The sequence below is a fragment of the Streptomyces specialis genome, from assembly GCF_001493375.1.
Taxonomy (GTDB): Bacteria; Actinomycetota; Actinomycetes; order Streptomycetales; family Streptomycetaceae; genus Streptomyces; species Streptomyces specialis.
Genome location: NZ_LN929838.1, coordinates 286874 through 332072, shown reverse-complemented (window position 1 = coordinate 332072; position 45199 = coordinate 286874). Strand labels below are relative to the sequence as shown.

At 73.7% G+C, this 45199-nt stretch carries 45 protein-coding genes; 21 read left to right on the top strand and 24 right to left on the bottom strand.

The features are described 5' to 3' along the window. Positions 1–63 precede the first annotated feature (63 nt). Positions 64–303, bottom strand: coding sequence for a hypothetical protein (locus tag BN2279_RS29270; protein WP_159037168.1), 240 nt, complete (start codon positions 301–303; stop codon positions 64–66). 164 nt (positions 304–467) lie between these two features. Here BN2279_RS29270 and BN2279_RS09375 point away from each other — a divergent pair, with 164 nt between their 5' ends. From BN2279_RS09375 to BN2279_RS09365, 3 genes are read left to right on the top strand one after another with little or no spacing between them, the layout of a single operon-like run. Further along, the gene (locus BN2279_RS09375; RefSeq protein WP_059008245.1) at positions 468–1130 is read left to right on the top strand and encodes a TetR/AcrR family transcriptional regulator; all 663 of its coding nucleotides are present in this window, start codon (positions 468–470) and stop codon (positions 1128–1130) included. Next, the gene (locus BN2279_RS09370) at positions 1127–2788 is read left to right on the top strand and encodes an FAD-binding dehydrogenase (RefSeq protein ID WP_059008244.1); all 1662 of its coding nucleotides are present in this window, start codon (positions 1127–1129) and stop codon (positions 2786–2788) included. Before BN2279_RS09375 ends, BN2279_RS09370 begins: the two co-directional genes overlap by 4 nt. Next, positions 2785–3624: an SDR family oxidoreductase gene (locus BN2279_RS09365; RefSeq protein ID WP_199827680.1), complete on the top strand. Its 840-nt coding sequence runs from the start codon at positions 2785–2787 to the stop codon at positions 3622–3624. The genes BN2279_RS09370 and BN2279_RS09365 overlap by 4 nt, the downstream gene beginning before the upstream one ends. A 30-nt stretch (positions 3625–3654) precedes the next feature. On the opposite strand, the gene BN2279_RS09360 is transcribed toward BN2279_RS09365, so the two are convergent. Beyond that, positions 3655–4359: a TetR/AcrR family transcriptional regulator gene (locus BN2279_RS09360; protein WP_059008243.1), complete on the bottom strand. Its 705-nt coding sequence runs from the start codon at positions 4357–4359 to the stop codon at positions 3655–3657. A gap of 167 nt (positions 4360–4526) precedes the next feature. Here BN2279_RS09360 and BN2279_RS09355 point away from each other — a divergent pair, with 167 nt between their 5' ends. The 3 genes from BN2279_RS09355 to BN2279_RS09345 all read left to right on the top strand — a co-directional run bounded on the left by BN2279_RS09355 (position 4527) and on the right by BN2279_RS09345 (position 8770). Beyond that, on the top strand, positions 4527–5783 hold the full coding sequence (locus tag BN2279_RS09355; protein WP_059008242.1) for a DUF6801 domain-containing protein: 1257 nt from the start codon (positions 4527–4529) through the stop codon (positions 5781–5783). Between the two features lie 177 nt (positions 5784–5960). Further along, positions 5961–8000 (top strand): glycosyltransferase family 4 protein, encoded by a 2040-nt coding sequence (locus BN2279_RS09350; RefSeq protein ID WP_059008241.1) that lies wholly within the window; start codon positions 5961–5963, stop codon positions 7998–8000. Positions 8001–8173: 173 nt separating this feature from the next. Beyond that, positions 8174–8770 (top strand): dihydrofolate reductase family protein, encoded by a 597-nt coding sequence (locus tag BN2279_RS09345; protein WP_059008240.1) that lies wholly within the window; start codon positions 8174–8176, stop codon positions 8768–8770. A 14-nt stretch (positions 8771–8784) separates the two neighbouring features. On the opposite strand, the gene thrS is transcribed toward BN2279_RS09345, so the two are convergent. Further along, on the bottom strand, positions 8785–9999 hold the full coding sequence (thrS, locus tag BN2279_RS09340; RefSeq protein WP_059008239.1) for a threonine--tRNA ligase: 1215 nt from the start codon (positions 9997–9999) through the stop codon (positions 8785–8787). Positions 10000–10330: 331 nt separating this feature from the next. On the opposite strand from thrS, the gene BN2279_RS09335 reads away from it, so the two are divergent. Both BN2279_RS09335 and BN2279_RS29855 read left to right on the top strand, forming a co-directional pair. Continuing rightward, the gene (locus BN2279_RS09335; protein WP_059008238.1) at positions 10331–11563 is read left to right on the top strand and encodes a PP2C family protein-serine/threonine phosphatase; all 1233 of its coding nucleotides are present in this window, start codon (positions 10331–10333) and stop codon (positions 11561–11563) included. Between the two features lie 672 nt (positions 11564–12235). Then, positions 12236–12556, top strand: a complete 321-nt coding sequence (locus tag BN2279_RS29855) for a hypothetical protein (RefSeq protein WP_059008237.1) — start codon at positions 12236–12238, stop codon at positions 12554–12556. Between the two features lie 28 nt (positions 12557–12584). On the opposite strand, the gene BN2279_RS09325 is transcribed toward BN2279_RS29855, so the two are convergent. Together BN2279_RS09325 and BN2279_RS09320 are read right to left on the bottom strand one after the other, a co-directional pair. Beyond that, on the bottom strand, positions 12585–14048 hold the full coding sequence (locus tag BN2279_RS09325; protein ID WP_234347643.1) for a carboxylesterase/lipase family protein: 1464 nt from the start codon (positions 14046–14048) through the stop codon (positions 12585–12587). A 37-nt stretch (positions 14049–14085) separates the two neighbouring features. Beyond that, the gene (locus BN2279_RS09320; RefSeq protein ID WP_059008236.1) at positions 14086–15393 is read right to left on the bottom strand and encodes a PucR family transcriptional regulator; all 1308 of its coding nucleotides are present in this window, start codon (positions 15391–15393) and stop codon (positions 14086–14088) included. Between the two features lie 237 nt (positions 15394–15630). Here BN2279_RS09320 and BN2279_RS09315 point away from each other — a divergent pair, with 237 nt between their 5' ends. After that, the gene (locus tag BN2279_RS09315; protein ID WP_104530974.1) at positions 15631–16512 is read left to right on the top strand and encodes an SGNH/GDSL hydrolase family protein; all 882 of its coding nucleotides are present in this window, start codon (positions 15631–15633) and stop codon (positions 16510–16512) included. 69 nt (positions 16513–16581) lie between these two features. After that, positions 16582–17448, top strand: coding sequence for a poly(ethylene terephthalate) hydrolase family protein (locus BN2279_RS09310; RefSeq protein ID WP_059008235.1), 867 nt, complete (start codon positions 16582–16584; stop codon positions 17446–17448). A gap of 31 nt (positions 17449–17479) precedes the next feature. Here BN2279_RS09310 and BN2279_RS29265 read toward each other — a convergent pair whose 3' ends face one another. After that, complete coding sequence (locus BN2279_RS29265) at positions 17480–17638, bottom strand: hypothetical protein (protein ID WP_159037167.1); 159 nt, start codon at positions 17636–17638, stop codon at positions 17480–17482. Between the two features lie 173 nt (positions 17639–17811). Between BN2279_RS29265 and BN2279_RS30990 the strand changes: the two genes are divergently transcribed. Next, a complete protein-coding gene (locus tag BN2279_RS30990) occupies positions 17812–18228 on the top strand; it encodes a hypothetical protein (RefSeq protein WP_159037166.1) in 417 nt (138 codons plus the stop codon). A 34-nt stretch (positions 18229–18262) separates the two neighbouring features. On the opposite strand, the gene BN2279_RS09300 is transcribed toward BN2279_RS30990, so the two are convergent. Further along, complete coding sequence (locus BN2279_RS09300; RefSeq protein ID WP_059008233.1) at positions 18263–19063, bottom strand: SAM-dependent methyltransferase; 801 nt, start codon at positions 19061–19063, stop codon at positions 18263–18265. 232 nt (positions 19064–19295) lie between these two features. Between BN2279_RS09300 and BN2279_RS09295 the strand changes: the two genes are divergently transcribed. The 3 genes from BN2279_RS09295 (at position 19296) to BN2279_RS09285 (ending at position 22182) form a co-directional block, all read left to right on the top strand. Then, the gene (locus tag BN2279_RS09295; protein WP_059008232.1) at positions 19296–20333 is read left to right on the top strand and encodes an ABC transporter substrate-binding protein; all 1038 of its coding nucleotides are present in this window, start codon (positions 19296–19298) and stop codon (positions 20331–20333) included. 80 nt (positions 20334–20413) lie between these two features. Next, the gene (locus tag BN2279_RS09290) at positions 20414–21415 is read left to right on the top strand and encodes a FecCD family ABC transporter permease (RefSeq protein WP_234347666.1); all 1002 of its coding nucleotides are present in this window, start codon (positions 20414–20416) and stop codon (positions 21413–21415) included. Then, a complete protein-coding gene (locus BN2279_RS09285; protein ID WP_059008230.1) occupies positions 21412–22182 on the top strand; it encodes an ABC transporter ATP-binding protein in 771 nt (256 codons plus the stop codon). Before BN2279_RS09290 ends, BN2279_RS09285 begins: the two co-directional genes overlap by 4 nt. Here BN2279_RS09285 and BN2279_RS09280 read toward each other — a convergent pair. The 6 genes from BN2279_RS09280 to BN2279_RS09255 form a co-directional block, all read right to left on the bottom strand. Then, entirely contained in the window at positions 22167–23153 is a 987-nt protein-coding gene (locus BN2279_RS09280; protein WP_059008229.1) for an L-tyrosine/L-tryptophan isonitrile synthase family protein, read from the bottom strand. The genes BN2279_RS09285 and BN2279_RS09280 overlap by 16 nt on opposite strands. 171 nt (positions 23154–23324) lie before the next feature. Then, the gene (locus tag BN2279_RS09275) at positions 23325–24599 is read right to left on the bottom strand and encodes a cytochrome P450 family protein (RefSeq protein WP_059008228.1); all 1275 of its coding nucleotides are present in this window, start codon (positions 24597–24599) and stop codon (positions 23325–23327) included. Positions 24600–24631: 32 nt separating this feature from the next. Next, positions 24632–26473, bottom strand: a complete 1842-nt coding sequence (asnB, locus tag BN2279_RS09270) for an asparagine synthase (glutamine-hydrolyzing) (protein WP_059008227.1) — start codon at positions 26471–26473, stop codon at positions 24632–24634. Positions 26474–26624: 151 nt separating this feature from the next. Next, complete coding sequence (locus tag BN2279_RS09265) at positions 26625–27884, bottom strand: MFS transporter (protein ID WP_059008226.1); 1260 nt, start codon at positions 27882–27884, stop codon at positions 26625–26627. Between the two features lie 140 nt (positions 27885–28024). Continuing rightward, positions 28025–28597 carry a sigma-70 family RNA polymerase sigma factor gene (locus BN2279_RS09260; RefSeq protein WP_059008225.1) on the bottom strand — a complete coding sequence of 191 codons (573 nt, stop codon included), beginning with the start codon at positions 28595–28597 and terminating at the stop codon, positions 28025–28027. Between the two features lie 194 nt (positions 28598–28791). After that, positions 28792–29448 carry a hypothetical protein gene (locus BN2279_RS09255; protein ID WP_104530983.1) on the bottom strand — a complete coding sequence of 219 codons (657 nt, stop codon included), beginning with the start codon at positions 29446–29448 and terminating at the stop codon, positions 28792–28794. A 310-nt stretch (positions 29449–29758) separates the two neighbouring features. Between BN2279_RS09255 and BN2279_RS09250 the strand changes: the two genes are divergently transcribed. Continuing rightward, the gene (locus BN2279_RS09250; RefSeq protein ID WP_059008223.1) at positions 29759–30997 is read left to right on the top strand and encodes a PucR family transcriptional regulator; all 1239 of its coding nucleotides are present in this window, start codon (positions 29759–29761) and stop codon (positions 30995–30997) included. Between the two features lie 22 nt (positions 30998–31019). On the opposite strand, the gene BN2279_RS09245 is transcribed toward BN2279_RS09250, so the two are convergent. Together BN2279_RS09245 and BN2279_RS09240 are read right to left on the bottom strand one after the other, a co-directional pair. Further along, the gene (locus BN2279_RS09245) at positions 31020–31922 is read right to left on the bottom strand and encodes a fumarylacetoacetate hydrolase family protein (protein WP_059008275.1); all 903 of its coding nucleotides are present in this window, start codon (positions 31920–31922) and stop codon (positions 31020–31022) included. A gap of 417 nt (positions 31923–32339) precedes the next feature. Further along, the gene (locus BN2279_RS09240; RefSeq protein ID WP_059008222.1) at positions 32340–32660 is read right to left on the bottom strand and encodes a MerR family transcriptional regulator; all 321 of its coding nucleotides are present in this window, start codon (positions 32658–32660) and stop codon (positions 32340–32342) included. Positions 32661–33460: 800 nt separating this feature from the next. Between BN2279_RS09240 and BN2279_RS09235 the strand changes: the two genes are divergently transcribed. After that, complete coding sequence (locus tag BN2279_RS09235; RefSeq protein WP_059008221.1) at positions 33461–34516, top strand: acyltransferase family protein; 1056 nt, start codon at positions 33461–33463, stop codon at positions 34514–34516. A 20-nt stretch (positions 34517–34536) separates the two neighbouring features. Here the strand turns inward: BN2279_RS09235 and BN2279_RS09230 are convergent, their stop codons facing one another. Continuing rightward, on the bottom strand, positions 34537–35415 hold the full coding sequence (locus tag BN2279_RS09230) for a helix-turn-helix transcriptional regulator (protein ID WP_079032006.1): 879 nt from the start codon (positions 35413–35415) through the stop codon (positions 34537–34539). Between the two features lie 204 nt (positions 35416–35619). Between BN2279_RS09230 and BN2279_RS09225 the strand changes: the two genes are divergently transcribed. After that, positions 35620–36084 carry a hypothetical protein gene (locus BN2279_RS09225; protein WP_059008220.1) on the top strand — a complete coding sequence of 155 codons (465 nt, stop codon included), beginning with the start codon at positions 35620–35622 and terminating at the stop codon, positions 36082–36084. Positions 36085–36165: 81 nt separating this feature from the next. Here the strand turns inward: BN2279_RS09225 and BN2279_RS09220 are convergent, their stop codons facing one another. Further along, entirely contained in the window at positions 36166–37059 is an 894-nt protein-coding gene (locus BN2279_RS09220; protein WP_059008274.1) for an SDR family NAD(P)-dependent oxidoreductase, read from the bottom strand. A 2-nt stretch (positions 37060–37061) separates the two neighbouring features. Continuing rightward, a complete protein-coding gene (locus BN2279_RS09215) occupies positions 37062–37592 on the bottom strand; it encodes a nuclear transport factor 2 family protein (protein ID WP_199827678.1) in 531 nt (176 codons plus the stop codon). A gap of 166 nt (positions 37593–37758) precedes the next feature. Here BN2279_RS09215 and BN2279_RS09210 point away from each other — a divergent pair, with 166 nt between their 5' ends. Beyond that, positions 37759–38676 carry a LysR family transcriptional regulator gene (locus tag BN2279_RS09210; RefSeq protein WP_059008218.1) on the top strand — a complete coding sequence of 306 codons (918 nt, stop codon included), beginning with the start codon at positions 37759–37761 and terminating at the stop codon, positions 38674–38676. Here BN2279_RS09210 and BN2279_RS09205 read toward each other — a convergent pair. After that, the gene (locus BN2279_RS09205; protein ID WP_059008217.1) at positions 38663–39265 is read right to left on the bottom strand and encodes a TetR/AcrR family transcriptional regulator; all 603 of its coding nucleotides are present in this window, start codon (positions 39263–39265) and stop codon (positions 38663–38665) included. The two genes, BN2279_RS09210 and BN2279_RS09205, sit on opposite strands and share 14 nt — an antisense overlap. A 243-nt stretch (positions 39266–39508) precedes the next feature. Between BN2279_RS09205 and BN2279_RS09195 the strand changes: the two genes are divergently transcribed. Continuing rightward, the gene (locus BN2279_RS09195; protein ID WP_059008215.1) at positions 39509–40528 is read left to right on the top strand and encodes an AraC-like ligand-binding domain-containing protein; all 1020 of its coding nucleotides are present in this window, start codon (positions 39509–39511) and stop codon (positions 40526–40528) included. A gap of 74 nt (positions 40529–40602) precedes the next feature. Here the strand turns inward: BN2279_RS09195 and BN2279_RS09190 are convergent, their stop codons facing one another. The 5 genes from BN2279_RS09190 to BN2279_RS09170 form a co-directional block, all read right to left on the bottom strand. After that, positions 40603–40893, bottom strand: a complete 291-nt coding sequence (locus BN2279_RS09190) for a hypothetical protein (RefSeq protein ID WP_059008214.1) — start codon at positions 40891–40893, stop codon at positions 40603–40605. Positions 40894–41031: 138 nt separating this feature from the next. After that, complete coding sequence (gene galT, locus BN2279_RS09185) at positions 41032–42084, bottom strand: galactose-1-phosphate uridylyltransferase (RefSeq protein ID WP_059008213.1); 1053 nt, start codon at positions 42082–42084, stop codon at positions 41032–41034. A gap of 27 nt (positions 42085–42111) precedes the next feature. Then, a complete protein-coding gene (locus BN2279_RS09180) occupies positions 42112–42486 on the bottom strand; it encodes a cupin domain-containing protein (RefSeq protein WP_059008212.1) in 375 nt (124 codons plus the stop codon). Positions 42487–42698: 212 nt separating this feature from the next. Continuing rightward, positions 42699–42908: a DUF397 domain-containing protein gene (locus BN2279_RS09175; protein ID WP_059008211.1), complete on the bottom strand. Its 210-nt coding sequence runs from the start codon at positions 42906–42908 to the stop codon at positions 42699–42701. Further along, positions 42895–43782: a helix-turn-helix domain-containing protein gene (locus tag BN2279_RS09170; RefSeq protein WP_059008210.1), complete on the bottom strand. Its 888-nt coding sequence runs from the start codon at positions 43780–43782 to the stop codon at positions 42895–42897. The genes BN2279_RS09175 and BN2279_RS09170 overlap by 14 nt, the downstream gene beginning before the upstream one ends. Before the next feature lie 333 nt (positions 43783–44115). On the opposite strand from BN2279_RS09170, the gene BN2279_RS09165 reads away from it, so the two are divergent. Together BN2279_RS09165 and BN2279_RS09155 are read left to right on the top strand one after the other, a co-directional pair. After that, positions 44116–44352 (top strand): hypothetical protein, encoded by a 237-nt coding sequence (locus tag BN2279_RS09165; protein ID WP_059008209.1) that lies wholly within the window; start codon positions 44116–44118, stop codon positions 44350–44352. Positions 44353–44745: 393 nt separating this feature from the next. Then, complete coding sequence (locus BN2279_RS09155) at positions 44746–45189, top strand: DUF7848 domain-containing protein (RefSeq protein ID WP_059008207.1); 444 nt, start codon at positions 44746–44748, stop codon at positions 45187–45189. Positions 45190–45199: the final 10 nt, after the last annotated feature.

Below are 45199 nucleotides of genomic sequence, written 5' to 3'. Positions count from 1 at the left end.
CGCGGCTATGTTGCCTATCTGTCGACCCTATTGTTGTGTAGCAGTGTGACGGCCAACGCTATGTCATCTAACCTGTTCGCCGGCAGCGTCAGCTGTGTATAAGAGACGGTCACCGCTCTCGTCGTCGTCCGGGAGGACGGTGGCGAGGACGGCGGCGAGGGCGATCACCGAGGCGGCGAGGAACCCCAGGGCGACCGCGAGCGGTCCGCGCCCGCGCGGTGGCCGCGCCCGCGGGGCGGGCGGAGGATACGCGGGCGGATACGGCGTCGGCTGTCCGTCGGGTCCGGGCGTCCAGTCCGTCATCGTAGGGTTCCCTCCTCGGCACCGCTGGGCGGAGCAGCGTACCGGAGGCGCCGAATCCCGTGGGACGGAAGGCCGTTGACGGGAGTCCCGCCAACCCTTGCCGGTACGTGGCCGCATCGGATACGTTCATGTATCGAACTTGCTCCCGAGGACGGCGAGGGACCATGCCCCCGGATCACGCCCCGGCCAGACGGGTGACGACGCGGCGGGTGCGGACGCGGCAGCGGCTGCTCGACGCGGCGCTGGAGGTCTTCGCCGAGGAGGGCTTCGGCCGTTCCACGGTGGAGCAGGTCTGCGAGCGCGCGGGCTTCACCCGGGGCGCCTTCTACTCGAACTTCACGTCGCTGGACGAGCTGTTCCTCGCCATGTGGGAGCGGCGCTCGGCGCGGATGCTCGACGATCTGCGGGCGGCGCTGGACGGCATGCCGGAGGCGGCGCCGGAGGAGGCGCTGCGGGCCGCGCTGACCGCCATCCCGGTGGACGAGGCGTGGTACAGGGTGACGGCCGAGTTCACCGCGCACGCGTTGCGCAACCCGTCCCTGCGCCGTGTGATGGTGGCGCGGGAGCAGGCCATCCAGGACACGGTGCTGCCGATCGTGATCCGGGCGCTGGGCCGGGCCGGGCGGCGGGTCCCGGACGAGGCGGCGCTCGGGCAGGCGCTGGTCGCCGTGCACGACGGCACGTCCACGCAAGTCCTGATGGAGCCGGGGAACGCCACGGCGCTCCACCGGCGCGAGGCCCTGTTCCGGCATGTCCTCGACAGCTACAGCGCACCCGTCGGCGGGACCGGGGACGAGCCCGGGGAAGTGGAGGAGGAGGCGCGGTGAGCGAGCAGGCCGATGTCATCGTCGTGGGAGCCGGACTGGCCGGTCTGGTCGCGACCTACGAGCTGACCCGCGCGGGCCGCCGGGTGATCGTGGTGGACCAGGAGAACGAGGCCAACCTCGGCGGCCAGGCGTTCTGGTCGCTCGGCGGCCTGTTCCTGGTGAACAGCCCGGAGCAGCGGCGCATGGGCATCAAGGACTCCCACGACCTCGCGCTCGCGGACTGGCTCGCCTCGGCCGGTTTCGACCGCGACCGCGAGGACCACTGGCCCCGGCGCTGGGCCGAGGCGTACGTGGACTTCGCGGCGGGGGAGAAGCGGCGCTATCTGTACGGCCTGGGCCTGCGGGTGACGCCGATGGTCGGCTGGGCCGAGCGGGGCGCGGGCACCGCGACCGGGCACGGGAACTCGGTGCCGCGCTTCCACCTCACCTGGGGCACCGGCCCCGAGGTGGTGCGGGTCTTCCGCGAGCCGGTGCTGGCCGCCGCCGCGCGCGGGCTGGTCACCTTCCGGTTCCGGCACCGGGTGGACGCGCTGATCACCGAGGGCGGGGCCGCCGTCGGGGTGCGCGGCACGGTGCTGGAGCCCTCGGGCCGGCCGCGCGGGGTGGCGTCGTCGCGCGCGGCGGCGGGCGGGTTCGAGCTGCGCGCGCAGGCCGTCGTCGTCACCTCCGGCGGTATCGGCGGCGACCAGGAGCTGGTGCGGCGGAACTGGCCGGCCGAGCGCCTCGGGCCGCCGCCCGCGTCGATGATCACCGGCGTGCCCGCGTACGTCGACGGGCGGATGCTGGGCATCGCCGAGGACGCCGGAGCCTCGATCGTCAACCGCGACCGGATGTGGCACTACACCGAGGGCGTCCGGAACTGGGACCCGGTCTGGCCCGACCACGCGATCCGCATCATCCCCGGCCCGTCGTCACTGTGGCTGGACGCCACCGGGCGGCGGCTGCCCGCGCCGCTGTTCCCGGGGCACGACACCCTCGGCACGCTGCGGCACATCCTGTCCACCGGCCACGATTACACGTGGTTCGTCCTGACCCGGTCGATCGTGGAGAAGGAGTTCGCCCTCTCCGGCTCCGAGCAGAACCCGGACATCACCGGAAAGGACCTCAAGCTGGTGCTGTCGCGCGTGCGGAAGGGCGCCCCCGGGCCCGTGCAGGCGTTCCTCGACCACGGCGCGGACTTCGTCGTGCGCCCCACCCTCCGCGCGCTGGTGGACGGCATGAACACCATCGCGCCCGGCCCCGCCCTGGACTTCGCCACCGTGGAACGGCAGGTCGTGGCACGCGACCGCGAAGTCGGCAACGTCTACTCCAAGGACCTCCAGCTCATGACCGTCAACAACGCCCGCGCCTACTGGCCGGACCGGCTGACCCGCGTCGCCAGGCCGCACCGCCTCCTCGACCCGGCGCACGGCCCGCTCATCGCGGTCCGCCTGCACGTCCTGACCCGCAAGACGCTCGGCGGCCTGGAGACCACCCTCGACTCCCAGGTGGTCCGCCCCGGCGGCGAGGTCTTCGACGGGCTGTACGCGGCCGGGGAGGCCGCCGGGTTCGGCGGCGGCGGCGTCCACGGCTACAACGCGCTGGAGGGCACCTTCCTCGGCGGCTGCGTCTTCTCCGGCCGCGCCGCCGGCCGCGCGCTGGCCCGGAGCCTGGCATGAGCCCGCGCCTGTCGCTCGTCACGGGCATCCCCTCCGCCACGACCCCGCGCGTCGCGCTCGTCACGGGCGCCTCCTCCGGCATAGGCCGGGCCGTCGCCACGGCCCTCGCCGAGCGCGGCTACCGGGTGCTGGGCACCAGCCGCGACCCGTCGCGTCTGACGGACACCCCGCGCGGCGTGGAGTTCCTGCCGCTGGACCTGGCCGACGAGGCGAGCGTCGAGGCGTGCGCGGCGGCGGCCGGCGCGGTGGACGTGCTGGTCAACAACGCGGGCGAGAGCCAGAGCGGGCCGTTCGAGGAGCTGCCGATGGACGCGGTCGAGCGGCTGTTCCGGATCAACGTCTTCGGCGCGGTCCGCCTCACCCAGCTCCTGCTGCCCGGCATGCGGGAACGCAACTACGGCCGGGTCGTGATGGTCGGCTCGATGCTGGCCAGCTTCCCCCTCGCCTACCGCTCCTCGTACGTCGCCTCCAAGGCCGCCCTCAAGGGCTTCGCCCACGCGGCCCGCCGCGAGGTCGACCCCTGGGGCGTCGCGATCACCACCGTCGAGCCCGGCTCCATCAACACCGGCATCAGCGAACGCCGCACCCGGTACGTGGCCGAGGACTCCCCCCACCGGGTCCGCTTCCGCCGGATGCTGGCCGCCCTCGACCGCAACGAGGCGAAGGGCATCTCCGCGGAACGGGTCGCCGCCACCGTGGTGAAGGCCATCGAGGTCCCGCGCCCCAAGCCGCTGTACGCGGTGGGCAGCAACGCGCCGGTCGTCTTCGCGCTCCGCCGCATCGCCTCCCGTTCCACCGTCGAGAAGAGGGTCGCCCGCAAGCACGGACTGCGCTGAGCCGGCCGCCCGTTCCCCCGGGGGCCGGCGTCACCGGGGGGCGGCGAGGAGCCTCAGCAGCACGTCGAGGACCGTGTCCTCCAGGGCCGGCAGCCCGGCGGTGTCGTCCGCGACGACGCGGACGCGGACCAGCGCGGCGACGGCGCCGATCGCGGCGAAGCAGATGTCGTCGGTGACCGGCGCCCACCCGGGGTGGTCGACGACGGCTCGCTCGTGCCAGACGCGCAGCAGTCCGGCGAACTGCCGGAGGTTCTCGCCGTCCAGCCGCAGCGCCTCCGGCCCGGCCGCGGGCAGTTCGATCACCAGACAGCGGGTGAACTCCGGCTCCCGCGCGCACAGTTCGAGATAGGTGCGGACACCGGACCGCAGCGCCTCGACGTGGTCCCGGGGCCGGCCGTCCGCCTCCCGGGCTACCCGGTGCCTCCTGGCCGCCTCGTACAGGCTGGTGGCGACCGGCTGGATCGCGCCGGCGGTGGCGGCCAGGAAGCACGCGGGCAGGTCGGCGAAGTGCTCGTAGAACACCTTCCGCGAGACCCGGGCCCGTCCGACGACGTCCGCGACGGTGGTCCGGGCGTAGCCCTTCTCGGCGACCGCCGCGATCACCCCGCGCGTCAGCCGCTCCCGCTGCTCCTTGCGCACGACGTCGCCCGGCAGGCTGCTCCGGCCGCGGGGCAGCCCCGGCAAGCCCGGCGCGTAGGCCCCCGCCAGACGGGAGGGCCCTTCGGTGTTCGTCACCCGGCAAGTCTAGGAAGGCCGCCGCCGGCCCGGCTTGCGCGGTCGGTGTCAACAAACGCGCGCCGGATCCTCACCCGGCTGCGTAGGCGCGAACCGGCCCGTTGCGCGGCCCCGGACTCCCGCCCTTCTATGGGGTACTCCGTAGTTTCTCAGAAGGGGCATCCCCCATGCGATGGTTCAAACCACCCCGCGATCGCGCCCGGAGCCGTGCCGCGTCCCCCCGGCGGCTGTCCGCGTTCGCCGCGGCCACGATCGCGCTCCTCGCGGCGGCGCTGCTGCCCGCCCAGCCCGCGCAGGCCCTCGATCCCGACGACGTACCGGCCATCGGCGTCGACACCGGCCGGTTCAAGCTGCCGATCGCCTGCCAGATCAGCCTCGGCGAGCTGCCGATCTTCACCCTGAACACCGATGTGGACGTCCAGGGCGTCGCCCCGGTCCAGCTCGGCCCCGGCCAGGAGTTCTGGCTGACCCAGGGCTCGGGCAGCATCACCTTCCCGTCCTGGCTCACCGGACTCGCGCCGATCATCGGCATCGGCACGGCCGACGCGACCGTCACGGATCTGAGCATCGGCGCCAGCAACTCCACGCCCGAGGCGATCAACATCGCCGAGGACGACCCGTTCGAGATCAACGACATCAAGATCACGCCCGGTCAGGAGCTGACGGTCGGTCTGCCCCTCGAAGGCACCTTCGACGTCGGGCCGTTCACCGCGCCGGACGACGGCACCGTGACGTTCCAGTTCGTCCGCGCGGCGGTCACCGTCCAGCTCAACTCGTTCATCGGACCGATCACCGTCACCGCCGACTGCGAGGCGTCCCAGGGCAACGCGCTGCTGACGGTCGCCGTGGGAGGCCCGGAAGGGCAGCCGCCCGCCCGTTTCCACGGCGCGCCGCTGAACTTCCCCGAGCCCGGCTCCAACGAGGTGATCGGCATCATCAACGCGCCGTACACCTGCGACCTCGACGGCGTGGAGGCGGAGGTCGGCATCGCGGTCGGCGGCAACTTCCCGCTGTCGATGAACCGCGGGGAGACGTTCTCGTTCACCGACGCGTCGGGAGCGCTCACCATTCCCGCCGAAACGGTCAACCAGTTGCTCGACATCGGATTCGAGTCCGCCTCCGGCACCGTCACCCGGCTCGACCTCCAGGTCACCGGCGGCACCCCGGCCGTCGACAACGTCGCCGAGGGCGGCATCGACATCCCGGAGACCCGGCTGGTCCGTGACCAGGCCCTGGTGGTCTCCCTGCCCGTCGACGGCCCCCTGCCGGCCGGTCCGTCCCCGCCCCCCGCGAACGCGGACCGCCTCATCGTCGCCACGGGCGCGGCCGGGGCCGAGTTCGTCTTCAACGGGGACACCCGGGCCACCGCCACCTGCGACGCCCCCGAGACGCCGGTGTACCTGGTGGACACCCCGGTCCTGTAAGGGCGCGACCCCCGGGAGACAGGCCCGGAAGGGAAACGGTGGGGCGTCCGGCACGGCCGGGCGCCCCACCCGCCCCCCGACCCGCCGATCACCCGGGGGCAACCTTCCGGTCACCTCGGAGGTCTCCTTGGGTCAGGCGCTGTTCACCAGGCGCCGTTCCACGACCCGGGGGGGTCCATGAAGATCGTTTTCCTGCTCAACAACGCCTACGGCATAGGCGGCACCATCCGCTCCGTGGCCACACTCTCCGCCGCGCTGGCGGCCCGTCACACCGTGCGGGTCACCAGCCTGTACCGGCACCGAGACACCACCAGCTTCACGTTCGACCCGCGGGTCCCCATCGAGACGCTCATCGACGAGCGCGAGGGCGCGGCCGACACCAAGCGGCCCGAGGCGAGCCTGCCGAGCGAGTTCCTGCCCACCTGGCGGACCGGCGTCTCCCTGCTGAGCGACCGGCGCATGGCCGAACACCTGCGCTCCGTGGACGCCGACGTGGTGATCTCCACCCGGCCCACCCTCAACGCCTACCTCGCCCACTACGGCGACACCCGCTATCTGCGCGTCGGGCAGGAGCACTCCACCCTGTCGGCCCGTCACCCCGACGCCCGCGCCCTCCAGTTACGCGCGGTGCCCGGCCTCGACGCGTTCGTCCCGGTCGCCGAGGCCGACGCCGCCGCCTACCGCGCGGCCCTGCCCGACGCGGCGACCCGCGTCCTCCGCATCCCCAACGGCTCCCCGCCGCCGCGCGTCGCCCCCTCGACCGGCGACAGCAGGACCATCGTCGCGGCCGGCCGGCTCGTGGACCCCAAGCGCTACGACCGGCTGATCGACGCCTTCGCCAAGCTCACCTGCGACTTCCCCGACTGGCGGCTGCGCGTCTACGGCCGCGGCCCGTCGCGCGGCGCCCTGCGCGAGCAGATCGACCGGCTCGGCCTGGCCGACCGGGTCCGGCTGATGGGCGCCGTCTCCCCGATCGAGACCGAGTGGGCCAAGGGCGCGATAGCGGCGGTGACGTCCCTGTACGAGTCGTTCGGACTCACCATCGTCGAGGCCATGGCCTGCGGCGTCCCGGTCGTCGCCACCGACTGCCCGCACGGCCCGGCCGAGATCATCAGCCACGGGGAGGACGGGCTGCTGGTGCCGCTCGACGGCGGTGTGGACGCCATCGCGGACGGCCTGCGGACCCTGATGAGCGACGACGAACTGCGCCGCCGCATGGCCACGCGGGCCCTGGTGACGGCCGCCCGGTACGAGCCCGACGCCGTCGCCCGGCGCTACGAGGACCTGTTCGCCGACCTCCGTCCCACCGCCGCGTCCGCCACCGCGCGGCCCGGCCGGACCCCGGCGCGGCCCGCCGGGCTGGGTGCCCGGCTGCGCGGCCTGCTCGGCCGGCGCGGCGCGCCCCGCACCGGGACGGCGCCCGCCGCGCCCGCCGCCCGCCCGGCCGCGCGGTGCGTCACCGGCCACGACGGCGGCCTCACCGTCACCCTCACCCCGGCCGTCCCGGGGCGGCTGGTGCTGCGGCTGCGGAAGGACCCGCGGGGGCGCGCGCTGGACTTCCCCGTGGACGACCGGGGCCGGACGGCCCTGCCCCGCACCGGCCGGTCCCTGGCGTCCGGCCGCTGGGACGCGTTCTTCGTCGCCGCCGGCACCCGCCGCGCGCGGCGCGTCGCCGCCGAACTGGTCGAGCAGTCCGCCCTGGTCACCGCCCCGCCCAGGGTGGACGGCGACGGCGTGACCGCGTGGATCCCGTACACCACCACGGAGGGCAACCTCACCGTCCGCGCCTGGTCCCGCCCCGCGCACGCCGAGGCGGAACAGGTGGTGACCGGCACCGGCACGGCCGTCGTCACCGTCGCGCTCCTCGCGCCCGCGCCGCTGGAGATCACCGCCGCCCGCGCGGTCGCCCGCCACTCCGACGGCCTTGAGGTGGCCGTGCCGTTCACCGAACCGGCCGCCGGGCACCTGGAGTTGACCGTGCCCTACGCCGCGCTGGCGGCGGCGCACGCGGAGTCGGCGCGGGAGAAGACGGACTGGGAGCTGCGGCTGCGGACCGCGACGGGGGCCGAGGTGCCGGTCGGGCGGATCGGGGGCGACACGGCCGACCGGAAGAAGACGGACGTCCACCCCGCCGTCACGCACGGCGGGACCGAGGTGCGCCCGGTCTTCACGGCGGACAACGACCTCGCCGTGACCACCCGCACGCGGGACGCCTGACGGCACACGGCGCGGCCACCCCGCCCGGAGTGGCCGCGCCGCCCCCGTCTCTGTGACCCAGCTCACTTCCGCCGGGGCGTCCCGGGCGATGATTCCCGGACGGCGTGGCAGTCTCCCTTCCCGTAACCCCTGAGCGGGAAGAACGAGAAGAACGAGAAAGAGGAGTGAGTCCCATGGGCATCGCGGTGATCGCGTTCATGAGCCTGGACGGTGTCGTGCAGGCGCCGGGCGGACCCGACGAGGACACCGAGGGCGGCTTCGCGCACGGCGGCTGGACGCACCCCTTCTTCGACCCGGAGGTGGTGGGCGGCGCCTTCGACGAGGCGCTGGGCAAGGCCGGGGCGCTGCTGCTCGGGCGCCGCACCTGGCAGACGATGGCCGGGGCCTGGCCCGACCGGGCCGGTGACCCGTTCGCCGACCGCATGAACTCCCTCCCCAAGTACGTCGTGTCCCGGACCCTGCGCGAGGCCGACCTGACGTGGGACAACAGCACGCTCATCCCCGGCGACGAGGCCGTCGCCCGCCTCCGGGAGCTGCGCGCGACCGAGGGCACCGACCTGCTGGTCATGGGAAGTTCCGCACTCGCGCGCACCCTCCTCCACGAGGACCTGGTGGACGAGCTGCGGCTCATGGTCATGCCGGTGATCCTCGGCGGCGGCAAGACGATCTTCCCCGGCGACGGCACGCTCCGCACGCTGCGCCTGGTCTCCACCACGACCAGCGACGCGGGCGTCCACGTCTGCACCTACCACCGCGCCTCCGACAGCTAGAGGCGTCTCCACCGTCACACCCACAGCTCGGTGCGGTGCTCCCCGACCAGAGCCCCCACGCGCCCCAGCACCTCGGCGGCGGGCAGCGGTGGCAGGCGGCGTCCGTCGCGCAGGCGGAGGGCGACCGCGTCGTCGGCGGCCTCCCGGGCGCCGATCACCGCCTGGTAGGGCACGAGCCGGGCCCGCCGGACACGGGCGCCCAGACTGCCGCTCTCCGGCCCGGCGACCTCGGCCCGCAGCCCGAGACCGGCGCAGCGCCGGGCGAGCGCCTCGGCGGACGGCAGCTCCGCCCCGGAGACCGGGAGGATCACCATCTGGGTCGGGGCCAGCCAGGAGGGAAACGCGCCGCCGTGGTGCTCGACGAGATGGGCGACGGCCCGTTCCACGCTGCCGATGACGCTGCGGTGCACCATGACGGGCCGGTGCTTCGCGCCGTCCGCGCCGATGTAGCGCAGGCCGAACCGCTCGGGCTGGTGGAAGTCGACCTGCACGGTGGACAGGGTGGACTCCCGGCCGGCGCCGTCGGCGACCTGGACGTCGATCTTGGGGCCGTAGAACGCCGCCTCGCCCTCGGCCGCCTCGTAGGGCAGGCCGGCGGCGTCCAGGACGCGGGTCAGCACGGCGGTGGACCGTTCCCACAGCGCGGGCGCGGCGACGTACTTCCCGCCCGGGCCGGGAAGCGAGAGCCGGTAACGGGCCGGGCGGATGCCGAGCGCCTCGTACGCGCGGCCGATCATCTCCAGGGCGGCCCGTGCCTCCTCCTCGACCTGATCCGGGGTGCAGAAGATGTGCGCGTCGTTCAACTGGATGGCCCGGACCCGGGACAGCCCGCCGAGGACGCCGGAGCGTTCGGCGCGGTACATGCCGCCCAGCTCGGCGACGCGCAGCGGCAGTTCGCGGTGACCGCGGGAGCGGGAGCGGTAGATCACCGCGTGGTGCGGACACAGGCTCGGCCGCAGCACGACCTGCTCGCCGCCGAGGTCCATCGCCGGGAACATGTCGTCGCCGTAGTGCGACCAGTGGCCCGACAGTTCGTACAGCTCCCGCTTGCCGAGCACCGGCGAGTACACGTGCCGGTAGCCCGCCCGCCGCTCGGCGGCGCGGATGTACTCCTCCAGGGCGTGCCGGACGGCCGCGCCGTCGGGCAGCCAGTACGGCAGCCCGGCGCCGATCAGCGGATCGGTGCCGAACAGGCCCAGTTCACGGCCGAGCTTGCGGTGGTCGGGCATCGTCGTCTCCTCGCGGACGTCGGGCGAGCGACCACACGGCGAAGCCCCGGGGCACTCGCCCCGGGGCTTCGGACTTCGGACGTCGGTCAGCGCGCCGGGACACTCTCCGGCGTCGTCGTCATACCAGCGCGCTTCATACGGACGACCGTAACAGACGCGTCGTCCGGCGCGCGCCGCGCCGGGGCGGGGCCCCGGGCTGGATAGCGTGTCCGCCGGACCCGCGCCACGGACGCGGATGACGAAGCCCCGTCGGGGCAGGCGAACGACGCGCCGGTACGGGCGTGCGCGCGGATCGCCGGGCGGCCCGCAGGTGGAAGGGAGGGCCGGCGTCATGACCGACGAGGCTCAGATGGGACGGATGCTGGCCGCGATGATGCAGATCGGCCACACCGCGACACTGGAGGAGCTGCCCGAACTGATCGCAAGCCAGGCCGCCGCCGCGGGAGCGCACGACGCCACCGTCTACGTGGTCGATCTCCAGGACACGGTGCTCAGGGAGCTGACGGGCCGGGGACTGGACGCGGGCGAGGGAGGCGAGCGGTTCCCGGTCGACGGCACCCTCCCGGGCCGGGCCTACCAGCGGGTGGAGCTGTACCCCGATCCCGGCGCCACCGGCGGCGAGGGGAGCCGGCAGCGCTGGTGGCTGCCGGTCACCGACGGGGTCGAGCGCCTCGGAGTGCTGCGCGCCGACCTCGACGCGACCGCCGGGGACGGGCCCGGCACGCGGGCTCTGCTGCGCGCCCTGGCGTCGATGACGGCGCTGCTGCTGCTGAGCAAGCGGTCGTTCAGCGACTCCTACGCCCGCCTGGTGCGCACCCGGCCGATGAACGTGGCCGCGGAGCTGCAATGGAACCTGATGCCGCCACCGGCCTACGCCGGTCACAGCGTCACGGTCGGGGCCGCGCTGGAGCCGGCCTACACGGTGGGCGGGGACGCCTACGACTACGCCGTCACCGGCACGACCCTGCACCTGGGGATCTTCGACGCCATGGGCCACGACACCGCCGCCGGGCTCACCGCCAACGTCGCGGTCGCCGCCTGCCGCAACGCCCGCCGGCAGGGCGCGTCCCTGGCCCGGACCAGTGAGGTGATCGAGGAGACCCTGGTCGATCACTTCGGCACCAGCCGGTACACCACCGCGATCATCGCCGACCTCGATCTGGCCACCGGGAGACTGACCTGGGTCAACCGAGGCCATCACCTGCCCATCGTGGTCCGCGGCGGCCGGTGGGTCTCGCATCTCACCTGCCCGCCGGGCGGGCCGCTGGGGGCCGGTCTGGGCCTTCCGGTGACCGAGTGCCACGACCAGCTCGAACCCGGCGACCGGCTCCTGCTCTACACCGACGGCATCCCCGAGGCCCGCGACGCCCGCGGCCGGCCCTTCGGGATGGACCAGTTCACCGACTTCATCGTGCGTCACCACTCCGCGCGGCTCACCCTCCACGAGACGCTGCGCCGGCTGATGCACGCCGTCCTGCGCCACCACAGCGGTCGGCTCGACGACGACGCCACCGTGCTGCTCACCGAATGGCGCGGCGGCCACCAGAGCGACCTCACTCCGTAAAGCGGTAAGTCGGAATTCCGCATCAGCGCCCGATTCATTCGTCCGGTCCATATTCCCTGCCGGACTCCGTATGGGTGAAAACGGTGGGTATAGCTGTATTGCGCTTTACCGGTGGCGTTTTCCGTTCGTCCCTTTGTCGCCCCGGCGCGGTCCACGCGCGGGCCGGGGCGGCCGACGTCATCGCACCCTCCGTGTGCACCTACATCAGGAGGCACTGTGGCCACACCGACGGGCACCTCACTTCTCGCCTTCTTCGGTGATCCGCTCCATCCCGGAGTCCGCACCAAGGTATTCGTCTACTGGCCGGCGGGGAGCAGTCGGCAGCGAACGGAATACCGTTGCGCCGCATGTCCCGGCGGGGACGGCACGGCATATCCGCTGACTCCGGTCGACGACCGGTTCTGGTCGGGCGATTTCACGGTCAGTTCCGACGCCTCCCCGGGCGAGACCAGTCTCAGAGTGACGACCTACAGCGACACGGGAGCGTGCACCGAGAGCGTTCCCGTCACCGTCAGGGCGCCGCGCCGGCGATGTCCGGGTGATTCCTGCTGCTGCGATCCGCCCGGTCCGCCGCCCGATCCGCCCGGTCCGCCGCCGGACCCCCCGGGTCCGCCCGGTCCTCCCGGTCCGCCGGGCCCGGAGGGTCCGCGCGGCCCCCAGGGTCCGCGGGGCGTGCAGGGCGCGACGGGTCCCGCCGGTCCGCGCGGGCCCGAAGGGGCGGACGGCGCGGAGGGGCCGGAGGGCCCGGAAGGGCCGCCGGGCCGGAACGGCAAGGACGGCAAGCACGGCATGGACGGCCGCCCCGGGCTCAACGGACGGGACGGGCCCGCCGGTCCCCGGGGACCGCAGGGACCCAAGGGCGATCCCGGGCCCGGCGGCCCACGCGGTCCCCGGGGCCCCGAGGGCGACCCGGGCCCCCCGCCCACCCGGGGCGAACTCCGCCGGCTCGTCCTCGACGTGCTGAAGGAGTTCGGGATCTGCCCGTGCGAGTGACCGGGGACGGGTCACACGCCCCCGCGCCCTACCGGCGGGGGTGACGCTCCCAGAGCAGGCGGGAGACCGCCTCGGGATCCGGGGTCACCGGCGGCTCGGTGTCCCAGACCCGCGTCAGGCGGTCCTCCGGGCGGTACGGGGGCCAGCCGGGGTCGCCGGTCGCGGCGAACGACGTCCACGCGGCGCGGAGCCGGGCGGACAGCGGCTCGAAGTCGGGGGGAGGGGAACCGCCGAGGAGCAGCCGGGCGAACGGGTCGTCCGGGGTGCCGAAGACCAGCGGCACGTCCAGGGCGTGACACGCGCCCAGCGGGCCGCGCCCCCAGGTGAGTTCGTAGAGGTGGGTCCGGCCGCCCGCCGTCGCGTGGGCCTCGGCGCACCACAGGGTGGGCGCGCGGAAGATCAGGTCCGACATGATGCGCACGTTCAGCCCCGCATCGGTCAGCCCCGGCTCGCCCGCCCGGTACGCGGCGGGCGCGTCCTCGGGCAGGCGCGCGTAACGGGCCGTGCGCGCGGGGTCGGCGCCCAGCGCGGCGTCGTCCGCGAACAACGTGTACTCGTCACGGTTGAAGCCGAAGACGGTCTCGACGTCCCGGGCCGCTCCCGTGCGGAGCGCGCGCCACGGCAGGGCGTCGAAGAGGGACCCGTCCCGGACCGGGCCGTAGGGGGCGATGGTCGGCGTCTCCCAGGCGTCCGGGTCCCGGGACATCGCCGCCACCGGCGCGTCGTCCACCCGGTGGATCTCCTCGGCCGGAACGGCGGCCAGGGCCTCGGCAGTGGCCGGGACACCGCCCAGTTCCGCGGTGATCAGCTCCGCGATCCGCCGGGCCTGGTCCTCGCCCGGGTAGAAGTCGGGAAGGCTCTGGAGGATCGCCCGCCGGAACAGGCCGCGCGCCGCCGGCGCGACGAGGAGGGCGGCCAGGCAGCCCGCGCCCGCCGACTCGCCGAAGACGGTGACGTCGCCGGGGTCGCCGCCGAAGCCCGCGATGTTCTCCCGGACCCAGCGCAGCGCGGCGAGCTGGTCGAGGAGGCCGCGGTTGGCCGGGGCGTCCGCCAGCCAGCCGAACCCCTCGAAGCCGAGACGGTAGTTGCAGGTGACCACCACGACACCCTCCCGGGCGAGGCGGGTCCCGTCGTACAGGCCCATGCTGGCGCCGCCCCGCCGGTACGCGCCGCCGTGGATCCACACCATCACCGGCAGACCGGACGCGGCGGCCCCGGACACCTCGGGCGTCCAGACGTTGACGGTGAGGAAGTCGGCGCTGTCCCCGGGCGCCCACTTGCGCGGCAGGTGGCCGCCCGGATAGGGCGGCTGCGGCGCCGAGGCGGAGAAACGCAGGGCGTCCCGCACCCCGCCCCAGCGCGCCGGGGGCTCCGGAGCGCGAAAACGCAGCGCGCCCTCCGGCGGTGCCGCGTACGGGATGCCCCGGAAAACGGCCACGCCGTCCGCCGCGCGCTCACCGCGCACGGCTCCCCTGTCGGTGGCGACGATCACCGCGACTCCCTTCCCGCGAGCGAGGACGATCGTCAGATTACGCGCCCGGTTCGGTCGTGGACGCGGGGGCGTCGGCCTCCGGTGTTCCGCCGCCCTGGACCCGGTCGGGGGCGGCGGCCAGGGCGATGACGCCCGCGCACAGGGTGAGCAGCGCCGCGCTGCTGGTGGTGTCGATGCCGGTCAGGGAGCTGATGCGGCCCAGGCGGTAGTCGACGGTGTTGGGATGCACGCCCAGCAGCGTGGCGGTGCGGCGGCGGTTGAGGTCGGTGGCCAGGAAGACCCGCAGCGTCTTCAGCAGGTCGGGGCGCTCGGCCACGGGTGCCAGCAAATCCGTCAGATGGTCCCTCGCCGGTCCCGGGCGGCCGAGCTGGTACTCCAGGGCCAGGTCGGCGACGCGGTAGACGCCGCCCGGCCGGCCGCAGGTCAGCGCCACCTCGCGCAGTTCCCCCGCCAGTTCGGCGGCGGCGGGCACGCCGGCCGGCGCGCAGGGCTGCGCACCGGCCACGATCTCGGCTCCCGCCGCGCCGGACACGCCCGCGACCAGCTCGTTCAGCCGCTGCCAGTCGTCCGGCTGCGGGGCGTGGTGCGCGGCCCGGTGCGGAACCAGGACCAGGCCCTTCTCGGAGGTCAGCCGCAGCAGCGCGTCCCGGCCGACGCGGCGGTCCAGCTCCGCGCGCAGGCGCCGCACCTTGCGGCGGGCGGCGATGGAGGCGTCCACGCCCTGGCACCGCTCGTCGGGGTGCGGTCCGACGGCGAGGGCCAGCACGAGGTAGGTCGCCGGGAGCGTGATCCCGGCGCGCGCCGCGTGCGGCTCGGGGTCGGTGCCCGCCAGCAGCGCGGAGAGCAGGGAATCACGGGCGGCGCTGTGCTCGCCCTGTTCGGCGGCGTGCTCGTCCAGATACCCGGCCGCGACGGCGGCCGTGATGCGGCCGAGATGGTCGAGCATCACCCGCTGCAACGCGAACACGTCCCGCAGGTCCGTGGTCTCCGCCGCCGGGGAGAGCACGTCGAGGCAGGCGCGGGCACCGACGTGGTACGCGGCGATCACCGCGTCGATCGGCACCCCCTCCTCGGCCCGTTTGGCCGCCGAGGCCCGGACCTCCGCCATGTGCTCGGGCGAGGGCGGCTCACCGGTGCGCAGTATCTCGGCGAGCATCCGGATGGTGGACTCGACGACGCGCCGCACATCGCCGTCGAGCTGCTCGGCCGGCAGCTTGGCGTAGTCAGGGAGCGCGTCGGGCAGGTGGCGGGTCACGTGGGTCGTGAGGCCGGCGAGGTTCGTGATCAGCCTGCGGTGGAGAGCCGTCCCGCCGAAACGCGGCGTGGCGTCACTGGTGCTCGTCACGGTTCTTCTCCTCCCGGGCCACCGGCCCGGTCTTCCGGCCGCGCCGTCGCCCGCGCGGAGTCCTGCGCACGGTACCCGCGCCGGCCGAGCCGCGCGAGGTCGTGGCGCGGCCGCTTTGTCACACGCCACAACGGGGCCGCGCGTGATTCGGCAAGAAGGCCAAGCGGTGGCCGGCCCCATCGGCGGCAGCATGGATCGCGCCCGGACCAGCGGGAACATCGTGCGCGAGGAGACGTCATGCGACGAGGCAGGACCATGCAGGTGGCCACGGCGGCGATGGTGACCGCCGCCCTCGGCTGGGGGGCCGCCCCCGGCCACGCCGCCGAGGCGGACGACGCGCCGCGCTACGTGGCGCTGGGCGACTCGGCCGCGGCGGGCCCGCTGATACCCGGGCAGGTCGACGGGGACTGTCTGCGGTCGGACCGCAACTACCCCTCGGTGGCCGCCGAGGCGCTGGGCGCCGAGCTGACCGATGTGTCGTGCTCCGGCGCCACGCTGGACGACTTCAGCACCGGCGAGTCTCCGCAGTACGACGCGCTGGACGCCGGGACCGACCGCGTCACCGTCACCATCGGCGGCAACGACAACAACCTCGTCGGCACGAGCCTGGGCTGCGTCAACCTGCTGCCCCGGCCGCTGGGCGTCTCCTGCGCCGAGCGGATCACCGGGGACGGCACCGACGAGGTCGCCGAGTCGATCCGGGCCTGGGCGTCCGTGTTCGGCCAGGCGCTGGAGGAGATCCAGCGGCGTGCCCCTCAGGCGCGCGTCCTGGTCGTCGGCTACGGAACGTACATCCGTGACGGCGGCTGCTGGCCCACCCAACCGATCTGGAGCCAGGACGCCGACTACGTCCAGGGATCGGTCGACGAGCTGAACCGGGTCCTGCGCGAGCAGGCCGACCTGCACGGCGCGACGTACGTCGACATCGCCGCCGTGAGTGTCGGGCACGACACCTGCGCCCCGGCCTCGGAGCGCTACCTGGAGGGCCTGGTGGCCCTCAGCCCCGCGGCCCCCCTCCACCCCAACGGCCGCGGTATGGCCGCGTGCGGCGCTTGTTTTTCACAAGAAGAGGACGGCATACGAGATTCCGGCCTGTCTCGGGGCCTCGGAGATGGGTAAAAAAGACAGCGCCGAGGCCGCCCGCGGCTGACACCCCCTTCCCCCCACACAAGCACGAAGGAAAGACCCATGGCACAGCACCGCGTGAACCGCAGAGACCTGCTCAGAATGGGGGCGGCGGTAGCCACCGCCACCGCCGCCACCGTTGCCCTCGCCCCCGGCGCCACCGCCGCCGCCACCGACCCGACCGCCGCCTGGAACCCCCGCGGCCCCTACCCGGTCGACACCGTCAAGACGGACCTCACCACGTACCACTACCCCCGGCGGCCCGCCGGCGCCACCACCACGTTCCCCGTGGTCCTGTGGGGGAACGGGACCTTCGTCACCCCCGGCATGTACGAGCAACTGCTCAAGCACTGGGCCGGCCACGGGTTCATCGTCGCCGCGGCCAACACCGTCCAGGCGAACAACGGCGACGACATGCTCGCCGGACTGGACGACCTCACCACCAAGAACGGCACCTCCGGCAGCCCCTTCCACCGCCTGGCCGACCTGAACCACGTCGTCGCCGTAGGCCACTCGCAGGGCGGCGCCGGGGCGATCAACGCGGCCAGGGACGAACGCGTCACCTCGATCCTGCCTCTCCAGCCGGGGCCGCTCGCCTCCACCACCGACCTCCGCGTCCCCATGCTGCTGCTCGTCGGCTCCGAGGACCGGATCGTGTCCCCCGACACCTGGGTCCTGAACTCCTTCTACGCGAAGTCGTCGGCCCCCACCCTCTACGCCTCGCTGCGGGACGCCAACCACTTCGCGTCCGTCAACACGGACGACGGCGGACGCTTCCGCGGCCTGACCACCGCGTGGCTGCTGGCCACGGCCAAGGCGAACGCGGCGGCGCGGCACGTCTTCGGCGGGGACCTCGTCCTGGAGCGGCACCCCGACTACACCGAGGTCCGCCGCAACGACAAGGCCAGGCAGGCGTTCGCCGCCTGGTGACGGCCACCGGCCGCCCGCGCCCCGCCGCCCGTCACGGGCCGGGCCTGCCGGCCGGCAGGCCATGAATCATCGCGAGCTGGGCGCGCACAGCGGCGACGGCGGCGGCGACCTGGCGGGGCAGTGCCTCGGCCGGGTCGCCGTCGTCCGTCCGTTCCGGTTCCGCCGGCGCGTCCCGGCCGAGGTCGTCCACTGTGCCCCCGTCACCCGCTTCTGGCCGCCGTCTGCCCCGGGCCCGCGGATCCAAACCACCGGAAAACGGGGCGCGGCCGGTGGCCCGGGTGACACGCGGGAAACCGGGCTTCGTACTATCACAGGCGGCTCACACCATCTCCGCGACCGACAGAGGGTGACATGCTGGCCCGCATGACCAAGTCCCGCACACGTATAGCGACCGCGCTCGCCGCCACCGCCCTCGCCTTCACCGCCGCCTGCGGCGGTGGCGACGACGGCGGTGACGAGCGGAGCGAGGCCGAGGACGCCGCCGCGCTGGAGGAGGCCGTCCGCACCTTCACCGAGGTGTACTTCACCGATCCGCCCGCCGCCTACGCGATGCTCTCCGAGCGGTGCGCCGAGCAGTCCGACGAGGCCACGTACACCGCGCAGCTCGAACAGTTCGCCGAGAGCTTCGGCGAACTGTCCGTCCAGACGTTCAGCGTGGACGAGATCGACGGAGACACCGCCCACGTCACCTACACCGTGGGCGACCCGATGATCGACGGCGGCCTGGCCGGCCAGCCCTGGGTCCGCGAGGACGGCGAATGGCGGTACGACGCCTGCTGACGCGGCGCCCGCCGGCACCGCGCGGCGCGCGGGGTCAGGGCTTGCGGCCGACGCCGCCGTAAGCCGCGGCGTTCGTGGGGTCGGGTCCGTCCAGGATCTCGGGCCGCCACTGGGCCAGGGGCACCACGCCGGGCTCGACCAGCTCCAGCCCGTCGAAGAAGCCGGCGATCTGCCCGGGCGGGCGCAGGTGGTAGGGCGCCGAGCCGGACTCGTTGTACAGGCGGGTGGCCTCGGCGGTCTCCCCGTGGGGGTCGACGCTGTCGTTGAGGGCCAGGTAACTGCCGGACGGCAGCGCGGACAGCAGGTGCCGCACGATGGCGCGGGCCTCCTCGTAGTCCGCCACGTGCCCGAGGGTCTGCATGATGGTCAGCGCGACCGGCCGGCCGAGGTCGAGCGTCTCGGCGGCCTGGCGGAGTATGACCTCCGGCCGGTGCAGGTCGGCGCTGATGTAGTGGGTCCGCCCCTCGGGGGTGCTGGTCAGCAGCGCCCGGGCGTGGGCGAGGACCAGCGGATCGTTGTCGACATAGACGACCCTCGCGTCCGGGGCGACGCGCTGGGCGACCTCATGGGTGTTGTCGGCGGTGGGCAGCCCGGTCCCGATGTCGAGGAACTGGCGCACACCCGCCTCGGCGGCCAGGTACCGCACGGTGCGGGCGAGGAAGTACCGGGAGGTCCGGGCCAGGTCGCCGATCGCCGGGAAGATCTCGGCGAACCGGTCGGCCGTCTCGCGGTCGACGGGGTAGTGGTCCTTGCCGCCGAGCCAGGCGTTCCACACCCGTGCCGAGTGAGGTGTGGAGCTGTCCAGCGGGAGCGGGGTGCCGTGTTCTGTCGTCACCGACTGCCTCCAGTCCGAGCGTCATCCGTGGCTCAGGCCACGCCATGACAGCTTGTCAGGGATGCGTCGGCGGGGGGAGACCGACGGCCGACCCGGTGACCGTGCCCGGGGCGGCGGGGAACTGACGGCCGGTCGGCTCCGACTACTACACCGGGCCGCCACTGAAGGCCGCCGGTCTCCTGGGGGCGACCGGTCAAGGACCAGTCGGAAAGTCAGTCTTATGCGCGCACGCATGGTTTGCGTTCTGCTCGCGTCCACGGTGCTGCTCGCCGGATGCGGAGCGGACACCCCGGAGGAGAACGAAGGGGCCGACCCGCCCGCGGCGGGATTCCCGGTGACCGTCACGGACTGCGACGGGCGGGAGACCGAGGTGTCGGAACCGCCCGAGCGCATCGTCACGGCCAACGGCTCGGTCCTGGAACTGCTGCTCCGGCTCGGCGCGGGCGACCGGGTGCTCGGCACCGGCTATCCGCCCGGCCGGGGAACCCTCCCCGGCGAACTGGACGCGCGGGCGCAGCAGGTGCCGGTGCTGGGGGAGACGGTCATCGACAGCGAGACCCTGCTCGGCTCGGGTGCCGACCTCTACATCTCCACGTTCGTCGAGATGCACGACGACACCGGGACCTTCCCCAGCGACGAGGAGATGGCCGCCGCCGGCATCGACCAGATGGTGCTCGCCTCCTCCGCCTGCGCGCCCGGCCGTGACGAGCCCCAGACCGACCTGTCCGCCGTCCAGCGGGACATCGAGCTGCTGGGGCGGCTCACCGGCACCTCCGAGCGGGCCGCCGAACTGGTGGCCGAGATGGACGCCACCCTCGCGGAGGTCGGCCGGACCGTGGCCGGCGTCGGCGAGGAGGACCGGCCGTCGTACTTCTTCTTCGACTACGACGCGGGCACCGAGCAGCCCATGGCGGTGTGCAACCGCCAGGTCGGCAACGCCGTGATCACCCTCGCCGGGGCCCGCAACATCTTCGCCGACTGCGAGGCCGACTTCCGGCCGGTGGGCTGGGAGGACGTGGTCGCCGCCGACCCGGACTGGATCCAGCTCGCCGTCCGCGACCGGGGCAGCGCGGAAGCCACCGAGGCGGCGTACGACGAGGCCGAGGCGTTCCTGCGCGACTTCGCCGCGACCGCCGGCCTGTCCGCCGTGCGGGAGGGGCGCTTCCTGCGTGTCCCGTCCGAGATGACGACCGTCTCCGGCGTGACGAACGCCGACGCCGTCGCCCGCATCGCCCGCACCCTCCACCCCGAAGCGGCGGCCACTCCGTGACGGTCACGGACCGGCCCCGGTCCGGCGCCGGGCGCGCCACCCGCCCGGCGCCCAGGACCCGCCGCGCCGTCCCGACCTGGGTGCTGGGCGCCCTGCTCGTCGCGGGCCTGCTGGTCGCCATGACCCTCGCCGTGTCGTGGGGCTCCTCCGCGATCCCGCCCGGCCAGGTGTGGACCGTGGTGGCGCGCCGGCTGTCCGGCGAGGCGCCCCGGCCGGGCACCGACGACCTGATCGTGTGGCAGTTGCGGGTGCCGCGCACGCTGCTGGCCGCCCTCGTCGGAGCCGGCCTGGGCGTGGTCGGCACGGCCGTCCAGGCGCTGGTGCGCAACCCGCTGGCCGACCCCCAGCTCCTCGGCGTCTCCGGCGGCGCCTCCCTGGGCGCCGTCGGCTTCATCGTGCTGGGCGTCGGCGGCGGCGCCGGGCTGGGGCTGAGCGGAGCCGCGTTCGCCGGCGCGCTGCTGGCGTTCGGCCTGGTGTGGCTCGTGGCCCGGCGCGGCGGCGCCTTCTCCCCGCTGCGGCTGGTGCTCGCCGGGGTCGCGATCGGGCAGCTCCTGACGGGCCTCACCAGCTATCTGGTGCTGCGCGTCGAGGACGCCCAGGAGACCCGAGGGGTCCTGTTCTGGCTGATGGGCAGCCTGGGCGGGGCCGACTGGGACGGCCTGTGGCTGCCCGGGATCGCCGTCCCGGCCGGGCTGCTGGCGCTCCAGACGCGGGCGCGGGCCCTGAACGCCCTGGTCATGGGCGAGGAGACCGCCGCGAGCCTCGGCGTCGCGGTCGGCAGGCTGCGCCGGGAGCTGTTCGTCCTCACCAGCCTGCTGACCGGCGTGCTGGTGGCGGTCTCGGGCGTCATCGCGTTCGTCGGGCTGATGGTGCCGCACGTCTGCCGGCTGCTGACGGGCGGCGACCACCGGCGGCTGCTCCCGCTGTCCGCGCTGGCCGGTGCCCTGCTGCTGGTGGTGGTGGACCTGGCGTGCCGGGTCGCCGTGGACGGGCAGGAACTGCCGGTCAGCGTCGTCACCGCGGTCCTCGGCGCCCCCGCGCTGCTGTTCCTGCTCGACCGGCGCCTGGAGCGTGAGCCGTGAGAATCGCCATCGAGGACCTGAGCGTCTCCCTCTCCGGCGGGTCCGTCGTGCACGGCGTGTCGATGGTCGCCGAGAAGGGGCAGATCACCGGCCTCATCGGGCCGAACGGCAGCGGCAAGTCGACGCTGCTGCGGACCGTGTACGGGCATCTGCGGCCGTCGGCGGGGCGGGTGCTGCTGGACGCGACGGACGTGCGTTCCCTCGCGCCGCGCCGGGCGGCCCGGCACATCGCGGCGCTGCCGCAGGAGCGCGGCGCGGACATCGAGCTGACGGTCCGGGAGGTGGTGGCCCTGGGGCGCACGCCCTACCTCGGGGCCTTCGCCGGCGAGGACGAGGCCGCCCGCGAGGCGATACGGCAAGCCCTGGCCGCGGCGGGCATGACGGAGGCGGCCGGCCGGCAGTTCCGCACGCTCTCCGGCGGCGAACGCCAACGGGTGCTGCTGGCGCGGGCGTTCGCCCAGGAGCCGGACGTCCTGGTGCTGGACGAACCGACCAACCACCTCGACATCCGGCACCAGATCGACTTGCTGTCCCTGCTGCGGCGGCACGGCCGCACCACCCTGGCCGCGCTGCACGACCTGAACGCCGCCGCCTCGGTGTGCGACCGGCTGCACGTGCTGTGCGACGGCGAGGTGGTCGTCTCCGGCACCCCCCGCGAGGTGCTCACCCCGGAGCTGCTGGCCGGGGTGTTCGGCGTGCGGGCCGCCGTGGTCGATCATCCGCTCACCGGCGACCCGCTGATCGCCTACGATCACCGGGGCCGGTGACCGGCCCCGGCGGCGAACGCCTCGAAGTGGCTGGGTCTGCCGTCCCGGTGGACCAGGCGGCCCAGCCGCTCCGCCTCCGCCCTCGGCATCAGCACCGGGCCGCCGCCGGGCCGCCGCAGCACCGCCGCGTGCCAGGGCGTCGTCCACGCGTCGGCCGCGTCCAGCAGGCGGATGCCGAACTTGGCCGCCCCGCGCGGCTGCGGGTGGATGGACAGCCGGACCGCCCGCGGGTGGTGCTCGTCGATCAGCCCGCCCCAGGCGCGGCTGCGCTGAATCACGCCGTAGGCCCGTCTGCGGCAGTCCCGTTGCAGCGCCGAGCGGCTGCCCGCGAAGTCCACCGTGTCCGCGACCAGGAACCGGGTGATGCCGCGGTACATGGCCAGCGTGGTCGCGTCCGCCCGTACCTCGGCCCGCAGCTCCTCCAGGGTGGGGGCGTGCTGCCGGCTGACCAGGCGTCGCTTCTCGTCGTACGACAGGCCGTCGCCGTACACGTCGCGCAGGTCGAACGTGTCGAGGTGGCCGAGCCCCTCGTCCGCGATCATGCGGCGCAACGCGTCGCCGTAGGCGTCGATGTGCTCGTCGGGGACGTGGATCAGGTCCCCGAAGACGTGGCCGTCCGAGCAGATCAGCACGCGGGCCCCGGGCGCGTACACCTGCCGCACCCGGGCGCACAGGTCGTCCAGGAAGCGCAGCGAGAGCCGTTCCCCCTCGTCGGGCAGGTGGCCGAGCACCTTCTCGGGGTTGGGCGACTTGCACGGGAAACCGGGCAGGGCGAAGACGACCGGGTCGCCCGAGGCGACGAACCGGGCGAGCCGTCGCGCCTGCCACGGGAACGCCTCCGGGGTGTCCGGGGCGGTCGCGGGCGCCTCGGTGGTGCGGCGGTGCGGCAGCAGCAGGCGGATGATCCCGGCGCAGATCGCCTCGGTGCCGGCGGCGGGCGCGAGGGGGGACGAGGGGGCGGTCGTGGACATGGGAGTTCCTCCCGCGGGGTCGGGTGTCGCGATCAAGTGGAGACCCACGCGCCCGGTCCCGCCGGGGCGTGAGGGCATGACGGCCCGACGCCGCGGCGGCGCCGCGGCGTCGTGGCCCGTGGCGGGCTGTCGCCGGTGGTGAGTGGTGCCGGTGGTGGGCGGTGCCGGTGGTCAGCCCAGGTGCCGTACGGGGCACCGCCCCGGGGCCGCGTGGGCGACGGGCAGCGCGTGCACGCCCCGCGCCAGCACGGCGGGCCTCCCCCGCCGGTCGCCGTCCCCCGCGGCCAGCCCCGGGCCGGGCAGCCGCCGCAGCAACGTGCCGAGCGCGACCTGGAGTTCGGCGCGGGCCAGCGAGGAACCCGGGCAGAAGTGGATGCCGTGGCCGAACGCGAGGTGCGGGTTGGGCGTGCGGTCCGGATCGAGAACGTCGGGGTCGGGGAAGCGGGCGGGATCCCGGTTGGCCGCGCACAGCGAGACGATCACCGAGTCGCCCGCCGGGACGCGGGTGCCGTGCAGGTCGCTGTCCTCGGCGAAGAACCGCCAGGTCGTCAGCTCGAACGCGCTGTCGTGGCGCAGCAGTTCCTCCACCGCCCGGGGCAGCAGGCCCGGCTCGTCGCGCAGCCTGGCGAGCTGCTCGGGGTGGCGCAGCAGGGAGATCACCGAGGTGGTGATCTGGTTGGTCACCGGCTCCTGCCCGGCGACCAGGAGCTGGAAGACGATTGAGTCCAGTTCCTCCTTGGTGAGTTCACCGTCCCCGTGGGCGGCGACCAGCCGGCCGAGCAGTCCCTCGTCCGGGTGCTGGCGCGCGTGGGCGGTGACCTCGTCGATGTACCGCTGGAGCCCGCGCAGCCGGCCCTCGTACGCGGCACGGCCCGGGTCGGTGGGACCCACGGGCGCCACGACCTTCCCCCAGTCGCGGTCGAAGCGCCCGGCCAGCGCCGGTTCGAGGCCGATGACATCGGCCAGCACCTGGAACGGGAAACGGGCCGCGAAGTCCGCGACCAGATCCAGGCGGCCGGCGACCGGGGCGGCGTCGAGCGCCTCGTCGAGCAGCCGGTCCGCGAGCGCCTGGAACCGGGGCACCATCGCCGCCACCCGCCGGGGGGCGAAGGCGTCCGTGATCAGCCGGCGCATGGCCGTGTGCCGGGGCGGGTCCTGGTGCAGCAGGTGCACCTGGAGCTGGGAGTGCTGCGGCTCGGGCATGATCGAGGCACGGGCCCGCCAGGCGTCGTTGCCCAGGGCGTGGTTCTTGCCGAGCCTCGGGTCGTTCAGCGCCTCGTGCGCGGCGTCGTAACCGGTGACGAGCCAGGCCCGGACGCCGCTGGGGAACAGGACCCGGTGCACCGGACCCCGTTCGCGCAGCTCGCGGTACAGGGGATAGGGGTCGCGTTTGTACGCCTCGCCGGACAGCGGTACGGGCTCGTGCGGGGTGGCCGGGGTGGGCATGGCGGCTGGGCCTCCAGAGGGGTCGGCGGTGTTCACAGCGTGAGTTCCGGTCGGTAGTGGTCGAGCCAGACGGCCAGGGCGACCACACGTTCCAGGCGCAGCCGGTGCTCCCAGGTGAGCCGCTCCGGCGGGGTGCTCAGACCGGTTTTCACGACCGTCTCGTCCACCAGATCGCGGACCTGGCCGCCGTGGCCGTCGAGGGCGTCGCGGGCCATCGCCTGGAGACCGCGGTTGTAGTCGGGATGGTGGGTGGCCGGGTAGTGGTTCTTCGGCCGGTACAGCACCGAGTGCGGGACGAGACCCGCGCCGGCCGCCCGCAGCAGGCTCTTCTCCCGCCCGTCGTGGCTGTGCGTCTCGAAGGGCACGCCGAACGCGTACTCGACCAGACGGTGGTCGCAGTACGGCACCCGCACCTCCAGGCCGCGCGCCATGCTGAGCCGGTCCTTGCGGTGCAGGAGCTGGCGCAGCCAGCGGGTCAGCGACATGTGCTGCAACTCGCGGAACCGGACGGCGGCGGCCGAGCCGCCCTCCAGCGGCGGGACCGCCGCCAGGGCGTCCCGGTAGGTGTCGCGCTGGAACTCCCCGACGCGCAGCGTGGCGGCCAGGTCCGGGTGGAGCGGCATCGCGGCCTCGTCCCCGGTGACCAGCAGCCAGGGGAACGTCCCGGCCGCCCCCGCGCGCCGGCTGTGGAACCAGGGGTAGCCGCCGAACACCTCGTCGGCGGCCTCGCCGGAGAGGGCGACCGTCGAGTGCCGGGCGATCTCGCCGAACAGCAGATACAGCGACGTGTCCATGTCGCCCACGCCGATGGGGGAGTCGCGGGCGACGACCACGGCGCGGCGGTGCTCCGGGTCGAGCAGGTCGTGCGGGTCCAGGACGACGGTGCTGTGGTCGGTGCCGATGAACGCGCCGGCCTCGGCGGCGAACGGCGTGTCGTGTCCGGTCCGCAGCACGTCGCCCGTGAACTCCTCCGCCTGGTCGCGGTAGTCCACGGCGTAGGAGCGGATGCGGGCGGACGGCCCCTCCCGGTTCCGCAGCTCGTCGGCGACCAGCGCGGTGAGCACCGACGAGTCCAGGCCGCCGGACAGCAGGGAACAGCGGGGCACGTCGGCCTCCACCTGGGCGCGCGCCGCCCGGTTCAGCGCGGCGGACACCCGCTCGGCCGTCGTGTCCGGGTCGTCGGTGTGCGGGTGGCCGGTGAGCTGCCAGTAGGCCCGTTCGGAGAACCCGGAACGGTCGTAGACCGCCACATGGCCCGGGTGGATCTCCCGGACCCCGGCCCAGACGGTGGGCCCGGTGTTGAACAGCAGGCTGTACGCCTCGCGCAGGCCGTCCGCGTCGACTCGGGGGCGCAGCCCGGGGTGGGCGAACAGGGCCTTCGGCTCGGACGCGAACGCCAGACCGCCGCCGGGAAGGGCCGCGTGGTAGAGCGGCTTGACGCCCAGCCGGTCCCGGACCAGCAGCAGCCTGCCGAGCCCCGCGTCCCAGACGGCGAACGCGAACATGCCGTCCAGGTGCTCGGCCAGCCCCGCGCCCCACTCCTGGTAGGCCCGCAGCACGACCTCGGTGTCGCTGCGGGTGCGGAACGCGTGGCCGAGGCGGCGCAGTTCGGCGCGCAGCTCGTGGTGGTTGTACACCTCGCCGCTGTAGGTGAGGACGGTCTCCCGGCCGGCGGGCCCGGCCGTCATCGGCTGGGCGCCGCCCTCCGGGTCGATGACGGCCAGTCTCCGGTGCCCGACGGCGGCGTGCTCGTCGTGCCACACGCCCCCGGCGTCCGGGCCGCGCGCGCTCAGCGTCGCGGTCATGCGGTCGAGGACCGCGATGTCTCTTCGCGGGTCTGCGGGGAAGGAGACCCATCCGGCGATGCCACACATGAACGTTTCCTCACTCGGGAGTCCTGGGGTGGTCGCGCGAGGCGGCCAGGGGCGACGGGTCCGGCCGGCGTTTATCGGTTCTGGCGTACTGTAGGCTGTACCACTGGGCCCGATCCTTCTCGTGCCAACCCCCCCCTCTGCGCCGGCGCAGTCAGTTGGGAATAAGAGACAGGGTCCCGCCCGGCCCGCCGACCGCGGTGGCCAGGGCGGGGCCCAGGGCGAAGCCCAGGCTGCGGGCGAGCTGGATGGTGGCCCCGGCCGAGGCGACGAGCCGGGGCGGTACCGCGCCCATGGCCAGCACCTGGGTCGGCCCGCCGTACAGGCCCATGCCGGTGCCCGCGACGGCGAGCGGCCAGGCGACGTGGAGCAGCGACCAGTCGCCCAGCAGCGCGAGCGGCAGGTAACCGGCCGCCACCAGGCACGTTCCGGCGACGGCCACCGGGCGCGGGCCGAACCGGTCGGCCGCACGGCCGCCCACCGGCCCGGCCAGGACCATGCCCAGCGGGAACGCGAGCAGGGTCATCCCCGTCGCGGACGCGCTGACCGACTCGCCGCGCTGAAGATGGAGCGCCACGGTGAAGTGCACGGCGGCGAACGCGACGCTCAGCGCCAGTACCGCGCCGTTGACGCCCGCGCTCCCGGGCGCGGCCAGCACCTCGCGGACCGGCCGGCCCCCGGGCCCGCGCGCCCACACGACCAGCGGACCGGCCGCCACCAGGGTCAGCAGCCACCAGGCCGGCGCGTCCGGCGCCAGGGTGAGGGCGACCAGGAGCAGCGTGACGGCGCCACCGGCCAGCCCGGCGTCGGCGAGGTCCCGGCGGCCGGGAACGGGGGCCCGTCCGGCGGGCGGCATCGCGGCGCGGACCATCAGCCAGGCGACGACGCACACCGGCAGTTTCACCAGCAGCACCGCGCGCCACCCGAAGTGGTCCAGCAGCACGCCGCCCACCATCGGCCCGCAGACGGCCCCGAGCGGTCCCAGCGTGGCGGGGACGCTCATGGCCCGGCCCCGCACCTCGGGACGCACCGCCCGCACGGCGAGCACCGGCATCAGTACGAACAGCACCGCCGCGCACGAGCCCTGCGCGACGCGGGCGGCGATCAGCGCCGCCGCGTGCGGCGCCGCCGCGGCGGCCAGCGCGCAGCCGACGAACCCGGCGACGGATCCCAGCAGCACGGTCCGGACGGGCGCCCGGTCCAGCCAGCGTCCGGCGGGCAACAGGAAGGCCACGACCGGGACCTGATAGCCCAGCACGGCCCACTGGGCGACGCCGTCGGAGGTGCCCAGATCGTCGCCGATGCCGGCGACGGCCACGTTGATGACGCTCATGTCGAGCATGGCGACGAAGGAGAGCATGCCCGCGACCGCGACCAGCCCCCACTGGTCCGTACCGCCGCGGCTCTCCCTCATGCGATCCCCCCTGGGCCGGTCCGACTCCCGTCACGCGTTGAAGGAGTCGGACCCGGCCAGGGGCTAGTTCCCCGGAAAACAGATTAATTGTTCGATCACCGGGGCGCGGACGGGCGCCCGGCCCGTCCGCGCCGGGCGGGCTACGGCCGGCCCGCCCGGTCCAGCAAGGCGAGGAGATCCTCGCGGGCCCGGGCGACCCGGGACCGCATCGTCCCCACCGGGCAGCCGACCACCGCGGACGCCTCGGCGTAGGGCAGCCCGAGCAACTGCGTCAGCACGAACGCGTCCCGGCGGTCCGGGGACAGGGCGTTCAGCAGCTCGGACAGCGCCACGCCCTCCTCGAACCCGGGGTGCCCCCCGGTCTGGCCGCGTTCCGCCGCCGTCTCCCAGTCCTGACCGCCGTCGATCGGCGGGCGGGACACCTTGGAGCGGATCTGGTCCGCGACCACCCGCCGCGCGATCGTCAGCAGCCAGGACCGGGCCGAGGCCCGTCCCTCGAAGCGCGGCAGGCTCCGCAGCGCCCGCAGGTAGGTGTCCTGGACCAGGTCGTCCGCCGACTGGCTGTCGGCGCTGAGATACGTCACATATCTGCGGACGTCGAGCTGCGTGGCGAGCACGAAGCGCTCCGTCGCCTGGCGGTCGCCCTTGCCGGCCGCCAGGGCCCAGTCCGTAAGGGTGCCGTCATCGGTTCTCTCCGGCAGGATGGGGCTCATGGTGTGCTCCCGTTTCCGTGTCGCTGTCTCGGCCCGCGTCGACGGGAGTGACCTGCCGGTCGATGTGCCGGCGGCCAGGCTGGACCGCCATCTGGCGGTCTGTGCCGGGTGCCGCCGCTGGGAACAGCGGGTGCGGTGGCTCAAGGAGCTGACGTCTCACGCCGGTTCGGACCGCGTGGACCGTCTGCCGTTCCTCACACGTGACCAGCAGGAAGAGACTCCCGGCGAGCGGGGTCATGCCGTGCGCGATCCCGTGCGGGATCCCAGCCCGCCGGAGGACCGCGGGAGACGATGACGTGGGCCAGCCGCAGCCCGTACGGCACCGGGACCGCCCACGGCGGCCGGGGGCGCGGCGGGCGCGGCAGGCCGGCGGGCCGGGGCGACGGCGCCCGCAGCGGCGCGGTCAGCCGCGCGCGCAGGGCGCGCGCCAGCCGGAACGCCGCCCGTTCGCCGCAGGAGAGCCAGACGCCGCTCAGCAGCGCCACGGTCAGGTGCGCGGCGAGCATCCACAGGCCGCCGTGTTCCGGGTGCAGGTCGAATAAGTCCCCGGAGTGATGCCGGTGGTGGGGACGCGCGGTCCGCTGACCGGCCTTCTCCTGGGAGAATTCCCAGGAGAAGAGGACGTGCAGGACGCCCTGCGCGCCGACGGCCGAGGCCATGACGGGCACCGGGCGGCGTTCCCGCGCGGTGAACGGCCATACGGCCGCGACTACACAGACGAACGCCAGACCGAGGCACCAACTCCGCACCCGCGCGCCCGACATCGTGGCGTGCCCCACCGCGGTCAGCCATGCGCAGACGCCGGCGAAGACGGCGGCCCGCGCCCCTCGTGCCAGGTTCCCCACCTCCATGACCACGTCATCGTCGCACGCCTCCACCGAACCGGAAGACGGCGGACGCGGACAATCCCCGGCGGCCGACCCCACCGGGGCTCCCGTACGGCCGGTGGTGGAGTGGAGGAACGGGCGTGTCGGGGGCGGCTGTTGCCGGTCCGGCCGGACGGCCGCGCTTGACGCGGCCACTTTGGGAACTCTAGAGTACCTCAAGTACAGGACAGTACTTTTGACGGCTGATCGGAGTATCACCGAGGGAAGCATCCCGTCAGTTGTCCGCGCGGCGGCCGATCGGACGTCGGCCGACCGCTTCCCACGAAGGGCAGCCATGCAGCGGCTCGATGCCGACATCACCGAGAACCCCTGGACCGAACTCCCGCTCACCCTGGCCTCGTCACTGCGGCCCCACCTGCCCGTCCTCGGCGGCGCCCTGCTCCGCGCGATCCAGGGTGAGGTGCCCGTCTACCGCTGCGCCCCGGACTCGCCCACCGGCCGGACCCTCCGTACCGTCGTGCGGCGGGCCATGGAGGACTTCATCGAACTGATCGAGGATCCGGCCGGGCCCCGGGAGCACCAGGCGGCCTTCTTCCAGCGGCTGGGCCGGCTCGAGTTCCTCCACGGACGCGGCACCGACGACGTCCAGGCCGCGTTCCGCGTCGCGGCCCGCGTCGCCTGCCGGGGATACACGGCGGTCACCCGGTCCGCGTACTTCCCCGAAGAGGTCGCCTTCGCGGTCAACGACGCCGTGCTGGCCCACATCGGCGACCTCTGCGGCCACGTCGTCCGGGGGCACGCCGCCGCCCGCTCGCAGAGCGTTCTGGACGTCCCGCGGGCCCGGCGGCTCCTGGCCGAACGACTGCTGCACCGCCGTGCCCTGGTGTCCACCGAGGCTCTCAAGGACCTGGCGGAGCGCGCGGAGTGGCCCCTGCCCGCCCGCGTGAGCTGCTTCGTGGTGCCCAACGACAAGGGCCACCGCCACCGCCTCGACGACGACATCCTCGTGGTGCGGCGCCGGTCGGGCCTGCATCTGGTCGTCCCGGACCCGGAGTCGCACGCCCGCCTCCACCGGCTGCGCACCCTGTTCCGCAACGTCCCCGCCGTGGCGGGGCCCGTCGTTCCGCTGGCGCAGGCGAGGCTCTCCCTGGACGTCGCCCACCTCGCCGTGCGGTTCCTGCACGGGCCGGCGCGCGACTGGACGGGCCTGGCCGACGCCGGGGATCACCTGCCGGAGCTGTACCTGCTCCACGGTTCCGACCTCACCGACCTCCTCGCCGAGCGCACCCTCGGCCCGCTGCGGGACCTTCCCCCGCCACGGGCCGCCCGGCTGGCCGACACCCTGGACGCCCTCCTCATGTCGTGGCGGCGCAGCGCCCCGGAGGTGGCCGAGATGCTCTACATCCACCCGCAGACCGCCCGTTACCGCCTGCGTCAACTGGACACCCTCTTCGGGGACCGGCTGAACGACCCGGCCTTCCGGTTCGAGGCGATGCTCGCCCTGCGCTCCCGGGCCCTGGGAGCCACCCGCGCGGGCGAGCGCCCGCCTCCGCCGCCGCCCGACGTCGAGTGACCCGCCGTCCGGTGACGCCGGCTCAGCGGCCGACGACGGTGTGCTCGACCTCGCCGACGCCGTCGAGGGTGAGCGTGAGGGTGTCACCTGGCCGGAGCCAGTGCCCCGTCTCCATTCCGCTGCCGCCGGGCAGGGTGCCGGTACCGAACAGCTCGCCGGGCAGGAGCTGTTCGCCGCTGGACGCGTGGGCGAGCACCTCACCGAGGCTCCATCGCATGCCGGCGCTGGAAACGGCGCTCACCACCGTGCCGTTGATCGCGACCGAGCCGGTGAGGGCGTCGATCCGGGGCAGGACCTCGTCGGCGGTGACCGCGGTGGCCGACATGGAGCTGGCGAAGTGCTTGGACTTCTGCGGCCCGAATCCGCTGGCCATCTCGGCGCGCTGCACGTCGCGGGCGCTGAAATCGTTGAGCAGGACGAACGCGCCGATCGCCGAGGCGGCCTCCGCCGGGGTCGCGTCGAGCAGGGGCTCGGCGAGGACGAACCCGATCTCCAGCTCGTAGTCCAGCGCGGAGGAGTACGGGGGGCAGGCGATGGGCGTGCCGGACGGGACGAACGTCAGGTGATTGCCCAGGTAGTACATCGGCTTGCGGTGGAACAGCGGCTTCGGCCGGAACAGCGGGAAGGGCCGGCCCGTCACCCGTTCGACCGCGGCGGCCACCCGGTACTGCCCGGGGTGGAATCGGCGCAGCAGGCCCCGGCTGGCGTCGATGGTGTGCTGTTCGTACAGCATGAAGTCCCGGAACGACACCGGCTGGAACGGCAGCAGCAGGTCCGAGGCCGCCAGGTGCCGGTCGGCGGCGGCGAGCTGCCACTCCCGGCCGAACGTCTCCCCGCCCGGCGGCTCCGGATACGGCAGCCACTGCCCGTCGCGCAGACACTGGGTCTCCAGCCCCCTGTCGGTACGGACTCGTCGCAACTTCACGGCCCACCCCTTCCCGGACGCGTGTCCGAACATCGCCTCATGGCGTGTCGCTGTCGGGGAGATCGTTCCCGTCAGGGGCCGCGGAACGCGCGGAGTCGCGCTGATCACCATCCCGCGCCCGCCGACCGTGTGACGCGTGGTGGTCCGCGGCCGGCCGCTCCTTATCGGGGGAGGAGCAGCCGGCCGCGGACGCGTGGTGCGGGGGGCCGCGATGCTACAGCGCGCCGAACACCGGCTCCGATACCGGCCGGCCCTCCCCCCGTGCGCACGACAATGATTCTGGGCCCCGGGCGGGCGGCGGTCCTTGACCTTCCGCGCACAGCGGTTGTCACCCGGCGCACAGCCACGCGCCCCGGCGCCGTCCCGTCGGCCCCGGCGCTCCTTCCGGTCCGGTCCTCGGGTGCGCGGCGGGGCGGCTCAGGCGTCGGTCCGGGGGCGGCGCAGTTCCTCGTTGATGCGGCGGGCCTCTTCGAGCTGGTCCTCCAGGATGACGATGCGGCAGGCCGCGTCGATGGGGGTGCCCTGGTCGACGAGTTCGCGGGCGCGGGCGGCGACGCGCAACTGGTAGCGGGAGTAGCGGCGGTGGCCGCCTTCGGAGCGCAGGGGGGTGATCAGCCGGGCCTCGCCGATGGCGCGCAGGAAGGCGGGGGTCGTGCCGAGTATCTCGGCGGCCCGGCCCATCGTGTAGGCGGGATAGTCGTCGTCGTCGAGTCGGTCGAGCGGGTTGTCCTGGGTCATCTGCACCTTCGTCCGGAGAACGCGTCGAGGGGCCCTGGTGCCGTACGGCACCAGGGCCCCGAGGGATTTGGAACACCATCTGCCGGCCTACTGCTGCACCGGCTTTCCGCTTCCGCACCGCCGACTGGGGGATGTGGGCGGGTGCGGGGATCGCATCTGCGTGACCGTGTGACCACCTTCCGTTCCGGGGCCTGCGGTACCCGGACCGGTATCACGCTGGTCCGGGCGATCCTGATGGCGTCTGCCTCCTTCTCTTCCTTGATCGGTTCACTTGCTCCTGCGGTCCTGCGTACTGCCTGCGGCCCCCGTCCCGGGGCCGCCCGCGCGCCAGTTCATCTCTGTCGCGCTCATCGACTTCCTGGTTACGAGAACTACGTTAACTCTCGTGCGCCCGAATGTCTACTCCAGCCGCGACAGATTTTCTGTGGGGCGTGTCGGTGGACATCTCCCGTCCCGGTCACATGGCCGGGCGGGGGACCGGACGCCCGTCGGCCGTGCGGGGGGCGAGGGTAGTACCGCAGACGGAGCCCGGTTGATCGGTCCGGTGGGGGACGACCGCGACGCCCGCCGCCTCGTACCGTTTCCCCCGTGATCGTCACCGGCGCGAACGCCGGGTCCCGCTCCGCGGACCGGGCTCCGCGCCCGGGCGGCGCGTCGAGGAGACACCGGGCCCACCGGGACTGACGGCCGCACCCCGGCGCCCCGCCCGGCCGGGACGCGCCACCACCACCTCACCCCCGCTGAGTGCTCGCCGTGCCTTTCCGCGGGCGCGCGCCGACCGAAGGGCAGGCACACCCGCCGTGGCACAGACCCATGTCCACCGACCGAAGGCCGCCGAGGCACGCGAACCGCGCTGGGACAACCTCAGATACGTCGCCGGGACGATGGTCATCCTGATACACCTGGCGGAGTCGCTCGGGGACCGCGACGGACTGCACTGGCTGTACCTGACCACCTGGGCGATGCGCATCCCGCTGTTCGCCCTCCTCGCCGGGTACTTCAGCAGCGCGGCGCCGCTCACCGGCCGGCGGACGCGCCGCCTGGCCGTCCAGCTCCTCGTGCCCTGCCTCGCCCTGCAACTGCTCGGCGCCGCGCAGATCTGGCTGATGTCCGGCACCGAGCGGTTCTGGTCCTCGCCGGTCCACGGCCCGGCCTGGACGCTGTGGTTCCTCCAGGCGCTGTTCCTGTGGCGGGGGGCGCTGCCCTGGCTGGCCCGGCGGCGGTACCCGCTGGCCACGGCCGTCGCGGTGGCGCTGCTCGCCGGCTACCTCCCGCTCGACCCGCTGCCGTTCGCCCTGTCCCGCGCCGCCGGCCTGCTGCCGTTCTTCGTGCTCGGCTGGAAGCTGCGCCAGGGCGCCCTTGGCCCCGGGCGGCGTCACGCGTACAGCGGGGGCGCGGCGACGGCGGGCCTCGGCGCCACCGCCATGACCGCCTGGCTGGTCAGGGACCACGTCGGCCGGGACGGCCTGACGTTCCGGAAGACCTACGGCGAGCTGGACCTTCCGCTGGACCTTCCGTGGGCCTGGACGATCCGCTGCGTCCTGCTGTTCGGCGGCATGGCCGTGGCGCTCAGCGTCATCCGGCTCGTTCCCGGCCACCGCCTGCCGTTCATCACCTACCTCGGCTCGGGCGGGCTGTACATCTACCTGCTCAACCCCCTCCTGCTGCGCCCGCTGAACGCCGCCGAGGTGTTCGCCCGGGTGGACACGTTCGCCGAGCAGGCCGGTCTGGTGTGCGTCGCCTTCGCCATCTCCGCCGCCTGCGCCTCACCGTTCGTCCGGCGCCTGACCAGGCCCCTGATCCAGCCCGGCCGCACCACCCCCTCCACCGCCGCACCCGCACCCGCGCCGCGCTGACACCCTCGCCCGGCGGCGGCTCAGCCGGGAGGGCCGGTCGGACGGCCGGCCCTGTCGCCTCGGTGACCGGCGTTCCCGGATGCCTCGGGGACGCCGCGGGCCGGCGTCGGCAGCAGGCCCCGGGCCTGGGCGCGCAGCACCGTGGTGAGGCGGTCGCCGGTGCCGAGCTTCCGGTAGACGTTCCCCACGTGCTTGTGCACCGTGCGGACCGAGATGCCGAGTCGGCGGCCGATGGCGTGAGCGGTCAGCGCCTCGGACAGCAGCACGAGAACGGCCGCTTCGCGCGGCGTCAGGCCGTACGCGATCGCGGGCCCGGTCACCGCCGGCCCGCCCTCCGGGGAAACCGGTGCGCCGGGCGCGGAACGCAGAAGGGCGAAATGCCGGTCGATCCCGGCCAGGAGCGGCTGAACGCTGTGCGCGTAGGCGAGATGGCGTCCGGTGAAGTCGGGGCCCGAACGGTAGACGAGATAGCCCCGGACCGGGCCGGTGCTCTCCGGAAGGGGGATCGCCAGGACGTGCTCGGCGCCCAGGGGTGCCACCGCGCGGCCGGGGCGGCGGTTCCGTGCCGCGATGCCCCCGGCCGTCGACGGCGCGCGGTCCGTGGCGGACGCGTAGAAGTCCGAGAAGGGATGCCCCTTCCTGATCCGCGCCAGGGTCTCCTCGTCCACACACGGCGCCTGCGGCCCGTCGGCGGTCCAGAACCGCACCGAACCGGAGCGGTCGTCCCAGTGCTCCGCCTTGGGGACGACGAAGTCCCCGCCGCACGCCGTCAGCAGCTCCGCGATCACCAGCGACCGCAGTCGTCCCGGGTCCCGCTCGTGCAGGACGGCGACCGCCAGCTCGGCCATCCGCCGGTAGGGACTTTCGGGGAAGCCGGAGCCGTGGTCGCCCCTGTCCATACGTACTTCTCTCCCTGTCCGTGAGCACCCCGGCCGCCGCAGGATGGCACCGGTGTCCCGGTCGGCGTCCGTCCGCACCCGCGAAGGGCCCAGAGCCCTGAACGGCGGCCACGGGACGCCCGCTGACCTCGCGTCTTCGCGACAGTACAGAGCCTCCTGGGCTCCGGCACGCCAACAGGAACATCTCAGCAAGGAGAACAGTCCATGACCGCAGTGCTCGACACCCCCCACGCCTCCGCCGCCGACAGGAAGAACAAGCGGCGCCGGCTCGGCCTGCGGGCCGGTGTGGCCGTCGGAGCCGCCGCCGTGGCTCTCGTCGCCACCATCCCGACCGCCGCGGCCAAGACCAACAGCGGCTGCACCACGATCCAGTCCGGCACCGGGTTGCTGTGTGCCGAGGTCAGCTACACCAGCCAGCAGAGCATCGAGTACATCGAGGGCCACTTCGCGAGCGCCGGCGGCGTCGGAAACCCGCGCCTCCACGTGCGCCTTCTCGACAGCAACAACCAGGTGGTCTGGCAGGGCGACAGGAGCTGGTCGGGGAACCGTCTCAGCGAGACCCTCACCATCCCGATCAACCTGAGCCTCGCCCAGGCCGCCGCCCGCACCTGCGCCACCCTGTACGAAGCGGGCGGCTACATGGACACCGCCTGCACGCCGCTCGTCTGAACGCGGCACCGGCACCGCCGGCGGGCCCACGGGCGGATCCCGGCAGGGAACCGCCCCCGGGCCCGCCGTGGCGACCGGGGGTCAGCCGGTGAGGTAGCCGCCGGAGGCGTCGAGGTCGGTGCCGACCACGGGGGCCGCCTCGGGGGAGCCCAGCCACATCATGACCCTGGCCATCTCCTCGGCCGTCACGATGCGCCGGATCGGGTAGTCCTGGGCGATCTGCTCGTAGGTCACGCCGAACGCCTCGGCGGCGCGGCGCAGCATCGGGGTGTCGACCGCGCCGGGGGCGAAGGCGGCGACCCGGATGCCGTCGGCGGCGTACTCCAGCGCCGCGACCTTGGTGAGCGAGGCTACGCCGTGCTTGCTGGCGTTGTACGGCGCGATGGTGGCGAACCCGACCTCCGCCGAGATCGACGCCGTGTTGACGATGACGCCGCCGCCCTGGGACAGCATCTGCGGAATCTCGTACTTCATGCCGAGGAAGACCCCACCGGCGTTCGTGCGCCACACGTTCTCCATGTCCCGGAGGGACTGCTCGTGCAGGCGGACCGCGCGGGGGCTCTCGACGCCGGCGTTGTTGAAGGCCACGTCGATACGCCCGTGGCGCTCGACACAGGCCGCGACGAACGCCCTGACCTGGCTCTCCTCGCGGACATCGGCGCGCACATAGGTCGCGTCCCCGCCCGCCGAACGGATCGCGGACTCGACGCGGCGGCCCAGCTCGGCCCGGCGTCCGCAGAAGAAGACCCGGGCGCCTTCCGCGGCCAGCGCGCGGGCGGCGGCCTCCCCGATCCCGGAGGTGGCGCCGGTGATCAGCACCACCTTGTCCGTGAAACGCCCGCCCGGCGCCGAGGCCCCGGCCGTGGCGGCCGAGGCCGAGCCGGTCACCGCGCCCGCCGTCAGACCCGCCGCCCCGGCGCGCAGCACCCGGCGGCGGGTCGTGTCCCGCGGTGATGCCTGTTCCTGTCCGCGCACGGTCACTCCGCTCCGGCGAGTCGGTCCGGCAGCGGGGCCAGCGGGTACACGCGCCAGAAGAACGCGTCGGCCGCGTGCTGGTCCCCGGCGAAGTTGACGGCCTCGGCGATCCGCTGGTCCTCGATGCGGAAGGCCAGCGTCCACAGGATGTCGAGGCCCTCCGGCGTCGTGCTCCACCCCCGGTGCAGGTCGATGACCCAGTCCCCGTCGGCGGCGACGCACAACGTCTCGGCGCGGAACCCGGCACGCCCCAACTCGCGGAAGAACGCCAGGACTTCCTCGACGCCCTCCTTCGTCCCCGCCAGCGGGTGGTGGCCGGGGATCGTCCACCGGACATCCGGCGCGAAGAACGGCCGGAGCGCGTCGGGATCACCCGTGCCGTACGCCTCGTAGTAGCGGCGGATCAGCCGCACATGGGGGTGCTCCGCCGCCCCGGGTGACGCCGCGCCGGCCGACGGGGCTCCGCCCAGCACCGCGGCGGCCAGACCGACCGCCCCCAGTCCCGCGCCCCGCAGCACACCGCTCCTGCTCACCGACCCGCTCCCACCCACCGGCATGCTCTCCCCTTCGCCATCGCGCCCGTTCGCGTCCGCACCGTTCGCGGACCTTCACGGAATCAGCCGCGACCGGCGGGGTCCAATGCCCGCGTCCATACGTTTCAGGCATGGAAGGTCCGACTACGGGTTGAGGAGGTGGGCCGTGGATGTCGACACCAGGGTCCTGCGCTACTACGTGGCCGTCGCCGAGCACCTGAGCTTCACCCGGGCCGCGCAGGAACTGTTCGTCTCGCAGCCGTCGTTGAGCCGCCAGATCCAGCGGCTGGAGAACGAGGTGGGGGCCGCGCTGTTCGTCAGGACCGGCAGGCGGGTACGGCTCACGGCGGCCGGTGAGAGCCTGCTGCCCGCCGCCCGCCGCATCGTGGACGACTGGCGGCAGGCCGTGCGCGAGGTCCGGACGGCGGAGGCCGCGCGCAGAAAGCTGCTGAGGATCGGGTTCGTGGCGACCGGCGCGGGACCCCTGGGCAGGCGGGCGCGCACGGCCTTCACCTCCGCCCATCCGGGGATCACCGTGGAGCCGAAGCGGTTCGACTGGGGCGGCGAGGCGGACGCGCTGCGGCAGGGCCTGGCGGACGCGGCCTTCGTCTGGCTGCCGGCGGATCTCTCCGGGCTGCACGCGCGGGTCGTCGCGACCGAGGCCCGGTGGGTGGCCCTGGCCGCCACGCATCCGCTGGCCGCCGCCCGCGACACCGTGAGCATCATGGACCTGCGGGACGAGCCCCTGATGTGGACCCGCAAGGCCCCCCAGGAGTGGGTCGACTGGTGGGCGGTCAATCCCCGGCCGGACGGATCGGCGCCCCGGTGGGGACCCGAGAACGACAACGTCGAGGAGATGCTCGAACACGTCGCCGCCGGCAACGCGGTGTGCCTCGGTACCGAGTCGATGGCCGGCTACTACACCCACCCCGAGCTGACCTGGCGCCGCGTCACGGACATCGAGCCCCTGCGCATCGCCGTCGCCTGGCCCCACGGCCGGACCGGCCCCCTGGTCCGGGCCTTTGTCGACACGGTGACGGGCCTCGCCGCCGACCACGGGGAGCCGCGCGTCAGCCCGGCGTGATGCCCAGGGCCGTGGCCAGCACGGTCCGCCAGGTGGCGTAGACGCTCTCCAGGTCCACGGCGTCGGGCGAGACGCGCCACTGCTGGTGGACACCGACCAGGACGGCGAGGAACAGGACGGCGAGGGCGTCCAGATCGAACCCGCGGGGCAGGGCGGCCGGCGCGAGCCAGGCGCGGATCTGCGCGCGCATGGCGTCGTGGAGCGCGGCGTACCGCCCGTGGAGCGGGGAGTCCGGCTCGACCGCCTCGGCGATCAGGGTGATCAACAGCTTGCTCGTGGGCATGCGGGTGAACCGCACCGCACGCTCCATGGCCCGGTCGAGGGACTCCGGACCGGCCGGCTCGGGCGTCCCGGACGGCGGGGGCGCCATGGCGGCGTGGACGGTGGTCAGCACGTCCTCGACGACGGCGGCGAGCAGGCCCTCCTTGTTGCCGAAGTGCCAGGGGATGGACCCCCGGCTGACCCCCGACCGTTCGGCGATGTCGGCGAACGTCGTCTGCCGGTAGCCGCGTTCCGCGAACAGTCCGGCCGCCGCGTCCAGCAGGAGTCTGCGGCTCTCCTGCGTCGTGTCCGCGCGTCGCGTCGCCACCGGGCCTCCCCTTCCCTTCCTCTTCCTCGCTCTCGGCTTCCTCGCTCCCGACGCGCAGCCTACCGGTGGCCTGGCGCTCCCTGGCTGCCCGGCATATTCTATGCTGGCTGGCATAGACGCGAGGAGGGGAGGGGACATGCGACGGGTGATCAGCGACGGAGCGCGCGGTCCACGGGCCGGGGTGGGGTCCGGGGACCGGGTCCGCGGTGCGGCGGGCGCGGGGACGCGGGCGGTGACGGTGGGGTGAGGGAGTTCCAGTTCCGCAGCGACGATCTCCCGGTGGCGGACCGGTTCGACGCCTTCCGGGACCTGTTCCGCGTGTACGCCCCCATGGAGCTGAGCAGCCGCCATGCGGCGGCGTTCCACGGCGAGGTGCGGATCTGGCGGCTGGGCGAGGTGCGCGCCTGGTCGTCGGCGTTCCGGCCGACGGTGTTCCGGCGGACCCGGAGGCTGATCAGGCGGTCCGACCCGGAGGTGTACCACCTGAGCTTCCCCGTCAGCGGGCAGGCCACCCTCACCCGGGACGGGCGGGACGTGGCGCCCCGGCCCCGGGAGTTCTTCACCAGCGACTCGTCCCGGCCCTGCGCGGTGGCGACGGAGCACGACGCGGGCCTGGTCCGTTCGGTGGCGGTGGACATCCCGAAGACGAGCCTGTCGCTGCCCCGGAGCCTGGCGGACCGCATGATCGGACGCTCGCTGCCCGGCGCCACGGGCATCGGCGCGCTGCTGGTCGGGCTCCTGACCCGACTGGCCTCGGACGCCGACGGCTTCGGCCCGTCCGACGGCCCGCGTCTGGGCCCGGTGGTGGCCGATCTGGTGTCCGCGCTGTTCGCCCATGAGCTGGAGACGGAACGCTGCCTGCCGCCGGAGAGTCACCGGCGGACGCTGTTGCTGCGCGTCTGGGCGTTCATCGGGCAGCACGTGCGCGACCCCGACCTGACACCGGCCACGATCGCCGCCGCGCACCACATCTCGGTCAGCTTCCTGCACCGGCTCTTCCAGGACCACGACACGACGGTCGCCGCCGCGATCCGCCGCCTGCGGCTGGAGGGCGCCCGCCGCGAGCTGGCCGACCCGGCGCTGGCGACGGTACCGATCCACGGCATAGCGGCCCGCTGGGGCTACGAGAACCCGGTCGTCTTCACCCGCTCGTTCCGCGCGATGTTCGGGCAGACCCCCAGCGATCACCGCCATGGCGCGTCGGGCGCGGAGCGGAGGACGGAGCATCGTTCTCCCAGGGGGGGCGGGCCGGCGACGGTCTGACGTTCCGGCCGGGACGCACGGAGGCGCGGTGGTCCGTCCTCCCCAGGAGGGGAGGGGAGGACGGACCACCCGCCTCAGAGCGCCGCCCTCCGGCACGCCTCGCGGGCGTGATCACCGTTCACGCCGAGCTTCATCAGCTCCGTGGCGCAGAACAACTGCTCGTCCCACCACTCGTCCTCCGACGCGGCGTCGCAGGCCGCGGTCGCCTTGGGTCCCACGGTGTAGCCCTTGCTCTCCAGGTACTGCTGGCACTGGTACACCGTGGCCTGTGCCGGGGACGCGACGGCCACCCCCGCGCCGACCAGGGCGGCGGCGGCCAGGGACGAGGCCGCGGTCCTGGCGAACATCTTCTTCAGCGCGCTCATCAGTGTTCTCCTCGGTGGGGACGCCCGGTGGTCGCCGGGCACGCCTCAGCCTGCCGGGCCTTCGTCGGCCGGTCGCTGATCGCGCGTCGCCGCCTCTCCGACGTTCCGTCGCCGCGACCGGCGCGGCCGGTGCTCAGGTCAGGCGTGGACCTCGCGGAGCCGCTGGGCGGCGGATTCGGGGAGGACGTCGTTGATGAACGCGCCCATACCGGACTCGGACCCGGCCAGATACTTCAGCTTTCCCGGGCCGCGCTTGACGGTGAACAGTTCCAGGTGCAGCGCGAAGTCCTCCCGCTGCCGGGCGGCGATCCCGGACGGCGCCTGATGCCAGCCCGCGACGTAGGGCGTGCTCCCGGCCCCCGGACCGAAGAGACCCGCGAAGCGCCGCAGCAGGTCCAGGTACACCCCCGGGAACTCCGCCCGGGCCGCCGCGTCCAGCGCGGCCAGGTCCGGCACCCGGCGGCGCGGGAACAGGCGCACCTCGTACGGCCAGCGGGCCGCGTGCGGCACGAACGCGATCCAGTGCGCGCTCTCCCGCACCACCCGCCGCCCGTCCGCCCGTTCGGCGGCCACCATCTCGTCGTACAGGTTCGCCCCCGCACGTTCCCGGTGCTCCGCCACCGCGCGCAGCGCCCGCGCGGTGCGCGGCGTGACGTACGGATAGCCGTAGATCTGCCCGTGCGGGTGCGTCAAGGTCACGCCGATCTCGGCGCCGTGGTTTTCGAAGCAGTACACCTGCCGCACCCCCGGCAGCTTCGCCAGCGCGGCCGAGCGATCCGTCCACGCCCACAGCACCAGCGCCACGCGTTCCTCGCCGAGCCCCGCGAACGACACCCCGTGGTCGGCCGAGAAGCACATCACCTCACACCGGCCGGCGCCGCCCGAGAAGGCGGGGAAACGGTTCTCGAAGACCGCCACCTCGTAGTCCGCCGCCGGGATCTCCGTGTGCCGCCCCGCCCGCGAGGGACACAGCGGGCACTCCTCGGCGGGCGGCAGGTGCGTACGGTCCTGCCGGTGCGTCGCGTAGGCCACCGGCGCGCCCCCCAGCGGATCGTGCCGCACCTCGGTCACCGCCACCGCCGCCCGCGGCACCCGCGCGTCGGGCACGGCGACCGCGGCCCGCGCCGCGTCGCGGGCCGAGTAGTAGATCAGCTCCCGCCCATCGGCGAGCCGGGTGGCACAGCGCTCCATGGTCCACTTCCCCGCACATGTGGTGGATCAGCTCGGCGGCGACGGGCGGATGGCCATGCCCGGGCGGCGGCGGTGGACGGTCAGGTAGACCAGCCCGGCGGGGCCCGCCGCCAGCGCGCGGCCGGAGCCGCGGGGCAGCCAGGCGACGGTGCCGGGCGCCAGCGTCTGACCGCCGGTGTCCGCCGTCAGCCGTCCCTCGCCGTCCACCACGAACAGCAGCACGTCCAGGTCGGGTTCGACATGGCGCGCGACCCCGGCCCCGGGCGCCAGCCTGACCACGTTGGCGTCGAGCTGCCGGTCCGCCTCGGCGAGCGCGAACAGGGCCCCGCCCTGGTCCGGGGCGGCCTCCCGCAGCAGTTCGGTCACCCGGGCCACCACCGTGGGCGTCGCGTCCTGCGGCACGTGCCTCTCCTCCCGCCGTCGAAGTCCCCCGGGCAGCGATGGTAGCGGCGGCCCGCGACAGCCCTCTCCCGCGTGACGCGGGTGGCCGAACAGGCTCCTGGCGGGGGAGCGAGGGTCCAAGCGCTTGCCGGCGGATCGGCCCGCTCGGCCCCTCGCTCACCCGGCCCCAGCCACGAAAGGGTGAACACCCCGGCGCGCGGGGGTTCGTGCCCTTACCGGGGGTCGAACATGCTGTCCCTCGCGGCGCGGACAAAGGCGCCCCACTCGGCGTGTGTCACGGCCAGCACCGGTCCAGCTTCTCCGTGCTTGGTGTCACGCAGCGCGACAACGGAGTCGAGGTGGGCAACCTCGACGCACTGCCCGTTGGCTTCGGAGCGCGAGGACTTGACCCACTTCGCGTCGCTCACATCAACCTTGTTCATAACTCCCTGCCATTTCGGAGATGAGGCGCCGAGACGCCTCCTCGTCGAGCGATTGATTCCAGATGTCGCCGAACGCCGCCTCATAGCGTTCGACCTCCTTCGGCTTGTCCAGGTAGAGGTCACCCGTGTAGCCGTCGGCGTAGACGGTGGGCGGCTCGCTTGCCCTGCCGTCGCCATTCAGCGGGAATCGCATGATGAAGAACGATCCCGACAGCACGCCCTGATGGAGCCCTGCCTCACATGGCACAACCCTGATCACGACGTGAGCCAGCTCGGACGCCTCCACCAAGTGGGCGAGCTGTCCCGCCATGATGCGAGCCCCGCCGATAGGCCGCCGCAAGAGCCCTTCGTCCAGGGCGACATGCAGCGTGGGAGGAGCGGTCACCCTGGTGATCAACGTCTGTCGCGCGACCCTCAGTGCTACTCGGCGTTCGATCTCCTCCTCGTCCTTGTCCGGAAAGTGGGCTCGGATGATGACGCGTGCGTAGTCCTCGGTCTGGAGCAGTCCAGGGATTAGTTGCCCCTGATACACCGACAGGTGTGACGCCGCGCCTTCGAGCCCGATGAAGACATCGAACCCCTCCGGGATGACGTCGCCATAACTGTGCCACCAGCCGCGAGCCTTGGTCTCCTTCGCGAGACCCATGAGGGCCTCGGTGAGGTCCGCCGGAGCGCCATAGATCGTGCACATCGTCAGGACGTCGTGGCTGCGCATCGAGGTCAGGCCCGACTCGATCCGCCACATCTTCGCTTCCGACCATTCCAGCCTGCTGGCTGCCGCCTTGAGTGTGAGCCGTGCGTCCATGCGCAAGCCCCGTAGGTACCGACCGAGTTGCCGCCTTGGAACGGTTGATCCCGTTGTCGGCTCCGCCATGACACCCCTTCCCTCGCTCAGTCTGAAGTACTCCTGACGCTCGAAATGAAAGCATCGGGCAGTTCATTTCGCAATGTCCGTCAACTAGATGAAAGCCCAAATCGAAAACCCGAAATGAGGGCTTGCATAACTCATCTCTGAGGCGCACTCTAGTGGTCACCGGTCGCTCCGTGTGCCAACTCGGCAACTCTCGGTCCCTGTTGGCGTGGTCGGCGGCTGTCTGCGTGGTGGTTTCCGGTCGTCGGAGATGCAGCCCGCTGCATGCGCGCAGCACGGGCACCAACACCACGCGCGAGAACCCCCGCGACCGCAGTGACGTGCGGTCCGGGGGCCATGGCCCTCAACCCCTGGGAGGTTGACGACGTGTTCCAAGCTATCGCGATGTTGTTCCGGCCGCTGATGCGGCTGTGGTTTCCGGCCGAAGGGTGGCGCCATGCGCCGGGCGGATTCCGTCTCGTCGGGGAGAAGCAGCGGGTGCAACGAGCCCGGCGCCGTGCGCTGTGGCTCGCCACGGTGCGGATCGACAACGGCCCGCGCTGGATTCACGGCGTCCGGGTGACCGCGCGGTGAGTGGCCCGGAAGTTCCCGATGTGGGATCGCTGGTGAGGGACGTGGGCACTGATCGCGTCGGCGTCTATATGGGCAGGGGCGGGCCGTATGCCTTGGTGCGGCCGGTCGGTGGGGGCAGGGAGTGGCAGGCGCGGCCCGGGGATCTGCGACCGGCGGTGGCCGCGCATCCGCGTCGGGCGGATGTGGAGCAGCTTCGTTCCGCGTTGCAGCTCCATCTGGACGAGTGCGGGACGTGCACCCTGGAAGCGGCGTGCGACATAGGGCGGGTGCTGGTTCTGGCCTGCGAGGAGGCCACGCGTCCGGCTGGGTCCGCGTCGCGGGCCGAGGCGTCATGAGGGCGGCCACCCGCACTCGGCCACGCCGGGGTGCGCGGCTCGGGGATGGTGAGCTGTCGTGAGCCGCGTCGTCATCAAGGGCGCCGAGTGGGTGCTGAGCGCGGAGCGGGCGCAGGGGGCGCCGGACGGGATCTACGAGGCCCGGTGTCTGTGGTGCGGTGCGGAATCGCCGATGGTGGACGACGATTCCAGGCCGGTGGGAATGTGGGCACTGGATCACACGCGGCGGCTCGGGCTGGAGCACGGGCAGTTCGTGGTGACCTCGCAACGGCACTGGCGGGTTGACCCCGTGGTTCCGGGCGGTGAGGTGAGACGCCCTGTGGGGGTGCGTTCGTCCGGTGCTCATGCCCGGCCGCGCTGGGGTATGCGTCGGCTGGGCCGGGGAGTGGCGCGGCTGGTGGTCCGCTGGGCGGTCGCGATGTCGGCCCGGTGGCTGCCCGCGCTGACCGCCGGCGGCGGCCAGGCCCGCTCCGGCTCTTCGACCCCCACACGTCCGGGATAGCTGACAGTCC

Bases quoted from the DNA above. Each gene is read 5' to 3' on its own strand.
- BN2279_RS09310 (WP_059008235.1), top strand. From the start codon at position 16,582: ATGGCACAGCACCGCGTGAACCGCAGAGACCTGCTCAGAATGGGGGCG.
- asnB (WP_059008227.1), bottom strand. From the start codon at position 26,473: ATGTGTGGCATCGCCGGATGGGTCTCCTTCCCCGCAGACCCGCGAAGA.
- BN2279_RS09335 (WP_059008238.1), top strand. From the start codon at position 10,331: ATGACCGACGAGGCTCAGATGGGACGGATGCTGGCCGCGATGATGCAG.
- BN2279_RS09365 (WP_199827680.1), top strand. From the start codon at position 2,785: ATGAGCCCGCGCCTGTCGCTCGTCACGGGCATCCCCTCCGCCACGACC.
- BN2279_RS09295 (WP_059008232.1), top strand. From the start codon at position 19,296: ATGGTTTGCGTTCTGCTCGCGTCCACGGTGCTGCTCGCCGGATGCGGA.
- BN2279_RS09240 (WP_059008222.1), bottom strand. From the start codon at position 32,660: ATGACCCAGGACAACCCGCTCGACCGACTCGACGACGACGACTATCCC.
- thrS (WP_059008239.1), bottom strand. From the start codon at position 9,999: ATGCCCGACCACCGCAAGCTCGGCCGTGAACTGGGCCTGTTCGGCACC.
- BN2279_RS09170 (WP_059008210.1), bottom strand. From the start codon at position 43,782: ATGGCGGAGCCGACAACGGGATCAACCGTTCCAAGGCGGCAACTCGGT.
- BN2279_RS09375 (WP_059008245.1), top strand. From the start codon at position 468: ATGCCCCCGGATCACGCCCCGGCCAGACGGGTGACGACGCGGCGGGTG.
- BN2279_RS09345 (WP_059008240.1), top strand. From the start codon at position 8,174: ATGGGCATCGCGGTGATCGCGTTCATGAGCCTGGACGGTGTCGTGCAG.
- BN2279_RS30990 (WP_159037166.1), top strand. From the start codon at position 17,812: ATGACCAAGTCCCGCACACGTATAGCGACCGCGCTCGCCGCCACCGCC.
- galT (WP_059008213.1), bottom strand. From the start codon at position 42,084: ATGGAGCGCTGTGCCACCCGGCTCGCCGATGGGCGGGAGCTGATCTAC.
- BN2279_RS09355 (WP_059008242.1), top strand. From the start codon at position 4,527: ATGCGATGGTTCAAACCACCCCGCGATCGCGCCCGGAGCCGTGCCGCG.
- BN2279_RS09265 (WP_059008226.1), bottom strand. From the start codon at position 27,884: ATGAGGGAGAGCCGCGGCGGTACGGACCAGTGGGGGCTGGTCGCGGTC.
- BN2279_RS09255 (WP_104530983.1), bottom strand. From the start codon at position 29,448: ATGGAGGTGGGGAACCTGGCACGAGGGGCGCGGGCCGCCGTCTTCGCC.
- BN2279_RS09275 (WP_059008228.1), bottom strand. From the start codon at position 24,599: ATGCCCACCCCGGCCACCCCGCACGAGCCCGTACCGCTGTCCGGCGAG.
- BN2279_RS09315 (WP_104530974.1), top strand. From the start codon at position 15,631: ATGCGACGAGGCAGGACCATGCAGGTGGCCACGGCGGCGATGGTGACC.
- BN2279_RS09230 (WP_079032006.1), bottom strand. From the start codon at position 35,415: ATGGACAGGGGCGACCACGGCTCCGGCTTCCCCGAAAGTCCCTACCGG.
- BN2279_RS09165 (WP_059008209.1), top strand. From the start codon at position 44,116: ATGGCCCTCAACCCCTGGGAGGTTGACGACGTGTTCCAAGCTATCGCG.
- BN2279_RS09250 (WP_059008223.1), top strand. From the start codon at position 29,759: ATGCAGCGGCTCGATGCCGACATCACCGAGAACCCCTGGACCGAACTC.
- BN2279_RS09190 (WP_059008214.1), bottom strand. From the start codon at position 40,893: ATGAGCGCGCTGAAGAAGATGTTCGCCAGGACCGCGGCCTCGTCCCTG.
- BN2279_RS09280 (WP_059008229.1), bottom strand. From the start codon at position 23,153: ATGTCCACGACCGCCCCCTCGTCCCCCCTCGCGCCCGCCGCCGGCACC.
- BN2279_RS09260 (WP_059008225.1), bottom strand. From the start codon at position 28,597: ATGAGCCCCATCCTGCCGGAGAGAACCGATGACGGCACCCTTACGGAC.
- BN2279_RS09350 (WP_059008241.1), top strand. From the start codon at position 5,961: ATGAAGATCGTTTTCCTGCTCAACAACGCCTACGGCATAGGCGGCACC.
- BN2279_RS09225 (WP_059008220.1), top strand. From the start codon at position 35,620: ATGACCGCAGTGCTCGACACCCCCCACGCCTCCGCCGCCGACAGGAAG.
- BN2279_RS29270 (WP_159037168.1), bottom strand. From the start codon at position 303: ATGACGGACTGGACGCCCGGACCCGACGGACAGCCGACGCCGTATCCG.
- BN2279_RS09175 (WP_059008211.1), bottom strand. From the start codon at position 42,908: ATGAACAAGGTTGATGTGAGCGACGCGAAGTGGGTCAAGTCCTCGCGC.